Raw genomic sequence first — 56,419 nt, 5'->3', positions numbered from 1 at the left:
CGCGTTGCCGCCTTGCGTGTTCCGGGCGGTGCGAGCATGCCGCGCAGCAAAATCGACGAATACACCAAGTTTGTTGGCATCTACGGCGCACGTGGCTTGGCATACATCAAGGTCAACGAGCGCGCCAAGGGTGTTGAGGGTCTGCAATCGCCGATCGTCAAGAACATCCCTGAAGCCAACCTCAATGTGATCCTGGATCGCGTTGGTGCGGTTGATGGCGACATCGTGTTCTTCGGTGCCGACAAGGCCAAGATCGTCAGCGAAGCTCTGGGTGCACTGCGTATCAAGGTTGGTAACGACCTGAACCTGCTGACGTGCGAGTGGGCACCGATGTGGGTTGTTGACTTCCCTATGTTCGAAGAGAACACAGACGGCAGCTTCAGCGCCTTGCATCACCCGTTCACTGCGCCAAAGTGCTCGCCTGAAGAGCTCGAGGCCAACCCGGCTACCGCGTTGTCCCGTGCCTATGACATGGTGTTGAACGGTACTGAGTTGGGTGGTGGTTCGATCCGTATCCACCGCAAAGAAATGCAACAGGCGGTCTTCCGTCTGTTGGGTATCAATGAAGCCGAACAGGAAGAGAAATTCGGCTTCCTGCTCGATGCGCTGAAATACGGTGCGCCGCCCCATGGTGGTTTGGCATTCGGTCTGGACCGTCTGGTGATGCTGATGACTGGCGCTCAGTCGATTCGTGAAGTGATTGCTTTCCCGAAAACCCAGAGTGCTGCCTGCGTCATGACTCAGGCCCCGGGCGTAGTTGATAACAAAGCGTTGAGCGAATTGCATATTCGTTTGCGCGAACAACCAAAGGCTGAGTAAAACTGGCCCTCAAAGGCGCATCTCCGGATGCGCCTTTGTTATTTGGGTCGAGAATTTTTATTGCCGGGTCAAGGCCGGGCAATGTTTCATAAAGGATTCGGAGTGCGTTATGGCAGGTCATTCTAAGTGGGCGAACATCAAGCACCGCAAAGAGCGTCAGGATGCCAAAAAAGGCAAGATTTTCACCAAGTGGATACGTGAGCTGACCGTTGCTGCCCGTCAGGGCGGTGGTGATCCGGGCTCCAACCCGCGCCTGCGTCTGGCGTTGGACAAGGCACTTGGCGCTAACATGAGCCGCGACATCATTGATCGTGCGGTTGCCCGTGGTGCTGGTGCAGCTGATACCGACGATATGGTCGAGCTGAGCTATGAAGGTTACGGTCCTGGCGGCGTTGCCGTGATGGTCGAGTGCATGACCGACAACCGTAATCGCACCGCAGCCGCTGTGAGGCATGCGTTCAGCAAGTGCGGCGGGAACCTTGGTACTGACGGTTCAGTTGCGTACCTGTTTGAGCGCAAGGGTCAGATCTCCTATGTGGCTGGCGTTGATGAAGATGCCTTGATGGAAGCTGCGATGGAGGCTGATGCCGACGACGTAGTCACCAACGAAGACGGTTCCATTGACGTGTTTACGTCGTTCTCGAGCTTTTACGCGGTTCGCAACGCTCTGGAAGCCGCAGGCTTCGCTCCGACTGACGCAGAAATCGTGATGTTGCCCACCACCAGTGCCGAGCTGGACCTGGAGGGCGCTGAAAAGGTGCTCAAACTGATCGATATGCTTGAAGACCTGGATGACGTGCAGAACGTGTATTCCAACGCTGAAATTCCTGACGCTGTCCTGGAGCAGTTGGCCTGATCCACGGGTTGCGTCAGTCAAGAGGCCGGAGGTGCACCGTCGCGACGATAGCGGCGCTGGGCACCTCCGGCTTCTGCCTTTAAGCTGTCCGGGCATAGGCCGGTAGGCGTCACTTCATAAGCTGTAGGCGTTATGACTCTTATTCTTGGTATCGATCCTGGTTCGCGAATCACCGGTTATGGCGTAGTGCGAGACACTGGGCGTGGCTGTGTGTACGTGGCTTCAGGGTGTATTCGCACGGGTAGCGGCGAGCTGCATGAGCGGTTGTTGATCGTCTATCGTGGGGTGCGCGAAGTTATTCAGACGTATGGTCCCGTTACCATGGGCATCGAAAAGGTGTTCATGGCGCGCAATGCCGATTCGGCACTCAAGCTGGGCCAGGCCAGGGGCGCGGCGATTGTTGCCGGCGCCGAGGAAAACCTGGAGATCGCAGAGTATTCGGCAACCCAGGTCAAGCAAGCCGTAGCCGGCACCGGTGGTGCCAACAAGGAGCAAGTGATGATGATGGTCATGCACCTGCTCAAGCTGACCAGCAAGCCGCAAATCGATGCGTCGGATGCGCTGGCAATTGCCTTGTGTCATGCCCACACTCGCTCCAGCCTGCTGCCCCATGGTTTGGGTGCGGCGCGTAGCCGTGGTGGCCGTTTGCGGCTCTGAGATGTGATTTGTAACCTGATTTTGCTTGTTGGCAGGGTGTCATCTTTAATGATGCGGCTTTGCCGTTCTACTTGTCAGCCATTGATCTGGCCAGAGAAAAGGATCTGAAACGTGATTGGACGCTTGCGCGGCACTCTGGCTGAAAAACAGCCGCCGCACCTGATTCTTGATGTAAATGGCCTGGGTTACGAGCTGGAAGTTCCCATGACTACGCTCTATCGGCTGCCGTCCATAGGCGAGCCTCTGACTCTGCATACTCACCTGGTAGTTCGCGAAGACGCCCAGTTGCTCTATGGTTTCATAGGCAAGCGCGAGCGCGATTTCTTTCGTGAGCTGATCCGCCTCAACGGTGTTGGTCCCAAGCTGGCCTTGGCTCTAATGTCCAGCCTTGAGGTCGATGAGCTTGTTAGGTGTGTGCAGGCTCAGGATACCTCGGCCTTAACCAAGGTTCCGGGTGTCGGGAAAAAGACAGCCGAGCGACTGCTGGTTGAGTTGAAAGATCGCTTCAAGGCGTGGGAGCAGGTGCCAAGTATGTTTGCACTGGTCCCCAATCAGCCTGATGCCCCGGTGCAGGTGGCCAGTGCTGAAAGTGATGCGGTCAGTGCCTTGATTTCCCTGGGCTACAAGCCCCAGGAAGCGAGCAAGGCCGTTTCGGCAATCAAGGATAAAACGTTGAGCAGTGAAGATATGATTCGTCGCGCCCTGAAGGGGATGATTTAAGTGATTGAAGCTGATCGTTTGATAACGGCCTCGGGCGGGCGAGACCGCGAAGAGGTTCAGGACCGGGCGATTCGTCCCCTGAGCCTGGCCGACTATATTGGTCAGCCAACCGTGCGTGAGCAGATGGAGCTGTTTATCCAGGCGGCGCGCGGGCGTTCGGAGTCGTTGGATCACACGTTGATCTTTGGTCCGCCCGGGCTGGGTAAAACCACGTTGGCGAACATCATTGCCCAGGAAATGGGGGTGTCCATTAAAAGCACCTCAGGTCCCGTCTTGGAGCGTCCGGGTGACTTGGCTGCTTTGTTGACCAATCTTGAGCCCCATGACGTGCTGTTTATTGATGAAATCCATCGTCTGTCACCCATCGTCGAGGAAGTGCTCTACCCGGCAATGGAAGACTTTCAGCTCGATATCATGATTGGCGAAGGGCCAGCTGCGCGCTCCATCAAGCTCGACCTGCCGCCTTTTACTCTGGTGGGTGCGACGACCCGCGCCGGGATGCTGACCAACCCTTTGCGCGATCGTTTCGGGATTGTTCAGCGACTGGAGTTCTATAGTACTGACGACCTGGCGACGATCGTCAGTCGCTCCGCAGGTATTTTTGGTCTGCCACTCGATCCTGAGGGGGCATACGAAATTGCCCGGCGGGCTCGTGGTACGCCGCGGATAGCCAATCGCTTGTTGCGTCGTGTGCGAGATTTTGCCGAAGTACGGGCCAAAGGGCATATCACCAAACCGGTGGCAGACCTGGCATTGAACCTGTTGGACGTTGATGAACATGGTTTCGATCATCAAGACCGGCGTTTACTGCTGACCATGATCGAGAAGTTCGATGGTGGGCCGGTGGGTGTGGACAGCTTGGCCGCAGCGATTAGCGAAGAGCGGCACACCATTGAAGACGTGCTGGAGCCATACCTGATTCAGCAGGGTTACATCATGCGCACACCGCGTGGGCGTGTTGTGACGCGTCATGCGTATCTGCACTTCGGTTTGAACATTCCGTCCCGTTTGGGTGATATGCCTGTGGTAGACGAATTTTTGAATGCCCTGGACGATTAATAAGCCATTAGCGGCCGATTTTTTTAAGGTTTTTGCTGTCTTAAGGGCTGGCGTTGAAAATCTTGGGCCATAAAGCCCCTGAAGCGTAAAAAACAGTTGTTAGGCGGATTGGCAACCTGAGGAGTAAGCACTAGAGTATGCGCGCGCAAAACAGGCTAGAGCCGTTCGCACATCGCTGTCGCGTTTATTACGAGGACACCGATGCGGGTGGCGTCGTGTATTACGTAAATTATCTAAAGTTTATGGAGCGGGCTCGAACCGAAAGGCTGCGGGAGATGGGCTTTGCCCAATCCGAGCTTGTGGGGGAGAACCTGTTATTTGTCGTGCATTCCAGCGAGGCGCGTTACCACGCACCGGCGCGACTGGACGACGAACTGTTGGTAAGTGCGCAAGTAATAGAGCTCAACCGTGCCAGCCTGCGTTTCAAGCAGCAGGTCTGGCGGGCTGCAGATGCAACGTTGCTCTGTGAAGGGCAATTTTTGGTGGCCTGTGTGCGCGCCGATAGTTTCAAACCCCGGGCCATTCCCGAAGCTTTACGTACGGCCTTTGCCGACGTGAGCGGCGCGGGTAAACATTTAGAGCAGGAGATAAAGCGTGGAAGCTAACGTCGTCGACCATTCCTCCATGTGGAGCTTGGTCAGCAATGCCAGCATTGTTGTGCAGTTGGTAATGTTGACCCTGCTGGCCGCATCGGTTACCTCGTGGGTCATGATTTTTCAGCGCAGCACAATGCTGCGCGCCGGTCGACGTGCCCTTGAAAGCTTTGAAGAGCGCTTCTGGTCAGGTATCGACTTGTCGAAGCTGTATCGTCAGGCGGGCAGCAATCCTGATCCGGACTCCGGTGTTGAACAAATTTTCCGTGCCGGTTTCAAGGAGTTCTCGCGTCTGCGTCAGCAGCCGGGTGTCGATCCTGAAGCGGTAATGGAAGGTGTGGCGCGTGCCATGCGTGTAGCCATTTCCCGTGAAGAAGAAAAGCTGGAGCAAGGCCTGCCGTTCCTGGCGACCGTGGGTTCTGTTAGCCCGTATATCGGTCTGTTTGGTACGGTGTGGGGCATCATGAACTCCTTCCGTGGCCTGGCAACTGCCCAGCAAGCAACGCTGGCGACCGTAGCGCCCGGTATTGCTGAAGCACTGATTGCAACGGCTATTGGCTTGTTCGCTGCTATCCCGGCGGTTATCGCTTACAACCGTTTTGCAGCTCGCAGTGAAACCCTGATCAGCCGCTACTACACCTTCGCCGACGAATTCCAGGCGATCCTGCACCGCAAAGTGCACACCAGCGAAGAATAAGCAGGTAATTTCCAATGGCTTTAATCGCTCGAGCTCGCAAGAAGCGCAAGCCGGTTGCCGAGATGAACGTGGTGCCTTACATCGATGTGATGCTGGTGCTGCTGGTTATCTTCATGGTGACCGCTCCGATGCTCAATCAGGGTGTGAAGGTTGATTTGCCCAAGGTCTCCAGCGAGGCCTTGCCGCAAGACAACAACACTCAGGTTCTGACTATTTCGATCAAGGCTGACAAGACCTATTTCTGGAATCTTGGCAGTGAAGTTGATACCGAGAAGCAGATGGACAAGGCAATGACCTTGCCTCAAATGACTGACGCCGTGACTAAAATCATTCGTGCAGGCAATGAAGGCGGCAAACACACCCAGGTCTTTATCCGTGGTGACAAAACCGTTGATTACGGCGCGGTAATGGGTGCCATGGGTGGTCTTCAGAAGGCCGGGGTCGGTAACGTTGGCTTGATAACCGAGGCTCCCTGATGCGCGAACAGCGGGAGCCGTCCGCCTCTGAAAATTATTTTTGGCCTGCAGTCTGGGCGATAGGGCTGCACGTTCTGATTTTTGGCATGCTGTTCGTAAGTTTTGCCATGACCCCGGATTTGCCGCCTTCGAAACCGATTGTCCAGGCGACCTTGTATCAACTGAAGTCAAAAAGTCAGGCAACTACTCAAACCAATCAAAAGATTGCGGGTGAGGCGAAGAAATCTGCCGCGCGTCAGACCGAAGTCGAACAGATGGAACAGAAGAAGGTTGAGCAGGAGGCTGTGAAAGCCGCGGAACAAAAGAAGGAAGAAGCTGCCGAAAAGGCTGCTGACGCCAAGAAAGCTGACGAAGCCAAAGCAAGCGAAGCCAAAAAGGCAGACGAGGCCAAGAAGGCTGATGACGCCAAGAAAGCCGACGATGCTAAAAAGGCGACGGAAGCTAAAAAAGCCGAAGAGAAAAAATTGGCTGACATAGCCAAGAAAAAATCCGAGGAAGAGGCCAAGAAGGCCGCGGAAGAAGAGGCCAAGAAAAAGGCCGCTGAAGACGCCAAGAAAAAAGCGGCTGAAGATGCGAAGAAAAAAGCAGCTGAAGACGCCAAGAAAAAGGCCGTAGCAGACGAGGCGAAGAAGAAAACCGCCGAAGATGCCAAGAAAAAGGCCGCTGCTGATGCAGCCAAGAAAAAGGCCGTAGAAGCAGCACGTAAATCGACCGAAGAGAAAAAGGCGCAAGCCTTGGCTGATTTGCTTTCCGATACGCCGCAACGCCAGCAAGCTCTGGCAGATGAGCAAGGTGATGAGGTCGCCGGCAGTTTTGATGACCTGATTCGTGCTCGTGCAGCAGAAGGGTGGGCTCGTCCGCCGTCGGCGCGCAAGAACATGACAGTGGTGCTGCAAATTGGCATGTTGCCAGATGGCACGGTGACGTCTGTGACGGTTGCCAAGTCCAGCGGTGACGGTCCGTTCGACAGCTCGGCTGTGGCAGCGGTCAAGAACATTGGTCGTTTAACGGAAATGCAGGGTATGAAGCCCAGCGATTTTAATCCTTATCGATCATTCAAGATGACATTCACACCTGAGGATCTAGCCTTGTGATTAAACTTTTTCGAGGACTGCTGGTCGTCGTCTGCTGCCTGGCAGGGATGGCTGTAGCAGATGAAAAGAACATTCTGGTCACCAGTGGTAGTGACCGGGCGACGCCTATTGCGGTAGTACCTTTCGGCTGGCAAGGCGGCACCGTGTTGCCGGATGACATGGCTGAAATCATCGGTAACGACCTGCGTAACTCGGGGTATTACGCACCGATTCCAAAGCAGAACATGATCGGCTTGCCGACTCAGGCCAGTGAAGTCATTTTTCGCGACTGGAAAGCCCTGGGTGCCCAGTACGTAATGGTCGGTAATATCGTGCCAGCAGGCGGTCGCTTGCAGGTGCAATATGCCTTGTTCAACGTTGCTACCGAGCAGCCAGTATTGACTGGCAGCGTGTCGGGGACCGCCGAGCAGTTGCGGGACATGGCGCATTACATCTCCGATCAGTCGTTTGAAAAACTGACGGGTATTAAAGGTGCGTTCTCAACCCGTCTGCTTTATGTAACGGCAGAGCGTGCAAGTGCAACCAACACCCGCTACACCTTGCAGCGTTCGGACTACGATGGTGCCCGTGCCGTTACATTGCTGCAGTCGCGTGAGCCGATCCTGTCGCCGCGTTTTGCACCCGATGGCAAGCGCATCGCTTATGTATCGTTTGAACAGAAGCGTCCTCGTATCTTTGTTCAGAACATTGATACCGGTCGTCGTGAGCAAATCACCAACTTTGAAGGTTTGAACGGTGCGCCTGCATGGTCGCCAGATGGCTCCAAGCTGGCGTTCGTACTGTCCAAGGACGGTAACGCCGAGATCTACGTGATGGATCTGGCTTCCCGTGGGTTGACTCGCGTCACCAATAACCCAGCCATTGATACAGAACCGTTCTGGGGTAAAGATGGTTCTACCATCTACTTCACCTCTGACCGTGGTGGCAAACCGCAGATTTACAAAACCAATGTAGGCAGCGGTAACGCAGAGCGCGTGACGTTTATCGGGAACTACAACGCCAGTCCTAAGCTTTCGGCTGATGAAAAGACCCTGGTAATGATCCATCGTCAGGACGGTTTCACCAATTTCCGTGTTGCGGCGCAAGATTTGCAGCGTGGAAGCGTGAAAATCCTCACAGATACCAACCTTGATGAGTCTGCTACTGTTGCACCCAACGGCACCATGGTAATCTACGCCACCCGCCAGCAGGGCCGGGGAGTCTTGATGCTCGTGTCTATCAATGGACGCGTAAGGCTCCCTCTTCCTACCGCTCAAGGCGAAGTCAGAGAACCTTCCTGGTCCCCTTACCTGAACTGACGTGGTGCTGTACGTTTCACATAACATTTGGGGTTCATTAGGAGTTTTACGATGGAAATGCTGAAGTTTGGTAAATTTGCTGCGCTGGCACTGGCCATGGCTGTAGCTGTAGGTTGCTCGTCCAAAGGCGGCGACAATGCCGGTGAAGGCGCTGCTGTTGATCCAAACGCTGGTTACGGCGCAAACACAGGCGCTGTTGATGGTTCCCTGAGCGAAGAAGCTGCTCTGCGCGCTATCACTGTTTTCTACTTCGAATACGATTCTTCGGACCTGAAACCAGAAGCAATGCGCGCTCTGGATGTTCACGCTAAAGACCTGAAAGCTAACGGCGCTCGCGTTGTTCTGGAAGGTAACACTGACGCCCGTGGTACTCGTGAGTACAACATGGCACTGGGCGAGCGTCGTGCGAAAGCCGTTCAACGCTACCTGGTACTGCAAGGCGTTTCTCCAGCACAGCTGGAGCTGGTGTCCTACGGTAAAGAGCGTCCAATCGCTACTGGCAACGACGAACAGTCGTGGGCTCAAAACCGTCGCGTCGAACTGCGTAAGTAATTCGTCATGCGAACGTGCCGCCGTGCTGTAACTATTCTGACTCTCAGCCTCATGCCGCTAGCGGCATGGGCTGCGGTTCCTGTGGTCGATGACAACTCTGGCTATAACAATAGCGGGGGGAGTTATCCATCACCGGGTTATGGTGCGAGCGGCGCCTATGCCGGGGGAGGGGTTTCGGCCCCTGTCTCGGCACAGGGCGAGCTGTTCAACCAGCTGCAACAAATGCAGGAACAGATTGCACGCCAACAGGGTGTGATTGAAGTTCTGCAAAATGATGTCTCGCGCATGAAACAAGAAAGCCTGGAGCGATACCAGGAACTTGATCGGCGTATTGGTGCTGGCATTGCTCCTGCTGCCACACCTGATAATTCTTCTGCCAGTGGTGCTAATGCCACCGGTAATACAGCAGCGCCTGCAACTCAGGCTGCTGCCAGCTCGGAACCGGCTGATCCGGCGAAAGAAAAGCTCTATTACGATGCTGCTTTCGATTTGATCAAGGCTAAGGATTTCGACAAGGCCAGTCAGGCATTTACAGCCTTTCTGCGCAAATACCCAAACAGCCAATATGCGGGCAATGCCCAATACTGGCTGGGTGAAGTGAATCTGGCCAAAGGCGATTTGCAGGCCGCTGGCCAAGCATTTGCCAAAGTCAGTCAGCTGTATCCCAAGCATGCAAAAGTACCGGACTCACTCTATAAGCTTGCTGATGTAGAGCGCCGCCTGGGTCATACAGACAAGGTCAAAGGCATCTTGCAGCAGGTTGTAGCCCAGTATCCGGGCACGTCGGCTGCTCAGCTGGCTCAGCGCGATTTGCAGCGCATGTAAGCAATAACCGGCTTTAATCGAGAAACCCGCGCCTATCGCGGGTTTTTTCGTTAGAATCCACGCCCTTTTATGAAATACGCTCCTCTTAATCCTGCATAAGCAGATTCTTTGGAGTGCCTGACGGAGGCGGACAGCCTGTTTAGCTGTTACGCCCGTGGCGAATATGCAAGACACATTGAGAATTACCGAAGTTTTTTACTCGTTGCAGGGTGAAACGCGAACGGCTGGCCTGCCCACCGTTTTTGTACGCCTGACCGGTTGCCCTTTGCGCTGCGGTTACTGTGACAGCGCCTATGCCTTCAGCGGCGGAACCGTGCGCCCTCTGGACGATATCCTTCAGCAAGTTGCCGACTTTCGTCCGCGTTATGTATGCGTGACAGGTGGCGAACCGCTGGCCCAGCCCAATGCCATTTCTCTGCTCAAGCAGCTTTGCGATGCGGGCTATGAAGTTTCTATCGAGACCAGCGGTGCGCTGGACATCTCGGCAGTCGATCCGCGCGTGAGCCGTGTTCTTGACTTGAAAACGCCGGGCTCCAAAGAGTCCCATCGCAACCTCTACGAAAACATCGCCTTGTTGACGCCCAATGATCAGGTCAAGTTCGTGATCTGTTCGCGGGAGGACTACGACTGGGCGGTATCCAAGTTGATTGAGTATGGTTTGGAGCGACGGGCGGGCGAAGTGCTGTTTTCGCCGAGTCACCATGACTTGCCGGCCCGTGATCTGGCTGACTGGATCGTGGCGGACAACTTGCCAGTACGTTTACAAATGCAACTGCACAAATATCTGTGGAATGACGAGCCGGGGCGCTGAAATGACCGAACAAACTGTTGTCACTGAAAAAAGAGCCGTGATTTTGCTGTCCGGCGGCCTCGACTCAGCAACTGTCGTGGCTATGGCTCGTGCTGAAGGCTATAGCTGCTACACCATGAGCTTTGATTACGGTCAGCGTCACCGTGCCGAGCTCGATGCTGCGGCCCGTGTTGCACGGGATCTGGGTGCAGTCGAGCATAAAGTCATTGGCCTGAACCTGGACGGCATTGGCGGCTCGGCACTGACCGACTCATCAATTGACGTGCCAGAAGCTCCGAGTGAAGGCATCCCGGTCACCTACGTCCCCGCACGTAACACCGTGTTCCTGTCTTTGGCGTTGGGCTGGGCTGAAGTGCTTCAAGCGCGCGATATCTTTATCGGCGTCAATGCTGTTGATTACTCGGGCTACCCGGATTGCCGTCCGGAGTTTGTTGAAGCATTTGAAGTCATGGCAAACCTGGCGACAAAGGCCGGGGTAGAGGGCCAGGGTTTTCGAATTCAGGCGCCTTTGCAAAATATGAGCAAGGCTCAAATCGTCCAGGCAGGTACAAAGCTGGGTGTGGACTACGCGTTGACAGTTTCTTGCTACCAAGCGGACGCCCAAGGCCGTGCGTGTGGCAAGTGCGACAGCTGCCGCTTGCGTGCTGAAGGCTTCGCAGCCGCCGGAATTAGTGACCCAACCCGTTATTTTTGAATTATTTCGAATTTATTTCGAACAAGGTGTTGAATTCTCGTTAGAAATCAGTATTATACGTCCCACAACGAAGCGGGTCGTTAGCTCAGTTGGTAGAGCAGTTGGCTTTTAACCAATTGGTCGTAGGTTCGAATCCCACACGACCCACCATATGCAACACCAAAACAGCCGGTCTAATCCTCAGGATTAACCGGCTTTTTTGTGCCTGCGATTTGGCGAGGTGCGGGTCAGACGTATAGCTTCTTCAGGTCATGCGCTCCTCCTGTCAGAACCTCTTACAGAAATATTGACCTGATGCGTCTCACAACGTTTACTGTATACATATACAGTTTATTGAGGGCGCGCGTCATGAGTTTCACACTCCTGAGTCACTTGGCTGAAGGTGGCGTCCGCTCACCCCTTTGCTCGTTCAAGACTCCTGAAGACGGTCCGTCACTTGCTGGCGACCCTATCGAGACACTGATCTCAGTGGATGTGGCGGTCATCGCTCGCTTGATCCGGGGGATGGTGACCCATAGCGTGCGCAGCCATGGTCACTAAGCCCAAGCCGGTGTTCGCACTGATTGACTGCAACAGCTTCTATGCCAGCTGCGAGAGGGTATTTCGACCTGACCTCGCGAAAGTCCCCATTGTGGTGCTGAGCAACAATGACGGCTGTGTGATCGCGCGCAGTTACGACGCCAAGCCCTTTGTGAAAATGGGTGAACCCTATTTCCAGATCAAACAGCGCCTCCAGCAGGAGGGGATCGTCGCGTTCTCATCGAACTATGCGCTGTATGGCGACATGAGCGAGCGCGTCATGAGCCTGATCGAGTCCATGGTGCCAGCGGTCGAGGTCTACAGCATTGATGAGTCCTTTGCCGACCTGACCGGTATTGCGGATGTCAGTGCCATGGGCAGGCAGTTGCGGGCCAGAATCCTCAAGTGCACCGGCATACCTGTGGGTGTCGGTATCGGTCACACCAAAACCCTGGCCAAACTCGCCAACCACACCGCCAAGCGCCTCCAGACACGCACTGGAGGTGTGGTGAATCTGTGTGGTGATTTTGAGCGCGACTGGGTGCTGCGTAATACCGCCGCATCTGAAGTATGGGGAGTAGGGCGCCGTATGACCGCTCACCTTGAAGGGATGGGCATCAAGACCGCAATGGACCTGGCCAAAGCCGACCCGTGGACACTGCGTAAAAAATTCAGCGTGGTGATCGAAAAAACGGCTCGCGAGCTGTCGGGTACCCCATGCCTTGAGCTGGACGAACCTGATCCACCCAAGCAGGCAATCTGCTGCAGCCGGATGTTTGGCAAGCGGCTGACTGAACTGGCCCCGATCAAAGAGGCTGTGGCCACGTACATGATGCGTGCTTCGGAAAAGCTGCGAGCGCAAAAGTCCTACTGCAAGAAAGTCAGGGTCAGTATCCGCACAGGCATGTTTAACCCGGATGAAGCGAAATACGCGAAAGGAGTCGTTGTGACCCTGCCATACCCGACGGACGATGTACGGTTGCTCACCAAGGCGGCAGTCGATGCGCTGGAGCATGTCTTTCAGCCCGGGTTCAAATACAGCAAGGCCGAGGTATTGCTGCTGGACCTTCGCCAGCCCGGCGAGTTTTCCGATGACCTGTTTGCCATCAATCAGCCCGCAGAAGCGTCCAGGGTGATGGCGGTTCTGGATCAGATCAACGGGCGCTGGGGCAGGGGCACGCTGCGCGCCGCCAGTGTGCCGAGCAAGCCGGATTGGGGCATGCAGCGCGAGATGATGAGTCAAAGCTATACGACGAGGCTGGATCAGTTGTGGCGGGTTTCGTGTCAGTGAGGGTCTACCCACGGGCGCCACTGACGATAAGCACTTACTTCTTCAGGTAGGCACTCAGACGCTCTACAGCAAAAGCCTCGAAACCATCCAGTGCATCGCTGGCAATCGCTTGTTCCTTGCCGTTGTATTCAACAACAGGCAGGTAGAAGCAGGCATGTTGGCTGATCTGGTCGACAGGCATGTTTTTCTGGGTCACAAAGGGAAAGCCACACCCCATGGCCAAGAGCTGCAGGCGAACAACCTTGAGTTTTTGCCCAACGACCGAGGCGTCGCACATCTCCCAATCGATGTTGCGTTTCTCCAGCACGGCAGCCACCGGCTTGTTCCCCATACGGATGAAGTTCTCTGCCTCCATCGCGAAGTTAATCGGGTTGGTTGGGTCGGAGCAGACGCTTGCCACTCGTGTGACCTTGAACTCTGCGCTGCCTTCAAGTTGAGCCGGGAACTTGCTCTTGTAGCTTTCAAATCCGGGGTAAGTCGATGGAAACGGTTCGGTAGGCATTAGCTCTTTGACCGTCATTCCCTGAGGCATTTCAGGTGTATCAGCCATGACAGCAGGTGCCAGAGCAGCCGCGAGAAGGGTGATGATCGTGTTGCGTTTCAGGGCTTTATTCAAAATAGATTCCATCCTGGAAAGTCAGATATTACAGCTTGGTGCGTAATCTGAGTCGTCCTCGCCTTGAAGGCAACCCCCCACCCCAAGGTTGCTATCGGCTGCTAGCCGTCACTCATCAATGGCGACCAGCAGCCCAATCACCTCGACGTCACGCAACCGCACCTGCAATCGTTCTGGAACGCCAGGCAAAAGCCAGCACCATCAGCAGCCCCAGACCCGCCATTGCCGCTCCGGCCAGGGAGATCGCCGGATAACCCAGCCCGGCATTGATCACCGCTCCGCCCAGCGCCGCACCAATCGCGTTGCCGAAGTTGAAGGCACCGATGTTTACCGCCGAGGCCAGATTGGGCGCGTCCTTGGCCGCTTCCATAACGCGCATCTGCAGCGGCGGCACAAGGGCGAAGCTGGCGATACCCCATATCAGGATGGCAACCGCGGCTGGCAGCGGCCAGCGCATCAGTACAGTGAACGCCAGCAAGACCAGAATCAGCACGCTCAACGAAACGATCAGGGTGCGATCTATCGAGCGGTCGGCGGCCTTGCCGCCCCACATGTTGCCCAGCGTCAAACCCACACCGAACAGCACCAGCATGGCGGTGATGTAAGCGGTGGATGCGTGGGTCTCACTGCTGAGGATCGGTGCGATGTAGGTGAAGACGGTAAACATGGCTCCCGAGCCGACAACGGTCAGGGCCAAGGCCCCCAGCACCGGGCCACGGCCCAGTACCTTGATTTCGGCCAGTACACCGACGCTTTTCGGCGCCGGCAGGTTGGGCAGGGCGAACCATAACGCGACCATGGCCACCACGCCGAGGCCGGTAATGCCCCAGAATGCCGTGCGCCAGCCCAGCAGCTCGCCAAACCAGGCGGCCAGTGGAACACCACCAATGGTCGCCAGGGTCAGGCCCATGAACATGGCCGCAACCGCCCCCGCACGTTTCTGCGGGGCGACCACGCTGGCGGCGACGATGGAGCCGACGCCAAAGAACGCACCGTGGTTCAGTGAGGTCACCACCCTGGCGACCATGAGGCTGTAGTAATCGGTAGCCAGGGCTGACATCAGATTGCCCAAGGTGAAAATCGCCATGAGTCCGATCAGCAGATAGCGTCGTGGAATTCTGCCGGTGGTCAGGGTCATCAGCGGCGCGCCGAGAAGTACGCCCAGGGCGTAAGCACTGACCAACAGACCTGCGGCGGGAATAGATACGCCGAGATCCGCAGCGATGCCCGGCAACATACCCATAGGCGCGAACTCGGTAACGCCAATGGCAAAGGCACCAATGGCGAGTGCTACAAGTGGTGGATTGATACGCATGGAAAGCTCCTTATCTATGCCGCCAATGCTACGATCCAGCCTTTAAAGGCGGTAGATAGCAATTTTGGCAATCACCTTTGCGTAGTGAGCACAAATGGACTTCAACGGCAGGTCGGGTGAAATGAGCGTGTTCGTTACTGTGGCGCAGGAAGGCAGCCTGTCGGCCGCCGCGCGTGCATTGGGGCTGACACCCTCTGCGGTCAGTCGGATCATTGCGCGTACCGAGCAGCGTCTGGGTACCCGCCTGCTGTTGCGCACCACCCGGGCGATCACCTTCACCGCCGAGGGTGAAGCTTTCCTGCGCGGTGCCCGGCGCATCCTGGCCGACATGGCCGAGGTCGAAGAAGCCATCGCCGACCAAGGCGTACCAAGGGGCCGATTGCGGGTCAGCGCCGCCCTGGGCCATGGGCGGCTGGCCATCGTTCCCTTGGTGGCAGCATTCAGCGCCCGTTATCCGAATATCGTCGTCGACCTCACACTGGGTGACGAAGTCGTCGACATTCTCGGCGGCCAGGCTGACGTGGCGGTACGCTTTGGCCATTTGCCGGACAGCCCGCTGACCGCGCGCAGGATCGGTGCCACCGGCCAGGTCGTGGTGGCATCCCCCGAGTACCTGCAGCGCCACGGCATCCCCCTCGAACCGGAGGACCTGCTACGGCACAACTGCCTGCGCTTCAATTTCCGGCGGGCCGAACCCAACTGGCCATTTATCCGCGATGCAAGAGAGTTTTCCCTGAAGGTCAGCGGCAACATCGAATGCAGCAGTGGTGAAGCGCTGGCACAACTCGCGCGCGTAGGGGCTGGGATTGCCCGTATCGGCGAGTTCAGCGTGAGCGAGGATCTGCAGCGCGGCGACCTGATACCGCTGCTGGAAGCCTGGAATCCAGGCGACCAGGAGCCGATTCATGCGGTGTTCGTCGGGGGATCGACAATGCCGGCGCGGGTGCGATTGTTTGTGGACTTTTTGCTGGAGCATCACCGGATATAAGAGGTGGCACCAAATGAAATGGGGTAAACCCATGCTATGAAGCGTCGGCATCTCCCTTGGCCACTATCGAACGTCATGGCAGGGCGCTTTCACTTCTCTGCTCATTTTTTAGATGCACTCCGAGGCAAAACATTTTCCGGTATTCAGAGGGTGATGTGCCCAGATGAGCACCAAATTGTTGCCTTAAAGACAGGGGCGTTCCAAAGCCTACTTCACCCGCGATGCATTCAATCGATAACTCGGTCGTTTCCAGTAGCTCCTGTGCTCTGACCACGCGTTGCGCGTTTAACCATTTGGATACGGTGGTGCCGGTGGTCTCTTTGAACCGACGGGTGAAGGTGCGCCTGCTCATTTTGGCCATGTCTGCCAGGACATCGAGTGATAGATGGCTGGCCAGATTCATGCGAGCCCACGCCAATACATCAGATAAATGAGTTTCGCTGGAGAGCTGTGGTACAGGATGCTCTACGTATTGAGCCTGGCCCCCCTGCCTGTGGGGTGGTGTCACCAGCAGTTTGGCGGTGCGATTGGCAACATCAGCCCCGAGACGCTGGCGTACAAGATGCAGGCAACAATCGATGGCGGCCACGGTTCCAGCCGAGGTCATGATGTTGCCGTCACTGACATAGAGCACTTCAGGCCGAAAACTGACCTCTGGAAACCGCCGCGCAAATTCATCGCGGGCCACCCAGTGAGTCGTCGCCTCTTTCCCGTCAAGCAGCCCAGCATCGCCGAGCACAAATGCTCCAAGGCATAACCCGACGATCAACTTGTCTTTGGAGTGGGCGAGTTGCAGCGCCTGCACAAGCTGTGCAGATGCGGCGACCGCCGGATCAGTCCACGCGGGAATGACAATTACGTCACTTGCCTCCATCAGTTCCAGACCGTGGGTTACAGACAGCCCAATGCCTTGGTCACTGCTCAGCATGCCCGGCACCTCTGCGCAGAAATTGACCTCGTATTCTGGCTCACCCGGCGCGGTTTGAGCGGTCCCCAATACAACACCGGGAACAGAAAGGTGAAAAAGACTCACGCCGTTGAACGCTAGAACTGCAACACGTATGGCTTGCATCAGGCAGCCTCAGATTGATCCTGTAATGGCCCACACAGAGCGGGAGTTTTTTCACGCCATGAGGTGCGTCAACTACCCTTGACCCTCTGCGGCAACACCGATTGGTTGGCCCGATTATATCGAAATATGTCATTCAGGCCACTGTTGGGCTCCAAGACACTGGGCCAGAATGCTCTCCTCGATGTACCAACAGGATTAATTTCATGAAATTCATAGCGCTTCCTCTCGCCCTTGGCATTGCCTGTGGTGCAGTCGCTACTGCGGCGTTAGCGGACACAAACGCCACCCAGGCACCTGACACCTCCCACAAAGTGGATCTGCAGCAGGTTCGCAACGCCACGGTAAAAATCACTTACGGTGACACTACGTTCTTGATCGATCCCATGCTGGCTAAAAAAGGGGCTTACCCGGGGTTCGAAAATACCTACCGAAGCAACCTTCGCAATCCGCTGGTCGATCTACCCGAATCCCCTGACAAGGTTATCTCGGGTGTCGACGCAGTCATCGTCACGCATACACACCTTGACCACTGGGATGATGCGGCACAAAAAGCGCTGCCTAAAGACATCCCGCTGTTCACCCAGCACGAAGACGATGCGCAGCTGATTCGTTCCCAGGGTTTCAAAAATGTACGTGTACTGACTGACGAAGCTGAGTTCGGCGGCGTCAAAATCACCAAAACCGGTGGTCAGCATGGCACCGACGAAATGTATGCCGTGCCAGCCCTCGCAAAACCGCTGGGCGAAGCCATGGGTGTGGTGTTTCAAGCGCCAGGCTACAAGACTCTCTACCTTGCCGGCGACACCATCTGGCGCAAAGAGGTCGACCAGGCCATCGAGAAATATCACCCTGAAGTCATCGTGCTGAACGCTGGGAAAGCAAAAATGACGGGGTTCGAGGGGGCGATCATCATGGGTGAGGAGGACGTCCTGCGTGCCGCACAGACCGCCAAAGACGCAAAAATTGTCGCGGTGCACATGGACGCGGTTAACCACATGTCCCTGAGCCGTGAAGAGTTGCGCAATTACGTCAAGAAGCAAGGTATCGAAAGTCGCGTTGATATACCGGAAGACGGCGCTGCGCTGGAGTACTGATTTAAAACCGTGTTGGGCGTGGTAGCGGGCAGGTTTCTAACCCGCCAACCCTCTCGACCCTCAGGGCAACATCACTTTGATTTGATCGGAGATCGCTCATGAAACAAGGTCTTGTAGTAGTTGATTTGCAAAACGAATACCTGCCCACTGGCAAGTTGCCTTTGAGCGGCATCGAGGCGGCAGTGGCGAATGCCCGCCGGGTCATCGACCATGCGCGACATAAAGGTATTCCCGTTTTTCACATACGGCACGAATCCGATAATGCGGCTGCCCCCATTTTCGTCAAGGGATCCAGCGGCGCGCACATTCAGCCTGCGGTAGCTCCTGAGGGTGAAGAGCCGGTGATTGTTAAAAAACACATCAACGCCTTCAGAGACACTGACCTCAAGAAGCAGCTGGATGCTTTCGATGTTCAGGATATCGTGGTGGTAGGTGCAATGAGCCACATGTGTATCGACGCCGTCGTACGTGCTGCGGCGGACATGGGTTATCCGGTTACGGTGCTGCATGACGCCTGCGCCACCCTGGACCTCACCTTTAATGGCGTCAATGTGCCGGCCGCTCAAGTGCATGCCGCGATGATGGCCGCGTTTGAGTTTGGGTACGGCACCGTTAAATCTGTGGACGATTACCTCTCGGCGTAAACGGGTAACCCCTGAGTTTATGCGTCAGAGACGTTTGATTTATCCCTCCCGATACACCAACAGGGCCTTGCGGGGCCCTGTTGGTTGATACGCATTGCAGGGTCGCCAAGGTCCGACGGTGTCAGCACCATTTTTCCTGTTTCGCTGTATTTCATTAATGCGCGCCATCTGTGTCTATCGGCAGTATTGCGGGGTTGATAGGGTCCGGGTTAACCGTATTTTGATGAGGCTAAAATGGAACTCACCGCCATCCCGTTCGGCATTACTGACTGGTCAACCATTGAGCCGGTAGCGCATGCCGGTCAGACAGGTACAGCCTATTGGCGAACCCTGCAGGTGGGTTCGATGCGTGTGCGCATGGTCGAATACAGCCCGGGATACTTGGCCGATCACTGGTGCTGGAGGGGGCATATTCTGCTGTGCCTGGAAGGTCAGTTACACACGGAACTGGAAGATGGCCGCCAGTACACGCTTGATGCGGGGATGAGCTATCAGGTGGGTAATGATGCTGAGGGGCATCGGTCATTTACCCGTACCGGCGCCAAGTTGTTCATTGTCGATTAGTGGTGTGGAGGGACCAGGCGTAGCTTTTCACTTTCGCGGTGGCAGAGCGTTCGCTGGGACATTGAAAGTGACGGGTAATGGCTCTTCAAAACCTTTCCATCCCTGAGCTGTGAGCGATAGCCCCGCAAACAAAGTAGCCTCACCCTTCAAAGGACCAGGATTAAATCCAGGCCCTCGCAGGCTTTTACTCCAACCAGGAGTGATGAAGGACGGCAAACCGCTGACTCACCCAGTCGACAAAAGCATGAACCTGGGGGGCGAGGTGTGATCTGCTCGGATACAACACTGACACCGGGCGTGGACGTGGACGAAAGTGCTCGAGCACTTCAACCAAAGAGCCATCAGCCAGGTACTGGCCCAAGGTTATTCCCGGTGCCTGAAGAATGCCAAAGCCAGCCACGCCACATTGCACATAGGCGTTTGACTCATTGACGACGATGCCGTGGCGACTGATGTAACTCCTGTCGATGCCATCCTGGGAAAACTGCCAGGGGAGGGGGCGCTGGTTCTGCCCGGACAAAAAGCTGATGCCACGATGAGCCTTGAGCGCTTCCAGAGTGTCCGGAGCCCCAAACTCCTTGATATACCCAGGCGCAGCGCACGTCACCATGGTGGCCATGCCAATGCGTCGGGCCACCAGGCTGGAGTCCGGCAACTCTCCAATCCTGAGCACGCAATCTACTCCTTCTGCGACCAAATCCACCGTACGGTCGGTAACCCCTAAAGCCATTTCGATTTCCGGATGGCTGTCGGTGAACTCCTTCAGGCTGGTGATAAATGCAGGCTGGGAAAACGCAGAAGGGATATCAACACGCAGTTTTCCCCGAAGGGATGCTCCCGTGGTATCGAACATGGTTGTCGTCTCGGCTACGCGCCCCAGAACGTCCAAAACCCGTTCGTAAAACTGCTCACCCTCGGTAGTAAGGCGAACGTGACGGGTCGTGCGCTGAAAAAGCCTTACCCCAAGCGTTGCCTCCAGCTCCTGTATCGCCCGGGTGACTTGAGGGCGTCCCACCTGAATGGCATCCGCCGCTTTCGTGAAGCTGCCAAGCTCTGCAACGCGAGCAAAAACCTGCATTGATTGAAGCAGTTCCATACGCCCTCGACGGTTTTTGTTGCTGTTGGTCATCACTAATGGCAAGTGATTGTTGTCTTTTAAGATAACAGTCCTGTGATGGCTGATGCATTTATCGTTGCCGATTTAAAGGAAACAATAGCCGTACTTAACCAGAGATCGCTGGTGACCTTACGGAGAAACAAAATGAAAGCCTGGCTTCTTGAAGATTTTGGTCTCGATAATTTAGTCCTGGGTGAAACACCTGCCCCACAACCCAAGGCTGGCGAGTTGCTTGTCAAAGTGGGCGCCGTTTCGCTCAACTTTCGAGACAAAGCGATCGTCGACGGCATCTACGAGCCACACATGGTGCCTAAACCCCTGATTCCCGTGAGCGATGCCGCAGGAACCGTGGTGGCAGTGGGCGAAGGCGTCAGCCGATTCAAGGTCGGCGACCGGGTGAACTCGCACTTGTACTCGCGCTGGCTTGATGGTGCTCCAGGCCCCGATGAACCCGATTACTGCTTCGGTTCACCCCTTCCAGGCGGCTTGGCTGAGTACATGATCATCCACGAAGAAAGCGCCGTCCGCGCACCCGACAACATGTCGGACGAAGAAGCGTCGACACTGCCGATTGCCGCGCTCACGGCGTGGTACTCACTGGTGGACTACGGTCAGATCAAGGCAGGTGAAACCGTGCTCGTACAAGGTACGGGCGGCGTGTCGATCTTTGCGATTCAACTGGCTACAGCGCTCGGTGCCAACGTCATCGTGACGTCCAGCAACGACCGTAATCTGGAAGCTGCAATGAAGCTTGGCGCCGTTGCAGGCGTGAACTACCGGACCCATCCGAAGTGGGAAGAAGAAGTGCTGCGTCTCACCGACGGTAAAGGGGTGGACCTGCTTCTGGACGTTGCCGGTGGCAATGGCTTGAATCAGTCAATTGCTGCCACCAAGGCCGCAGGCAAAATTGCACAAATCGGCTTCCTGACGGGGCAAACCACCGCGCTGAGCCTTATGCCGCTGATCTTCCGGCAGACGACCCTACGCGGCATCGCGGTCGCGCCACGCTCCTCGTTTGATCGAATGAATGCCTTCCTCAACGAGAACCAGATCACCCCCGTCATCGACAAGGTCTATCCGTTTGAAGAAGCACGACACGCCTACGAGCACTTGGCGAGAGGCGCCTTCGGCAAGGTCGTTATCAAGATTGGCTGATTGTCCGGTCGGGTGAGTGGCCCTGCTTCAGGGCGCCCGGCATTGCCGCCCCGTGTGCGTAAGTACACGGGGCGCTTTAGCAGGCCACGCCATAAGGTGTTAATTACGGGAGAAGAGCTGTAGGAGATTTCGTATGTATTAGAAGGTTTGGTCTTTATTGGCTTGATTTCGCCCACCTGAATTGCGTAGGGGGATGTTCAGTGCCAGTTTTGCAGGGCGCCACCGTACTTATTATTCGCTACTCGATAAGTACTCAATGGCAACAAACCGGTGTCCCTACATTCAAAGGATTAAGATGAGTACTATCACGTGCCCCGGTTGCGGGAATGAGGCCAGTGCGTTCGGCACTATCATGAATTGCTGGTGTGACAAAATGTATTGTGACCATACCAGCGGGATGTTTGCCAGTTACAGCTGTGCTTGTGGTTCCCGTGGCGAAACCCCGCAAGCCACGCAACATCGCGAGCACCAGAGGTCCAGGTTCATGGCCGAAATGGATTCAGATATTGAGGCGCTGCTCGCTACGTTACCGACAAAAATCCAGCATTCTTTTCAGACTCAAAGTGTCAGCGCCACTGCCTCTGATGTTCAGGTGACGTTCAACAATGGTCACAGCGCCGTCATCACCGTAACCGGCGTGTATTCGACGCCAAAAGAGTTTCAGGTGTCTGGCGCCGGGCGTGTGGTTGCCGTCAAAGGGGGCAGTGAACTGAAAGCGGCGCTGAGCAGCATTGCCAATGCATCACGCTGTCAGGCACTGAACTGACATCCAATCACACCACCCCGGCAATCCTCAGACCTTGGCGACGCCCACCCGCCATTGCGAAGGTGGCACCAGGCCGTTGACCAGGTAGTTGCCCACGATGCGCGACTTGTACACGCGGGGGTTGTGGTTGGCCAGGGTGCGTGCGTTGCGCCAGAGTCGATCCAGCGCCTTGTTGCTGGCGGTAGCGCTGGCCCCCAGGGCATCGAACAGCGCTGTGGTGGCGGCGAGCGTGGCATCCACCACGGGATTGACTGCCAGGCACACTTCCAGCTCTGCCAGTGCGACCTGCGGGTCGTCATGGGCAAGAGGCTGGTCACTGGCGATCGTGTACTGCGCGGTCTGTTCCAGACGCTGCGCAGCCTGTCGGGTAATGGCGTGTGCCGCGTAGGCCTGGCTGGCCACTTCGCCGATCACTTGCAGCAGTTGCACGTCTTGGGCTGCGACATCGGCATTGCCCGTGGAAAAGGTTCTGGATCGGTTGCTCAACTCCTCGGCGCCACTCAAGGTTGCGCGACGGGCAATGCCTGCGAGAGTGCTCAGGTGATAAATCTGAAAGAACGATTGCCCATAGGCAAAACGCTGATCAGTGGGACGCGGCTCATCATCCAGCCGCACCTTGTCAAAGATGCAGGTGCCGCTCGCCGTCAGGCGTTGGCCAAAACCGTTCCAGTCATCAATGACCTGTACTCCCGCCGCTTTAAGGTCGACCACTACGCTGTAGAGCGTGCCGTCCTCACCGGTACCGATTGTGTTGATCAGGTCGCTGTAAAGCGCCCCGGTGGTGTAGAACTTTTTCCCGCTGATACGCAGCGAGCCATCTTCAGACCGATGAATACGTGTTTCAAACTCGCCACGGGTCTGTGTGCCCACCTCGGTGCTGCCCGGTGAGAGCAGCGCGCCCTGGCTGAGCTTGTCCAGCCACTTTGCCTGCCAGTCGGGACTCTTGGAAACCAGCACTTCTTCGCAAAAACCAAAATGTCCGCGCAGGGCCTGGGTGATGTTTGAGTCGGCCGCAGACAACTCGCTCAACAGGGTAAGCAACTCAACCAGCGTGGCGTCTTGTCCGCCATACGCGGCGGGCAAGCGCCAGCGCGGCAAGCCGAGCGCATTCAATTGCTGGATCACCGTGGCCAGGCTGCTGCGTGATCCGTCAGCCTCTGCAGCTTGCGCACTGATGCGTTCAAACAGCGGGCGAAAGGGTGCGGCCAGTTGTTCGTAACGGGCGGAAGGGGCGGTGCCCCAAATGTTCAATTCTGGATTAGGCATGCAATCTGACCTTGCCGGGCCTGCGCTCAAAGGCGCGCTGGCGCTGTAATAAGTGAAGTAAATGCGTTTAGGCCCAGTGGTCTGGTGAGGTCACCCTAATCCTAGATTGGTTAAATGCTTAATACCAAAAACAGCTAACCAAATACCCGGACAGGGTTCTATATATATGCATTAAAAGTATTAGATGCTTATGTCTTTATTGCGCTAGCTTCTAAAAACGCCACGCTTGGCGACCCTCTGAAGCCTCTTTTCTCAATGCCAGACTGCATGCCTACAGATGGTTGAGTTATCCGTTAACTCTGTAGGATTTCTGAATGACAACACGTCGAAAACTGCTAACCCTGTTGGGTCTGGCCTCGCTGGTGCTGCATGGCGCACCCACTTACGCCGCTGCACCGCTGACTCTGGTAGTAGGGGATCAGTTCTTCTCCAATCGTATCGTTCTGGAGCTCTCGGGTGAGCTCAAGGACTTGCCTTACACCATCGACTTCAAGCGCTTCAATACCGGGTCGCCTGTGGCATCGGCAGTGGCCAGCGGCGCGCTGGATATTGGTGTGGTGGGTGACACTCCAGTGATCAGCCTGGCGGCCAACGGGGCCCCGGTCAAAGTCGTGGCCAGTACCCAGACCAGTCTCAACGGTGTAGGAATCGTGGCCCGCCCGGGCATCCAATCGGTGGCAGACCTCAAAGGCAAAACCGTCGCGATCTGGAACGGCTCGTGGAGCCAGCAGATGATGTTCAAGGCTCTGGATGAAGCTGGCGTCCCGCGCGACAGCGTGAACTACAAGTTCCTGTTGCCAGCTGAAGCGAGTATGGCCTTGAGCCAGGGTGACATCGACGCTTTTGGTACTTGGGAACCCTATGTTTCCTTGCAGGAGAAAGAGGGCAGCACGCTGATCCGCAATGCCAAGGGGTTGATGAGCGCGCCGACTTATGTAGTTGCGTATGAACCGGTGCTGGCGCAAAAGGGCGAGATCATCAAGGACTTTGTTGCGCGCCTGACCCGCGCCCGGGTCTGGAGCCAAAGCCATGTCGACGAATACGCCGATGCCTGGTCCAAGGCCAACCAGTCTTCTCCGGAGATCGCCAAGGCCTGGTTCAAGCGCGACGCCATTACCGTATTGCCGATCTCGCCCACCATTGTCAGCGAAGCCCAGGCTACCTCTGATTTTCTCTATGACGCCAAGCTGCTTAAAAAGCCGTATGACGTCACCCCAATGTTTGACCGCGCACTCTGATAACCGAGGAAAACCTTATGGCCAAGCAAATGGCATTGGCGGGGTTCATGCTTTCGGGCCCCGTGGTACATAGCCACGCGGTGTGGCGTCATCCGCAGACCCATAGCCACTTTCTCGACCCCGACTACTACATCGACATTGCCAAAACCCTCGAAGACGGCTGCTTTGACCTGCTGTTTTTTGCCGATCGGCTGGCGGTTGGCGATCAAGCCGGGCAATCACGTGCGCGCTCTTTTGAGCTGGGGGCCCAGGATGCGGCGCGGCTGGACCCGTTGCCGATTCTGAGCCTGCTGGCCGGCCACACCAAACATATCGGCCTGGGACTGACGCGCTCCACCACCTACTACCAACCGCCCCATGTGGCGCGGGCGATTGCCTCTCTGGATCATATTTCCAGGGGGCGCAGTGCGTGGAACATCGTCACGTCCATGAACGACAGCGAAGCACGTCTGTTTGGTCATGCGCAGCATCTGGCCCATGACCAGCGTTATGCCCGTGCCGATGAGTTTGTCGAGCTGGTGCTCAAGCTGTGGAACAGCTGGCAGCCTGATGCGCTGGTGCTGGACAAGGTACGCGGCATTCTCGCGGACCCGAACAAAATCGATGCCTTTAAGCACAGCGGGGCTTTCTTTGAATGCGAGGGGCCGCTGAATATCCCCCGAGTACCCCAGGGCCAGCCGGTATTGATTCAAGCGGGGGCTTCGGGCCGTGGCCGGCAGTTTGGTTCACGTTGGGCAGAGGTTATTTTCAGTATCAACAGTCGGGTAGAGCGCATGCTTGAATTCCGTCAGGACATCCACCAGCAAATGCGCGCCATTGGTCGTAACCCGGATGAGTGCAAAGTCCTTACTGCCATCATGCCCTTCATTGGCGGCACTGAGGCTGAAGCGATCAAAAAGCGTGATGAACACAATGCGCTGGCCAACCCTGAGCTGGGAGTTATTACGCTGTCGACCCAGTCGAATTTCGACTTTACCCAGTTCCCGCTGGACACCCGCTTGCTCGATATCGCCAGGCATTCGGCGACGCCGGATGTGATTGCACAAAAGCTGCGCCTGGAGCGCGACATCACTCTTGGCGAATACGGCGCCATCATGGCGGCCAGTATCCGGGTGCCGCAATTGACGGGCACTGCGCAAAGCGTGGCACAGCAACTGATCGACTGGCTGGAGCTGGGTGCTTGTGACGGTTATGTGGTGTCGCCTGCCTACCTGCCTGGCACGTTTACGGAATTTACCGAATCGGTGGTGCCGATCCTGCAACGTCGCGGTTATTTGCGCACGGCGTACGAACACCCGACGTTGCGCGGTCATCTGGGCTTGAAGCAATTTGGCTGATGACTACAACGCGAGGGGCTTACCCCTAAACCCCTCGCTGGTCATTCAGTACGGGTAGATCCATCAATGTGTCCGCTTCTATGAGCGGTTTAATCCTTGTGTCCCGCCTTAGAAGCGGCGTGCAGTGGTGTAGTTTTTCTTCCAGTACGAGTTATCCATCGAATCGATACGAATCGTCTTGCCCTTACGGGGTGCATGGATAAAACGGTTATCGCCGATGTACAAGCCTACGTGATTGCTTCGGGTGCTCCCTTGGGTACGGAAAAACACTGCATCGCCGGGTTTCAGTTTATGCCGGGCGACTATGGGCAAGTCCGCACTCAGCATGGCTGAGGTGGTTCTTGGTATATGGATATTGGCTTCGTTCTTGAACAGATAGACCAGCATGCCGCTGCAATCGAAACCCTTGTCCAGTGACATGCCCCCCCACAGATAAGGAATGCCCAGCAAGGAGTGGGCGCGCTTGATGACCTTCTTGACGTGAACGGGTGAGGCGTCTTGTTTAACGGTTTGAATGGCCCAGGCGTAGGGTTTTCGCAGGTCGGCAGCGCACGCAATGCTAGAGCCGGCGAGGGTGAACAGTAAGACAAGAGAGATGAATTTAGACACAAGTAACCTTCCGATTGATGGGGGTTCTTGAAGTCTAAAAGTGCGGCTTAAGCGGGTATGTGAGGCTATTCCTACATGGATTACGGTATTAATCTGATCCCGACGAACAGCACTGGTCGTATTAAAAAAGCGTTTTAGGGAATGCGGACTGTAGGATGTTAATGCCTCCAGGTGGCGGGGGGGCTGGGCGCTCAGTGATAATCATGGCCTGGTCATTTAGTCATTTTGTGGCTCTAGGTGGTATGCCGTCGCAGTTCTAAAGTGGGGCCATCTTTCCTAAGGGCTGACCATCATGGATTTCACACTGCAACATCTTGAGGACGAGTCGGCGATGCGTGTCAGTTTTGACCTGATGGGCGTTTTGCGCCCACATCTGCGCGATCCCGGGGCCTATTCGGCGCAACTGCTACGTCAGATGGCTCAGGGCTATCGCCTGCTTGCCGCCTGGCAGGGGCACAGGCTGGTCGGGCTGGCGGGGTACCGCGAGATGGAAAACCTGATCTATTCGCGCTTTATCTATGTCGATGACTTGGTTGTGAGCCCCGACATGCAGCGCTCAGGTTTGGGTAGCCGTCTCCTGAGCTGCGTGCGTGACGAAGCCGTGCGGCGCCAGTGCGATCATCTGGTGCTGGATACAGGGCTGCACATGGCGCTGGCTCAGCGTTTCTACTTCCGTCAGGGCTTGCTGGCGCAGGGCATGCACTTCACTCAGAAGCTGACCGGGGAGCAACCATGAACAACGCCTTGCTGATCAATGCCAGTCCCCACGGGCACTTTTCCCATGCCAGTCGCCTGGCTCGCGAATGGTTGGCAACCCTGCGCCAGCGCTATCCGGATCTTGCCTGGGTGGGGCGGGATTTGAGCGAACAGCCGTTGCCGCCACTGGGCAGCGATTACGGCGCAGCTTTAGCCGCACCCACGCCGTTCGAGTCTCCTGCGTTCGATGTGTCCGAGGCGCTGATACGTGAGCTGGAAAGTAGCGACATGCTGGTGATCGCCACGCCCATGCACAATTTCACTATTCCGGCAGCTCTCAAGCTGTGGATCGATTACGTGCTGCGCATTCATCGCACGTTCAGCGCAGGCCCCGAAGGTAAAATCGGTTTGCTTGCCGATCGGCCGGTGTTTGTACTGGTGGGGTCAGGTGGCTTTCATCAGGGGGAGAGGGCGCGGCAACCCGATTTTTTGACGGACTACCTGCGTTATGCCCTTAACACGCTTGGGCTGTTTGACATTCACTTTGTCTATTTGCAGGGCCTGGTGTTTGGCGAAGAAGCGGTGGCCGTAGCCCTCAAGGATGCCCGCGAGCAACTCGCACGCTTGGCCGGCCAATAGCCCTCAGTTCAACCCTCGGCGCTGTGGGCCAGGCTTTCGATGACGTGCGTAAGAACGTCATTGGACACCGGCACGTCATTGCGTCGTGCCTGGCGATACTCGCTGGGGGTGCAGCCGGCGTAATGTTTGAATGCCCGGGCGAAGTAGGAAGGATCCTTGAATCCCACGTCATAGCCGATGCTGGTGATGGGCATCTGGCTGTTGTCGAGCAGGTCCTTGGCGTAGTCCATGCGTTTGCCCAGTACGTAGTCCATAAACCCCAACCCATAGACTTCCTTGAACAGGCGGCTGAAGCGAAAGGTTGTCATGCCACAGCGCTTGGCCAGTTGTTTTTGATCGATGCTTTCGCAGTAGTTCTGATCGATGTACTGCAGCACGTTGTGCAGAGCCTTGTGTTTTTGGTGGTCAGTGGTAAGCCGGATGCTGTCAGGCAGGGAGGGGCCATGTTCGATCGGTAGCGTCTTGCTGTTACCGACGTTGCGTCGCAGTTCGCACAATTGCTCAAGGGCATGCAGGTAACGGTTGATCTCGGTCCCACACAGGGGAAGCACCACATACTCCCAGACCCCTGAACGCATGGCCCAGATGGCGAGCTCTTCGGAGTGCTGCACGGTGAACATGGTCACAGGGATGGAGGGTGCCTTGAATTTGATCTCCTGCAACAGGTTGAGCCCTGACAGGTCGGGGCAGTCGAAATGTATGCAGACCATGTCGGGTGCGGAGTCACGGAGTCTGTCGAACCATCCCCCGGGTTTTTCCAGTTGGCAGTGGCAGGCTGAACGAAAAGGCATCATCAACGCTTCAGTCGATTGATTGCGCGTCAGGTCAAACCATAAAAGGTGAGGTTTTTTGACAGCGTCGAACTTCATTCACTTAATCCTTTTGGTGTTGTCTGCTGTCTTCTTGGTGAATGTTCAGTGTGTGCAGCGCTATTTAAAATACGGCTGAGAGTGTTTCTTGTTCTGCTTTGTCTCTGCAAAAAAATCCTGCTGTTCGACAATAAACTCCTAACTTTTGCTGCGGCCTCTGGCTAGCCTTTAATCAGGCGGTGCATTAAGTAATCGCTTTCGGTAAACCACTCGAATGAGGTGAATAAAATGAACTTTCAATCTATTAGAGCTTACGTGCTTGCCTTTATTAACGATGAAGATGGCCTGACGATTGTTGAATATGCCGTGGCCGGTGGCTTGATAACCCTGGGTGCAGTTGCAGCGTTTATAACCCTGGGGGGAAATGTCAGCACAGCCATCACCAGCCTGGGGTGCGCGGTCAAGGGGCAAACCTGCTGACGCAAGACTCTTCATTGGATCCAGGCTCCTCATGGCAGCTGCCCGCTGCCTGGCGCAGCGCTAATAGTACGGGTGTGTAGACAAGTATTGCCGTTGCATTAACGCTGAGAAGATTAAATTCTGATATGAAACCCCCGGCTTAGTCTGTCGCGCTATACGTCCCCTCTAGCTGACAGTTCCAGGCCGGTTTTTATTCTGTCGGCAGGCACTGAAATGGTCTGCTGTACAACGAGCAGTGTGCGTATTGTAGTACGGTCGACATGTATTTGTGTCGATGCTGCAGTTGTTTGTTTTGTTATTTGTTTATTTCAGGATTTAAATGTTTACGGTCTGGGCAATAAAGTCCTATCAGTCAGCAAAAAACTCCTAACCCTCAATTATCACGCTGACTAGGATTTAATTAAGCAGTGCAGTTTGCCCTGCTGCTTAGTATTAAACATTGAGTGAGGTGGACAAAATGAAACTGCAAACAATCAAAACTTCCGTGGTGAAGTTTATCAACGATGAAGATGGCCTGACCATTGTGGAATATGCCGTGGCCGGTGGCCTGATCACGCTGGGCGCTGTCGCTGCGTTTATCACGCTGGGCACTAATGTGAAAACGGCAATTACCAGTCTGGGATGTGCCGTCAAAGGCCAGACCTGCTAGCGCGATGTGTCTTGTTGAGGGTGCAGCCATGGGCGGGGTACAGATGTTTGCTGTTGCATTGCTACTGGGGCTGCTGGGAATTGCGGTGGTGAACGATCTTCGAAATCACCGGATTCCCAACCTTCTTGTTTTGTTGGGGTTGGTGCTGGGAGTCGTGGGCCAGAGCTATGCCTCAGGATTGATCGGATTGGGCCATGCGCTGCTGGGCATGCTAGTCGGTTTCGCGATTTTCCTGCCGATGTACGCGGTCGGAGGCATGGCTGCCGGTGATGTGAAGTTAATGGCCATGGTTGGCGCTTTTCTCACACCGTACGACGCCCTATGGGCTTCTTTTTTCAGCCTCATTGCCGGCGGTGCATGTGGATTATTGATTGTGCTGCTGCGTGGTCAGGCCCTGCAAACCCTGGGTCGGTACTGGTTGATGCTCAGGGCCCGGGCCTATTTTTCACCCGCAGCGGATGAAGTGGCCGGCAAACCTTTTCCTTATTCAATTGCAGTTTTGCTTGGCACCTTGACCAGCGTCTTTTGGCTGCCCTTTGGCCATTAGTTCAGGAGAACACTATGTTCGCTATCAACAGCACTCGTGTTTCCCTGCATGAACGCGAAGCGGTCCAGCAACTGGCTCCACAGCCGCGCACGATCCTTGAGACCGGATTGGCAGACAGCTTTCTCGGTGATCTGGTGTGCAAGCATTTATACGATGCGGGTGTGCTGGACATGGTGCAGCTGGTAGCACGACTGGCGTTGACCGGAGCGGTTCTTGAAGAAGTGCTGACGTTCCTGCGCAAGGATCGTCGTGTGGAGGTGCTTGGTCAGTCAGGGGGTCAGGCCTTGCGTTATGGCTTGACGGAGCGCGGTCGCAACAGTGCCCGCGATGCCCTCGCACGCAGTGGCTACATTGGCGCTGCGCCCTATCCGGTGAGTGCGTACCGCGCACTCCTCAAGTTGCAGACCATTCATCATGGCCGTATCAGTGCCCATGACATGCACACCTGTTTCGGCTCGATGGTGCTGGCGCAAAACATGCTCGACCAACTGGGTGTTGCCCTGAACTCGGGGCGCGCCATCATGATTTACGGGCCTGCAGGTACCGGCAAGACCTATGTCAGCAGTCGGCTGATCCGGTTGTTTGCTGAGTCAATATGGGTGCCCCATGCAATCGCGATCAACGAAGCGGTCATCGAAATTTATGATCCCCAGGTGCACAAACGTCTGGACGATGACGAACAGCAAAATGCCTTGATGCTCAATGAAGGCATAGATCGCCGGCTGCTGCGCTGTGAGCGGCCGATTGTCATCACCGGTGGCGAGTTGACGATGGAGCAACTGGACGTCCGTTATGAGCCTTTCTCGCGTCAGTACCAGGCACCGTTGCAACTGAAGGCCAGCAACGGCTTGCTTGTCATCGACGACCTTGGGCGTCAGCGCATGACGCCAGAGGTGCTGTTGAACCGCTGGATTGTGCCCATGGAGGAGAGGCGGGATTTCCTCAACCTGGGGGGCGGCCGCCACTGCGAGCTGCCCTTTGACCTGATCCTGGTGTTTTCCACCAACCTCAATCCGCTGGAGCTGGCCGACGAAGCGTTTTTGCGACGCATTGGCTACAAGCTGCAATTCGGCTACCTCAAGCCAGGCGAGTACGAACGTATCTGGATTCAAGAGACGCAGCGACTGGGCATCCCCTATGACCCCGCGTTGCTCAGCTTTGTGTTGCGAGAACTCTATGGCGCCGAAAACATGCCCCTGGTGCCTTGCCATCCGAGAGATCTCTTGAACATGGCCTGTGATCGCCAGCGTTATCAGGAGGGGGCAGGGCCACTGACTACTCAGGAGCTTGAGTGGGCGTGGCACAACTATTTCGTCCAACTCGATTTTCTTGGGTAAGGAGTCACTGTCATGAACTCGCGCACGCTTACTTTGATTGTCCTGTCCGTGATTCTCGGGCTGGGCGCGACATGGATGGCCAATAACTGGCTGACGGCAAGGCTCAATACCAGCCCCGACGATAACCAGCAAAACGTGGTGATTGCCACGGTGGAAATCGCTTTCGGGCAAATGATCGAGCCCCAGCAGGTGGCTGTGGTACGCATGCCCAAGGATGCAGCGCCGGATGATGCATTCGACTCTACGGAAAAAGTGGTCGGCAAAATCGCCACGTTTTCCTTGCTTCGCGGCGACATTCTGCGGGGTGCGCGGTTGGCTGAGCATATGGGCGGCAGCACCCTGGCCTCACTGATTGAGCCCAGCAAACGCGCCATATCGGTGCGGGTGGACGATGTTGTCGGTGTCGGCGGGTTCCTGCTGCCTGGCAATCGAGTCGACGTGCTGGCAACCCGGCAGACCGGTAACGCGGGTGATGCCGAGTCCAAGACCATTCTGGAAGATTTGCGTGTGCTGGCGGTGGACCAGACAGCCAGTACCGACAAGACCCAACCGGTGGTGGTGCGTGCGGTGACCCTGGAGATGACGCCCCCTCAGGCAGAAGTGCTGGTCAAGGGGATGGCCGCAGGCAAGGTGCAACTGGCCTTGCGTAATCCGCTGGATAACCACAAGGCCCCGGTGATGACTGAGCCCGTTGCAGTGGCGGCGCCTGCACTGGCACCCGTCATGACCAAGCCAGTGGTGCGTCGTCGCGCACCTGCCAGCAACGGGAGCGTCATCGTGATTCGTGGTGTCGTGGCCACGGTCGAAAAAGCGATGTAGAGGGTCGGGCCGTCGCAACGGCAGAACAGAAAGGTGGAACATCATGAACGCGCGTATCCAACAGCCCCACACCGCGTTTGGTCAACAGCAGCGCGGAGCCATGCTTGTCCTGGTCGTGATTGCCATGGCTTCGCTTTTGCTGATGGGGGCCCTGGCGCTGGACGGCAGTCATATGCTGCTGAACAAGACTCGCCTGCAAAATGCAGTGGACGCGGCTGCGCTGAGCGGGGCCAAGACACTCAGCATGGTGGCAGGTACGAGCGGGTCTGCGAGCCTGAGCCAAACCGCTGCACTCAATACCCTGACCCTGAACGCTAATGCGGCGGGTAACCAGGAGCTGGCCACTGCGATGGCCGCTAATGCAGCAGGCTTCGCCAAGGTGGAACTGGCAACCAGCGTATACGGGCCGTTCTCTTTTCCTGGCCCTGCGAGTGCGACTTTTGTCCGGGTAACGGTGACCAACTACCCCCTGAGCAGTTTTTTCTGGGGGGTATTTCAGGCGCTGGACAACGGCAATGCCACGAGCAAGGCCGTTGCTGCAGTCGCCACTGCTGGCCCCAGTCCGACCAGCAGCCCATGTGATCTGACCCCGCTGCTGGTATGTGGCGACCCTGCGCAAAACAACCCGACGGCGGGGATGTTCTGGGGCTTCAGGTTCGGTGATTTACAGGTGTTGAAAACCGCAGCCAATAACAGCTCTGCCATTGGCCCCGGAAATTTTCAGCTACTGGACTTTGGCTCAGGCGGCAAAACCGTCAGGGAAGGGCTGGCGGGGGGGATCAACCAGTGCAATGTCGTCGGCTCGACCGTCCAGACGAAACCGGGCAATACCGTGGGGCCTTCGGCGCAGGGCCTCAATACGCGTTTTAACGAATACAAAGGGGGGTTGAGCGCTTCGGACTACCCGCCGGACCTGGTCACTACCGTCAATTCCAAGTCGTTTACCTACGCCGGCTCACCCGCTCCGATTCAGTACAACGGTCAAACGGTCACTTCCAGCAACGGCAACCTGTCCACTTCCAGTGGTGCCTTGTACGACTACAACAACTGGGCACAGGACTCAGCTGCCTGTGTGGGGGGCGGGGGTAACTGTCAGAGCAATGGCGTATTTGAACGACGCATCATCAAAATCGTAATAGGCGATTGCTCGGGCAAGAACGATGGCACGTCCTCGGTACCGGTATTGGGCTTTGGTTGCTATTTCGTGTTGCAGCCCGAAACCCAACAGGGCAATCAGGCGCAAATTTTCGGCCAGTTCGTGAGTGTGTGTGAAGGCGACAATGTGCCCGGGCCTAACCCGGCGGGTAACGTCGGTCCGCAGATCATTCAGTTGTACAAAACCTACATCGACAACAACCAGACGCCGAGCACCGACTCCTAGGAGGTCTTATGGGACGCTGTGGATTCAAGTCGGTACGCGCACAACGTGGCCTGGCAATGGTCGAGCTGGCGCTGACATTGCCGTTGCTGGTGTTGCTGATGCTCACCTTCGCCGAGTTCGGTCGCATGCTGTTCCAGTACAACAGCATGGAGCAAGCCAGTCGCGATGCCGGGCGCTATGTGGCCAGCCAGGCGTGGAATTCAACCCTGGGTACGGTGCAGTTAAGCACTGCGCTGATTGCGCAGACCAGGAACGTTGCGGTTTACGGTGTTCCGGCCAACCCCAATGGCTACCCGGCGGCAGCACCCGGCCTCACCACCGGTAATGTCACGGTGAGCGCGGTGGGCACAGATCATGTTCGGGTCAGCATTGCCTACACCTTTGTCCCGGTGATCGGCAGTTCGATCCCCGCCCTGTTTGGCAGCAGCGTGCCACTGGGTTTGCTGTTGACTTCAACCGTCGTCATGAGGGCCTTGTGATGAACAGCAAGCGCATGGGCGGTGTGTATGTCGTGGAGTTCGCCATCACGGCTCTGGTGTTGTTCACCCTGCTGTTCGGCGCGCTGGAAATGGGCCGCTTGTATTTCACGGTCAACGTGCTCAGCGAGTCGGTGCGCCGAGGTGCGCGTCTGGCGGCGGTATGCAACATCCAGGACCCGGTCATCCTGCGTCGTGCGATGTTCAACACAGCCGCCAATACCGGGCCGAGCAGCCTGATTGCCAGCCTGAGCACGGCCAACCTGAACCTGATCTACATGGACGCCAACGGAGCGGTGATTGCCAGTCCCAATGACCTGGTGAATGCCACCGGTTTTGCGGCCATTCGTTATGTGCAGTTACAGGTGACCAACTTCAGTTTCAATTTGTTGATCCCCGGATTCAGCGGGGTATTCATCCTGCCCACGTTCAGGTCGACCGCCCCGCGTGAAAGCCTTGGCCGCCAGCCTGATCCGACGGTTACACCGGGGATTACGCCATGTTAAGTGTCCGAGAAGTGACGGCGGCAGCGTCATCTGACCGTCAGGGCATGCGCTTGTTGATCAGTGGGCGTGATGCAGCGGCCTTGAACCATCTCAAAGGTTTGAGTCAGGGCGTACCCAACCTGCTGGTGAGCACGCGATTGGTGAGCAATGGCCATACCGATCCGTTGTACGGCCTGGAGCAGATGCCTGATTTCCTGCTGTTGCGTGTCAGCCATTTATGGCGCGAAGAGCTGGCGGCCCTGTTGCTGCATCCGCTCAAGGAGCGTCCACCGCTGTTGGTATGCGGGCCCATGGATGAGCGCGAAGGCATGCGCATGGCCATGCAGGCCGGAGCCCGTGACTTTTTGCCTGAGCCTGTTTCAGCAGAGGATTTGCAGTCGGCACTCGACCGTATGCAGATGGAGCTGCATTCCGATCTTGGGGCCAAGGGCAAGCTGGTGGCTGTGATGAATGCCAAGGGCGGATCGGGGGCCTCGATGCTGGCCTGCAATCTGGCTCATCAACTGAGTGTTCAGGGCGGTAGAACCCTGTTGCTGGACCTGGACCTGCAGTTCGGCAGCCTGGCCCACAGTCTGGATGTGCTGCCTACACACAGTCATACGGATGTGCTGCAACAGATCGATACCCTGGACAGCGTTGCATTGCGCGGTTTTTGCAGCCATTTCAGCCCCTCCCTGCATGTGCTGGGTGGGCGCACCGATGAGCTGTGCCTGTCCCAGGAGATACGTCTGGAGCAACTGGACAGCTTGCTGCGGCTGTCGCGCAACACCTATGACTGGGTGGTGGTGGATTTACCGCGGCACATTGATCACCTCACCGGAATCACGCTTGAGCAGTCGGACCGGGTCTACATCGTGCTGCAACAGAGCCTGAGCCATCTGCAGGATGCCAACCGGCTGGTGCGCATTCTGCGTGATGACCTGGGCGTGCAAAGTAACCGTCTGCATGTGGTGGTCAACCGCTTCGACAAGTCTTCGCCGTTCAAGCCCAAGGACATCAGCGATGCACTGCGCTGCAACGAGCTGCACAAGTTGCCCAATGACTATGCAGTGGTCAGTGAAAGCCAGAACACCGGGGTGCCACTGGAGCTGCATGCACCACGTGCCAGCATCACCTTGAGTTTGCGTGAATTGAGCCAGAGCCTGATCGGGATCGAAGCCCATGACGCGGGCTTGCTAAAACGTACGTTCAACCGTCTGTTCGGAGGATAAGCCATGCTCAGCGACTTTCGTAACCGCCTGCGTCAGCAAGCCGGCCAACCGGCTCCGGCAGATGCCCTGGTAATCCCCATCGAGGGTGCCGATTGCTCCAGTGTCATGATGGCGTGGGAAGCCAGTGCGCCGGATGTCGTCTATGAAACCCGAACCAAGCTCAGCTCCATGGAGGCCGAGTGGCGGGAGAAGATCTATCAGCAGTTGCTCAAGGTCATGGACCTGTCCTTGCTCGATACTCTGGAGCTGGCCGACGCCGGACGCCAGATCCGCGAAATCAGCCTGCGTCTGCTGGACGAGTACTCGGCGCCGGTCAGTGCCAGCAGCCGCCAGTTGATTATCAAGCAGATCACCGACGAGGTACTGGGGCTCGGGCCGCTTGAGCCGTTGCTGGGTGACAACAGCGTGTCCGACATTCTGGTCAATGGATTCAACTCGGTGTACGTGGAGCGCTTTGGCAAGTTGCAGAGAACCGATGTGCGCTTTCGCGATGATCAGCATTTGCTCAATATCATCGACCGGATCGTGTCCAGTCTGGGACGCCGCATCGATGAGTCCTCGCCGCTGGTGGACGCACGGCTCAAGGACGGCTCGCGGGTCAACGCGATCATCCCGCCGCTGGCCATCGACGGGCCGAGCATGTCGATCCGTCGCTTTGCCGTGGATTTGCTCAATACCCAAAGCCTGGTGCGGATGGGCACCCTTACGCCGGCGATCGCCCTGATGCTCAAGGCAATCGTGCGCGGGCGGCTCAATGTGCTGATCTCCGGCGGTACGGGCAGCGGCAAGACCACCATGCTCAATGTGCTGTCCAGCTTTATCCCGCACAACGAGCGGATCGTCACCATCGAAGACTCCGCCGAACTGCAATTGCAGCAACCTCACGTGGTGCGCCTGGAAACCCGCCCGGCCAATATCGAGGGCCGTGGCGAGGTGGGCCAGCGTGAACTGGTGCGCAACAGTCTGCGGATGCGCCCGGATCGCATCGTGATCGGTGAAGTGCGTGGCGCCGAGGCGCTGGATATGTTGACGGCAATGAACACGGGTCACGATGGTTCATTGACCACCATTCACGCCAACACTGCCCGCGATGCATTGGGGCGGATCGAGAATATGGTGTCCATGAGCGGAGCTACGTTTCCGATCAAGGCCATGCGTCAGCAAATTGCCTCGGCCATCGGCGTGGTTATCCAGTTGGAGCGTCAGGAGGACGGTACGCGGCGTTTGGTCAGCGTCCAGGAGATCAATGGCATGGAAGGTGATGTCATCACCATGACCGAGATCTTCGCTTTTGTGCGCAATGGCATGGGTGAGAAAGGGGAGGTTCTGGGCGAGTTTCGCTCAACCGGTATGGTGCCGGCATTTCGTGATGTGCTGGCCAAACGGGGTATTGAGCTGCCGCTCAGCCTGTTCCGGCCGGAATGGATGGAGGGGTAGCGATGAACCAGATTCCTGGTGAATTTATCCTGGCGTTTCTGGGCATGGTGTTCTCTGCCATGTTCCTGCTCAGTCAGGGGCTGACGATTCCGGTGTTCGGTGAGGCCAACCAGGTGCGCAAGCGCATTCGTGGCCGTCTTAACTTGCTGGAGCGGGCCAATAACTTGCCCAACATGCAGTCGATACTGCGCCAGAAATACCTGCGTCGCCTGCCGCCGCTCGAGGCTCGCCTGGAGCAGTTGCCGATGATGGAAACCCTGGCCCAGATGATCGAGCAGGCCGGTCATGAGTATCGGGCTTATCGGGTCCTGTTGCTGGGGCTGGTGCTGGCGACAGCGGTGGGGCTTGTGCTGTGGTCGTTCCTGCAACTGTGGTGGGTGGCGGTACCGGCTGCACTTGTCAGTTTCTGGTTGCCTGTGTGGAAGATTTCCCACGATCGCACCCAGCGCTTCGCCCAGTTTGAGGAGGGTTTGCCCGATGCCCTGGATGCCATGTGCCGCGCCCTGCGTGCCGGCCATCCGTTCAACGAAACCCTGCAACTGGTTGCTGATGAACATCACGGGCCGGTGGCTTACGAGTTTGGTCTGGCTTTTGCCGATATCAACTATGGCAATGATGTGCGTCGGGCCATGCTGGGCCTGCTGGAACGTGTGCCCAGTATGACGGTGATGATGCTGGTGACCACGGTGCTGATCCACCGCGAAACCGGTGGCAACCTGACTGAAGTGCTGACCCGTTTGAGTAGCCTGATCCGCGGACGCTTTCGCTTTCATCGCAAGGTCAAGACCCTTTCGGCCGAGGGGCGGATGTCCGGCTGGATCCTGGTGTCGATGCCCTTTGTACTGGCGGTGGCCATCTTGATTTCAAGCCCGACTTACATGCCTTTGCTGTTCAAGGAGCCCTTGGGGCAGAAGCTGATCATGGGGGCTTTTGTGGCCATGCTGATCGGTATTTTCTGGATTCGCAAAATCATCCGGATTCAGGTTTGAACACGGGGTAACCCGGAGGGTATGGGCATGAACTATTTATTGGGTCTGATCAATCGGGCGGTGGGTGATGAGCAACTGACCCGGTTGTTGTTTGCCGCGCTGATCGGTCTGAGTGTGGTGCTGGTGGTGGCCACCCTGGCGATACTGGTCAAGGGGTTGCAAAGCCCTGTGCAGCGTCGACTGATGTTGATCAAGCGTGGTCACGGCGTCGACCTGCGGGCACCGCCGAGCAACCTGCAGATGATGCTGGAACAGGTCGGTCAGCGTTTTAACAGCGGTGAGCCGGGTCAATCTTCGGCCACCCGGAGTTTGCTGACCCATGCCGGTTACCGATCGCCGTCGGCGGTGCAGGTGTACTGGGCGATCCGACTGTTACTGCCACTGTTGCTGGTGGGGATTACGCTTATGGCGCTGCCGTTTATTCCCAACCTGTCGCTGCTGTTGGGGGTCGGGTTGTTAGTGGTGGTGCTGGGTGTGGGGTGGCTGGCCCCGGCGGTCTATGTCGGCGCCCGCAAGGAGGCGAGGATGTCGCGTCTGCTGATTGCCTTTCCAGATGCCCTGGACCTGATGGTGGTGTGCGTGGAATCAGGGCTCGCCTTGCCCCAGGCTATCGAGCGGGTCGCCGAGGAAATGGCGGTCAGCCAGCCTGATCTGGCCCTGGAGCTTGCGTTGGTGAACGCCGAGGTGCGTGCGGGTGTTCCCAGTACCGAGGCCCTCAAGCACCTGGCCGAGCGTACCGGGCTGGAAGACATACGCGGACTGGTGAGTTTGCTGGCGCAGAGCATTCGCTTTGGTACCAGTGTGGGGACCACCTTGCGGATTTATGCCGAAGAGTTTCGCGACCGGCGTACGCAAATGGCCGAGGAGAAAGCGGCCAAAGTCGGTACCAAACTGGTGTTTCCACTGATCTTTTGTCTGTGGCCAAGTTTTTTCCTGGTGGCCATCGGTCCGGCGATCATTAGTGTGTTCAAGGTCTTCGGGAAGATCTAAGTGAGGGGCGCACGCAGCGCCCCTTTCCCCCAATAAACTGCCGATCACCCGCCCGCCGTCGCAAGAGCAACATTAAACTTTTGAATCCCAAGGATATTCTGTAGCCTTGTCGCGCTTCAGTGCTTGTCCGTGCCTGATACACACATTCTCCCAGCGGGACTTGACGGTCCGGAGCTGGTGGTACACTCGACTTTCGCGCAACGCGCTTGCAGGTCTTGCGAACATGACGCAAATTTCTGAACGACTTCTGGTTCAAGCCCACCTTGATGCCAAGCAGCCAAAACCGTTGACTGAGGCACAATCCCTCAGCCTGCGTGCGCAGATCGCGGCTGAGCTTAAAGCCCGTGACGCGGTGCTGGTGGCGCATTTCTACTGTGATCCGGTGATTCAGGCCCTGGCCGAAGAAACCGGTGGCTGTGTGTCCGACTCCCTTGAGATGGCCCGCTTTGGCGCGGCCCACCCGGCCAAAACCATTCTGGTGGCCGGTGTGCGCTTTATGGGCGAGACGGCGAAAATCCTGACCCCTGAAAAACGCGTGCTCATGCCGACGTTGGAGGCCACCTGTTCTCTTGATCTGGGCTGCCCGGTTGAAGAGTTCTCGGCGTTTTGCGACAAGCACCCCGAGCGCACGGTGGTGGTGTATGCCAACACCTCGGCGGCGGTCAAGGCCCGGGCTGACTGGGTGGTGACCTCAAGCTGCGCGCTGGAAATCGTCGAAAGCCTGATGGATAACGGCGAAACCATTATCTGGGGGCCGGACAAGCATCTGGGCCGTTACATCCAGCGCCAGACCGGTGCCGACATGCTGTTGTGGGACGGTGCCTGCATCGTGCACGAAGAGTTCAAGTCCAAGCAGCTTGAAGACATGAAGGCGTTGTATCCGGACGCGGCGATTCTGGTTCACCCTGAGTCGCCGGAGTCGGTGATCGATTTGGCTGACGCGGTGGGTTCCACCAGTCAACTGATCGCCGCGGCGCAAAACCTCCCGAACAAGACCTTTATCGTGGCCACAGACCGCGGCATTTTCTACAAAATGCAGCAGCTGTGCCCGGACAAGGTCTTTATCGAGGCGCCGACAGCGGGTAACGGTGCGGCGTGCCGTAGCTGCGCCCATTGCCCGTGGATGGCCATGAACACTCTGGAGCGTACGCTGGAGTGTTTACAAAAGGGGACCAACGAAATTTTCGTCGACCCGGCACTGGTGCCCCACGCCATTCGCCCGCTCAAACGCATGCTGGATTTCACCCAGGCTGCGCGTTTGAAGCTGGCGGGGAATGCCTGATAGATCGAGTTGTTGTTTGGGCCCTCACCCTCCCCCTAACCCTCTCCCAGAGGGTTAGGGGACTGACCGCACACTGACTGGATATCACCGACAATCAGCTCCCTCTCCCTGCGGGATTTTGCTCTTGGGGTCAGTTCATCATCTCTTTGAGCGCCCGCTCCTGATCCATCAATTCCCGCTTGCGGGCATCCAGTCGTGCTGACAGCTGGAAGTTGTTGGTGAGCTTCTGGGCAAAGTCCAGTTGCTGGATGGCCTGACGGTAGTCACCCACCAGCGCAAAGTACTCCGCACGGGCTTGATGCAGGCCGATGATGTTGCCAGACAAGCCTCGGGTCTCTGCAACCGAGTACCAGACATCCGGGTCGTCGGGACGACTCTTGAGCAGGGCCTCAAGCGCTTTGTCGGCTTCTTTGGGTTTGTTTTGCTTGAGCAGCAGGTCGACTCGCGCCTGATTGAGCGGGTAGTTGCCCGGATACAGGGTGCGCATTCTGTCGATTCGCTGTTGGGCTTCGGCCAGGCGATTGCTGTCCATGTCCAGCTCGATTTGCGCCAGGTTGTAGGTGATGTCGTTCGGCGACTTTTCCAGTAACGGCTTGAGCGTGTCGCGGGCTTCGTTGAACTGGCTGCCTTTCATGTAGGCAATCGCCAGACCATAACGGGCTACGTCGTTTTTCGGGTTCTCATCCAACTGCTGGCGAAAGCGCTTGGCAGCCAGGCCAGGGGTTTCTTCGTAGTTGAGCTGCACTCGGGCGCGGATCAGTTGATAGCGCAAGCTGTCTTCGGTGCCGCCCACTCGGGCCTGTTCGGCGCGGTTGCGGGTGTCGGCAATACGCGATTCAGTGACCGGGTGAGTCAGCAAAAACTCGGGTGGCCGACCGTCAAAGCGATATTGGCGCATCAGGCGCTCGAACATGGTGGGCATGGAGCGCGGGTCATAGCCTGCTTTCTCCAGGTTGAGAATGCCGATCCGGTCAGCCTCCTGCTCATTCTGTCGCGAAAAGCGCCGCTGTTCTTGCATGGCTGCGGCCTGTGTCCCTGCGATAGCAGCAATGCCGGCGTCGCCCGCGCCAGAAGCCGCAACGATGATTCCTGCGAGCAGTGCAGCCATCATCGGCAGTTGCATGCGCTGCTGCGCCTCTACGCCACGAGCGAAGTGGCGTTGGGACAAGTGAGCCAGTTCGTGAGCCATTACCGAAGCGTATTCGCCCTCGGTCTGGGCGTTGAGGAACAGGCCGCCGTTGACCCCGATGATACCGCCGGGAGCGGCGAAGGCGTTGAGTTGCGGGCTGTTGATCAGGATGAATTCCAGTCGGCGGTCCTGTACCTGGCTGGTTTCGACCAGTTTGTAGACGCTGGTTTCGACGTAATCCTTAAGCTGCGGGTCGTTGAGTTGCGACACCTGGCTGCGCAGCATGCTCAACCAGGCGCGGCCCAGTTGGTACTCTTGTTGTGGAGAGACGATGGACGAACTGGCGTCACCCAGGGACGGTAAATCGTCGGCGAAGCTCGGCGAGGCGAGCAGGCAAGCGAGCGTCAACAGGGTAGGGCGCAGAAAAGTCATTCACAGAGCTCTAGTCGGTAAAGCGCTTACTGTAGCTGGACACTCGGCTGGCGACCAGTGGCGGGTCTGCTTGGGGTATTCTAGCCGGCATAAAAATGCCATCTCTGGAGATGTACGTAATGACTGATGCGTTGGCCCACGATACCGAACTGGATGCAGCGGGCCTTAACTGTCCGTTGCCACTGCTCAAGGCCAAGATGGCGTTGAACAAGATGAGCAGTGGTCAGGTCCTCAAGGTGATCGCCACGGATGCGGGTTCACAACGTGACTTTCGTACCTTCGCACGCTTGGCAGGGCATGAGTTGCTGCATGAAGAAGACAATGCGGGCACTTATCGCTACTGGTTACGCAAGGCTTGAGTCTTGCTTGACCTCACTGTGGGAGCGAATCTGCTCGTGAAAGAATCGCAATAAGTATCAAGATCTTCGCGAGCAGGCTCGCTCCCACAGAAGCACTGCACTTTTTTCTAAGGAATATCGATGTTCAAGGTTTTACGCGGTTGGGTGCAGCGCTATTTCTCTGATGAAGAAGCGGTGGTACTGGCGGTTTTGTTGGTGCTGGCATTTACCGCTGTGCTGACATTGGGCGGCATGTTGGCGCCCGTGTTGGCGGGCATGGTGCTGGCGTATCTGATGCAGGGCCTGGTGGTTGCTCTGGAGCGCCTGCGAGTGCCGGCCGCCGCAGCGGTCGGGCTGGTGTTTGCACTGTTCATGGGGTTGTTGCTGGTATTTCTTGTGGTGGTGGTGCCATTGCTGTGGCATCAACTGATCACGCTGTTCAATGAGCTGCCGGGCATGCTCGCAAAATGGCAGTCGCTGTTGTTGCTGTTGCCAGAGCGTTACCCGCACCTGGTGTCGGATGAGCAAGTGCTGCAAGCCATTGAAGTGGCGCGGGGTGAAATCGGCAAGTTCGGGCAACTGGCGTTGACCTTTTCGCTGTCCAGTTTGCCGTTGTTGGTCAACATCATGATTTATCTGGTGCTGGTACCGATTCTGGTGTTTTTCTTTCTCAAGGACCGGGCGCTGATTGGGCGTTGGGTGCGCGGTTACCTGCCCCGTGAACGGGCATTGATTACCCGTGTGGCCGAGGAAATGAACCGCCAGATCGCCAACTACATTCGCGGCAAAGTCATCGAGATCATTATTTGCGGCGGCGTGACTTACATCGCATTTGTCGCCATGGATCTTAACTACTCGGCTTTGCTGGCGCTGCTAGTGGGGATTTCGGTGGTGGTGCCCTATGTGGGAGCCGTGGTGGTGACGGTACCGGTGCTGTTGATCGCGTTGTTCCAGTGGGGCTGGAGCGACCAGTTTATCTACCTGATGGCGGTCTACGGGATCATCCAGACCCTGGACGGTAACGTGCTGGTACCGCTGCTGTTCTCTGAGGCTGTGAGCCTGCACCCGGTGGCAATCATTTGTGCCGTGCTGTTGTTTGGCGGGTTGTGGGGTTTCTGGGGGGTGTTTTTTGCAATCCCGCTGGCGACGCTGTTCAAGGCCGTACTTGATGCCTGGCCGAGAGAGCAGCAAGTGGTGGCTCCACTTCTATAAATAACCGAATCGCGAACATGAAAAAGCCCCGGCTCTTGTGAGAGCCGGGGCTTTTTCGTTACTGCATCAACTTACGCTTGAATAACCGGGATATTGGCGTTTGCAGCCGCTTCACGGAATTCGGCGATCTGATCAAAGCTCAGGTAGCGGTATACGTCCGCTGCCATGGTGTTGATCTCAGCCGCGTAGGCCATGTATTCCTCAACGGAAGGCAGGCGACCCAGGATCGAGGCTACCGACGCCAACTCAGCCGAAGCCAGGTAAACGTTCGCGCCATCACCCAGACGGTTCGGGAAGTTACGAGTCGAAGTCGACACAACCGTCGAGTTCGGTTCTACGCGTGCCTGGTTACCCATGCACAACGAGCAGCCCGGCATTTCCATGCGTGCGCCAGCTTTGCCGTAGATGCCGTAGTAGCCTTCTTCGGTCAGTTGGTGCGCGTCCATTTTGGTCGGAGGCGACAGCCACAGACGAGTTGGCAGCTGGCCTTTGACCTTGTCCAGCAACTTGCCCGCAGCGCGGAAGTGGCCGATGTTGGTCATGCACGAACCGATGAACACTTCGTCGATCTTCTCACCGGCAACGGTGGACAGCAGGCGGGCGTCATCAGGGTCGTTTGGCGCGCAGAGCACAGGCTCCTTGATGTCAGCCAGATCGATTTCGATGATCTCAGCGTATTCGGCGTCAGCATCGGCTTCCATCAGCTCAGGGTTGGCTACCCAGGCTTCCATCGCTTGAGCGCGACGCTCAAGGGTACGAGCATCGCCGTAACCTTCACCGATCATCCAGCGCAGCAGGGTGATGTTGGAGTTCAGGTATTCGGTAATGGACTCTTTGGACAGCTTGATGGTGCAGCCAGCAGCCGAACGCTCTGCCGAAGCGTCGGACAGTTCGAATGCTTGCTCGATGCTCAGGTTGTCCAGACCTTCGATTTCCAGGATACGACCCGAGAATTCGTTGATCTTGCCTTTCTTCTCTACGGTCAGCAGGCCTTTCTGGATTGCGACGTAAGGAATGGCGTGTACCAGGTCACGCAGGGTGATGCCCGGCTGCATTTCGCCTTTGAAACGAACCAGAATCGATTCCGGCATGTCCAGTGGCATTACACCAGTGGCTGCGGCGAACGCTACCAGACCGGAACCGGCCGGGAACGAAATGCCCATCGGGAAGCGGGTGTGGGAGTCGCCGCCGGTGCCGACGGTATCCGGCAGCAGCATACGGTTCAGCCAGCTGTGGATGATGCCGTCGCCCGGACGCAGGGAAACGCCGCCGCGGGTCATGATGAAGTCTGGCAGGGTGTGGTGGGTGGTCACGTCGATCGGCTTTGGATAAGCAGCGGTATGGCAGAAGGACTGCATTACCAGATCAGCGGAGAAGCCCAGGCACGCCAGGTCTTTCAGTTCGTCACGGGTCATGGGACCGGTGGTGTCCTGAGAACCTACGGTGGTCATCTTCGGTTCGCAGTAAGTGCCTGGACGAACGCCAGTCACGCCGCAAGCCTTGCCGACCATTTTTTGCGCCAGGGTGAAACCCTTGGTGCTTTCAATAGGAGCTTCAGGCTTCTTGAACAGATCGGATGGAGCCAGGCCCAGTTCGGCGCGAGCCTTCTCGGTCAGGCCACGGCCAATGATCAGGGGGATACGGCCGCCAGCACGGACTTCGTCCAACAGAACCGGGGTCTTCATTTCGAAGGTGGTGATGACTTCGTCGGTACCGTGCTTGCAGACTTTGCCTGCGTGCGGGTACAGGTCGATCACGTCGCCCATGTTGATGTTGGAAACATCGAACTCGATTGGCAGTGCGCCAGCATCTTCCATGGTGTTGTAGAAGATTGGAGCGATTTTGCTGCCGAAGCAGAAACCACCGGCACGCTTGTTCGGTACGTAAGGAACGTCGTCGCCGAAGAACCACAGTACGGAGTTGGTGGCCGATTTACGCGACGAACCGGTACCGACCACGTCGCCGACGTAGGCAATAGGGAAGCCCGCGTTGCGCATTTCTTCGATTTGCTTCATCGGACCGATGGAGCCTTGAACGTCCGGTACGATGCCGTCGCGAGCCATTTTCAGCATGGCCAGGGCGTGCAGCGGGATGTCAGGGCGCGACCAGGCGTCCGGTGCAGGCGACAGGTCATCGGTGTTGGTTTCGCCGGTTACCTTGAACACGCGCAGGCTGATTTTGTCAGCCAGTACAGGGCGGTTCTTGAACCACTCGCCGTCAGCCCAGGATTGCACCACGGCTTTAGCGTGGGGATTACCGTTCTTGGCTTTTTCAGCGACGTCGTGGAAGGCGTCAAACATCAACAGGGTGTGCTTGAGTTGCTCGGCGGCAACCGGTGCCAGCTCTGCGTCATCCAGCATCTCGACCAGCGTCACGATGTTGTAGCCGCCTTGCATGGTGCCAAGCAGTTCTACAGCGCGCTTTTTGCTGATCAGTGGGGAAGTCGCTTCACCTTTGGCGATGGCGGACAGGAAGCCGGCTTTTACATAGGCCGCTTCGTCAACACCCGGCGGAATGCGGTTGGTGATCAGGTCAACGAGGAATTCTTCTTCGCCGGCAGGCGGGTTCTTCAGCAGCTCAACCAGGCCTGCAGTTTGTTCGGCGTTAAGCGGCTGGGGAACGATACCCAGTGCTGCGCGCTCTTCGATATGTTTGCGGTAGGCTTCAAGCACAGTTATTACCCTCATCATTGGTCCCAAATGGGTGTCCGGGACGCTCATCCAGGAATGCCGAGCACTCATGCGCATGGGGGCTTTTTGAGCCGCTTAGCCAGAGTTGCAAGGATTCCCAACAGAAGCTGTTTTCAAAGTTTTACGCCTTCCGAACGGGGGAGATGATGAATGTTGGTGCGGGTATCTGCAGTGCAAATACCCCTCACCAACACCGTTCTTCGGGATCAACTGTGCTCGTGACGCTTTGAAAACAGCTTCTAACGGACATTGGCGCCTTAAAAGGCAGGCCGATTCTACGGGAAAAACTTGTTAAAGGTAAGTTAGCCCCTGAAGGTTGAGGGGTGATCTGCGTTAGACAAAGGGCTAACATGGGCCCCTGTTTCGTTCTGCAGTGCTCTATTTCGCCATGTCCAATCAAACCATCAAGACCCCCTGCATAGGCCTGTGCTCAACGGTTTACGGCGATCTCGTGTGCCGTGGTTGCAAGCGTTTCCACCACGAAGTGATCAATTGGAACGGTTACAACGAGGAAGAAAAGCGCGCCGTGTGGCGTCGGCTTGAGCAGCTTTTGGTGCAGGTAATGGCCGGCAAGGTCGAAGTATTCGATCGGGCTACGCTGCGCGACCAACTGGTGGCGCGCAAGATCCGCTTTGTGCCCAACCAATCCGAATATTGCTGGGCGTATCAGCTGATTGCCCGCGGGGCTCGGGTGATCAATCAGCTGGAGCTCTATGGCATGGTGCTGCTGCCGGAGTTTCGCGGTTGGGCGCTGCCAGAGTTGCGTGACGCCATTGATCGGGAATTTTTCCTGCTGTCCGAAGCCCATTATCAGCGCTATATCGCCCCGGGGTTTCTGAAAGAGGCGTTTGGCGAGTAAGGCGTCAGCCGATCAGCCTTTGTTTGCCAGCTCTTCCAGATGCTCGATCATGTCCTCGGGCTTGAGCACCAGAATGTCGCTTTCCAGCTTGTCGATCACCACCTCGGCCGTGTTGCCAATCAATGCTCCCGAGAACCCGGTACGCGCCACGGTACCCATGACGGTCACTACTGCGCCCAAGGCCTTGGCCACCCGTGGGATGATCACGTCTGCCGGGCCTTCTTCTATATGCAGGCGGCTGTCGTCTATTTCACACTGTTGCTGAAACACCTGACACTCGGCCCGGTAGGTTTCTTGCAGCTGGTTGTCCAGTGGGTAGGCTGCGTCTACAGCTGCCAGCATGGGGGCAGGGTGAGCGCTGACGACATGAAATTGTGCATGGGCCATGCTTGCGATGCGAAAACCATGGTCAACGATGCTTGAGTGCAGGGCCATATGCTCAGGGTCGTTGTTGCCCACGTCGACGGCGGCCAGTATTACCCCGTGCTCCCACGACGCTGTGGTTTTGGCCAGCAGTACCGGGCTGGGGCAATAGCGCAGCAGTTTCCAGTCTTCGGGTGTGAGCAGTACTTTTTTCAGCGGGTTATCGGGTACGTGCTGCTTGATCACAAGCCCGCAGTTGTGGGCTTGCTGCACCTTGATGATGGTTGCGTGCTGGCTCTCATGCCAGTTCTGCTCGCTGGTGACGCTGTAGGCTTCGCTTTTGAGGCTGCTTTCAAGCACGCTCAGCAGGGCTGAATGGTCATGCTTTTTATCGCAGATCAATAGATGTAAATGCGCTTTCGTGTGGCTGGCGATGTGTTTGGCGCGCTTGAGTGCGAGACTTTCCATCAGATGGGGCTCGATGACGACCAACAGGCTGTTAATGCTGTGCATGACCGGTAACTCCACAAGTTATAAAAGCGGCGTGTAATCACTATAGTTGCTCAGCGGTTGCCCCTGTGTTGATGCATATCAAGTTGCGCCGTTGGTGCTGCGCTCCGTGGCCCGTATAATCGCCGGCTCGCCTCAATTCAGTCTTTGTGAGCCTCATGTCAGCGATTTTTCAAAACACTGCCGGTCTTCTGTGCAATCCCCAACGGTCGGGAGCGTGCGCGTGATTCTTCCTGAAATTCATGAGTTCCTGGGCTGCCGCACGCCTGACGGCTGGATCGCAGCGGCATTGGCCGATCAGGAAACCTTGCTGATTGATCACAAAAACTGTGAATTTAAGGCCGCCAGCACGGCGCTTAGTCTGATTGCCAAGTACCACTCCCATGTTGACCTGATCAATATGATGTCGCGTCTGGCCCGGGAAGAGTTGGTGCATCACGAGCAAGTCATGCGCCTGATGAAAAAGCGCAAGATCGAGCTGCGTCAGCTGTCGGCCGGGCGCTACGCCTCGGGTCTGCGCAAGGTGGTACGTAACCACGAGCCGGTCAAACTGGTGGACACCCTGGTGGTTGGGGCGTTTATCGAAGCCCGCAGTTGCGAGCGTTTCGAGGCATTGGTCCCGCATTTGGACGAAGAACTCGGCAAGTTCTACTTTGGCCTGCTCAAGAGCGAAGCACGGCATTTTCAGGGTTATCTGAAACTGGCCTATCAGTATGGCGATGCCAAGGATATTGCCCAGGTGATCGAGCGGGTGAGGGCGGCAGAGCAAGAGCTGATCGAATCACCGGATGTTGAATTCCGCTTCCACAGTGGTGTGCCAACCCAAGCACCAGTCTTGTAGTCGCTGCCTAGGAACGACGGCTGCGATCGGGGTGATGCGGTACCCCGAGCAGCCGTCATTAATCCAGTCACTGTGGCGTGTCAGTTAGACCTAAACATCAGGATTTACGATTGCTGCGCAATCGATCGCAGCCTCGTTCCTCGGCAGCGACTACAAAATAGGTGAATGCTTACAGTCAGATAGATAGGCACCTAATTGTCGTCTTGACATTAGCTGCCTAGACAGTAATATTTAGAAACATTACTGCCTAGGCAGCTTCCTGGTGCCCTGATGAAACATTTCCATCCCGATAACTTCCAAAATTGCACCCTGGGCATGCTCCTCGGGCGTACGGCCATGCTCAAGGACCGGATCATCGATCGTCATATGGAGCCATATGGCATTACGGCGGCGCAGTTCAAGGTGCTGATTATCATGGCCCAGTTCGACGTTGATACCCCGGCCGAGCTCTGCCGCCATCTGTCGCTGGACAGTGGGTCCATGACTCGCATGCTTGATCGCCTCGAGCAAAAAAAGCTGTTGATGCGCCAGCGCTCCGAAGCCGATCGGCGACAGGTCAGGTTGGTGTTGACCGACGACGGCCAGGCCCTGGCCAACCAATTGCCGAAGATTGGCGCCGATGCAATGAATCAGCTGGCAAGCGCCATTAGCCCGCAAGAGCTGCAAAGTCTGGAACAGATCCTCAAGAAAATACTCTTGGCAGCTGGTGATCCGATCACTGTCATGCGCTTAGGTGAAAAATGAGCCACAAAACGCTGCGTACAGGCCTTAGCCTGGTATTTACGTCGATGGTGTTGGCCGGTTGCGCCAGCTATAGCGGCTTAAACACCGTGGGCGTGAGTGAGGAAGCGAAAAACCTCAAGGCTGCTCAATCGCTCAATGGCGTCACGGTTACCCCGGCAGCCTGGCCTGAAAAAGACTGGTGGAAGCGTCTGGGGGACGTTCAGCTGGACGGCTTGATTCAGGAAGCCTTGCGCGACAGCCCGGACATGCAAATAGCCAGCGCCCGTGCGCATCAGGCGACTGCCGCGGCCGGTGCGGCCAATGCCGCACGTATGCCGACGCTGGATGCCGAAGCCGATGTCTCGCGTTCACGCCTGTCGCGCTCTCAAGATCCGAGTGGGCAGGGCGGTCGATACGACACCCTGCGTGATGCCAGTCTGACGTTTAATTACACGTTCGATTTGTGGGGCGGTCAGCGTGACGCCTGGGAAGCAGCGTTGGGCGAGGCCCGTGCGGCCGAAGTTGACAGCCGGGCCGCGAGCCTGACCCTGGCCGCCGATGTAGCCCGGGGTTACAGCAGCCTTGGGCATGCCTTTATCGTCCGTGACTTGGCCAAGGATGACCTGGAACGTACCGGGAAATTGCTCGACCTGAGCAAGCGTCGTCTGCAAGCCGGCATCGACAGCCATTACCAGTTTCAGCAAACCGAAAGCCTCGAGGCCAGTTCTCAAGAGCAGTTGATCAGCGCTGAAAAACAACTCAAAAGCGCGCGCATCGCGCTGGCGGTGTTGTTAGGCAAGGGGCCGGATCGCGGCATTGATATCGCGCGTCCGAAAATTCTGGCGCCGAGCGCTGTGGCGTTGCCAAGTGCCCTGCCTGCTGAGTTGCTGGGTCGTCGTCCGGATCTGGTGGCGGCGCGCTGGCGAGTGGAGGCGGCGAGCAAGAATATTGCTGCGGCCAAGACGCGCTTTTATCCCAATCTCAACTTGAGTGCGGCGGCAGGTACTCAGTCGCTGTTGGGTGATGCGTTGTTCGGGTCTGCCAGTCGCTTCCTCACTATCGCACCGGCCATTTCGCTGCCGATCTTTGATGGTGGCCGCCTGCGTGCAGGGCTGGATAGCGAGGACGCCAAGTACGATCTGGCTGTCGCGCAGTACAACAAGATATTGGTGGGCGCCCTGGGCGATGTCAGTGACACCCTCGTTCAGCTAGGTGCCGTTGGGCAGCAAATCAACGCCCAGCAACGGGCAACCGATATCGCCCAGGACTCGTTCAACACCGTGTTGCAGCGCTATGGCTCGGGTGTCGGTAACTACCTGGACGTGCTCAGCATTGAGCAGCAATTGCTTCAGGCCCAGCGCCAGCTGGCGGACCTGAATGCCGAGCAGATCGATCTTTCGATCCAATTGATGCAAGCCCTGGGCGGTGGATTTGAGCCCGGCAATACGGCTGAAGCCGTTCCCTCTCAAGTCCTCGTCGGCAGAATAATTTAGGTAATCGTCATGGCCACTGTGCAAACACCGAATGAAACGCAACACACCCAGGACGCTGGCAATCAGCGTAAACGCAAGCTCTTGCTGAGTGGCCTGGCGGTTCTGGTCATCTTGGTCGGGTTGGGCGTCTGGGCCTGGGAAGAGCTGTACGGTCGCTGGAGTGAAAGCACCGACGATGCCTATGTAAACGGCAATGTGGTTGAGATCACGCCTCTTGTCACCGGTACGGTGGTGAGTATTGGTGCCGACGATGGCGATCTGGTTCATGAGGGCCAGGTCTTGCTGAACTTCGACCCAAGCGACGCGCAGGTTGGGCTGCAGAGCGCCGAGGCCAATCTGGCGCGTACCGTACGTCAGGTGCGTGGTCTGTTCAGTGATGTGAAGGGCATGAAGGCCCAGGTGGCTGCGCAGAAAGTCGAAGTGCAAAAGAACCAGGACAACTACAACCGTCGTAAAAGTCTTGCGGCTGGCGGGGCCATCTCCCAGGAAGAGCTGTCCCATGCCCGGGATGATCTGTCTTCGGCACAAAGCGCCTTGCGCAATGCTGAGCAAAAACTCGATACCACGAGTGCGTTGGTCGATAACACATCGGTGGCCAACCACCCGGATGTGAAGGCTGCTGCTGCGCAGTTGCGTCAGGCTTACCTGGCAAACGCCCGCTCCACCTTGATTGCTCCGGTCGCCGGATATGTGGCCAAGCGTACGGTTCAGTTGGGCCAGCGGGTTCAGCCGGGCACTGCGCTAATGGCGGTCATTCCGCTCAATCAGCTCTGGATTGATGCCAACTTCAAGGAAACCCAGTTGCATAAAATGCGCATCGGTCAGCCGGTGGATATTGAATCTGATATCTATGGCAGCAGCGTGAAATACAGCGGCACCATCGACAGCATTGGTGCCGGTACTGGCAGCGCATTCGCCCTGTTGCCCGCGCAAAATGCGACGGGTAACTGGATCAAGATCGTGCAGCGTGTACCGGTGCGTATCCATATCAATGCCGATGAGCTGGCTGAGCATCCATTGCGCGTCGGTTTGTCTACAACCGTTGATGTGAACCTGCGTGACCAGACCGGCCCGGTACTGGCTCAGCAACCACCGCAAAAAGCCTCGTTCAGTACCAATGTGTATGCGCAGCAGTTGGCAGATGCTGAAGCACTGATTACGCGTTTGATTAACAGCAACAGCGCTGCGACAGGCGATATGGCCGCTCAGCGTTGATTCGCCAATCCATGAGCCTCGCCGAAGTGGCGGGGCTGCATCCCCGGTTTTAAAGGATTTGCGATGAGTACAAACGCGTCTTTTACCCCTCCCAGCCTGGTAATGGCCACTATTGGTCTATCGCTGGCGACCTTTATGCAGGTGCTCGACACCACCATCGCCAACGTTGCCTTGCCCACCATCTCCGGCAACCTTGGGGTGAGTTCGGAGCAGGGCACGTGGGTGATTACGTCCTTCGCAGTCAGTAACGCGATTGCCTTGCCCCTCACTGGCTGGCTGAGCCGCCGTTTTGGCGAAGTGAAGCTGTTTTTGTGGGCCACAATCCTGTTCGTGCTGGCCTCGTTTTTGTGCGGTATTTCGACTTCGATGCCTGAGCTGGTCGGGTTTCGCGTGTTGCAAGGGCTGGTGGCCGGGCCGCTGTATCCCATGACTCAAACCCTGTTGATTGCGGTGTATCCGCCTGCGAAACGGGGGATGGCATTGGCATTGCTGGCGATGGTCACGGTGGTCGCGCCCATTGCGGGTCCCATTTTGGGTGGCTGGATCACGGACAGTTACAGTTGGCCGTGGATTTTCTTCATTAATATACCGATCGGCATTTTTGCGGTGATGGTGGTTCGCCAGCAACTGAAGGCGCGCCCGGTGGTGATCACCCGCCAGCCGATGGACTATGTAGGGTTGATTACCCTGATCATTGGTGTGGGTGCGCTGCAGATCGTGCTCGACAAAGGCAATGATCTGGACTGGTTCGAGTCCAATTTCATCCTGTTGGGTAGTGCGTTATCAGTGGTGGCGCTGGCGGCTTTCATTATTTGGGAAATGACGGACAAGCATCCGATCGTCAACTTGCGCCTGTTTGCCCACCGTAACTTTCGCATCGGCACCATTGTGCTGGTGTTGGGGTATGCCGGGTTCTTCGGTATCAACTTGATTTTGCCGCAATGGCTGCAGACGCAGATGGGCTATACAGCGACCTGGGCGGGGTTGGCGGTGGCACCGATCGGGATCTTGCCGGTGTTGATGTCGCCGTTCGTGGGCAAGTATGCGAATAAATTCGACTTGCGCTTGCTGGCCGGCCTGGCGTTTCTGGCCATCGGGCTGAGTTGCTTTATGCGTGCCGACTTCACCAATGAGGTGGACTTCCAGCATATCGCGATGGTGCAGTTGTTCATGGGGATTGGCGTGGCGTTGTTCTTTATGCCGACGTTGACCATTTTGATGTCGGATTTACCACCGCATCAGATCGCCGACGGAGCCGGGCTGGCGACGTTCTTGCGGACCCTGGGGGGCAGCTTTGCCGCTTCCTTGACCACATGGATCTGGATTCGCAGGGCGGATCAGCATCATGCCTACATGAGTGAAAGCATTAGTGCCTATGATCCGGTGACACGGCATACCCTGGAAAGCCTGGGGGGCGCCAGTACACCGGCCTACGCTCAGATGGATCAGATTCTGACCAGTCAGGCGTATATGTTCTCCACCGTGGACTACTTCACCATGATGGGCTGGCTGTTTATGGGGTTGATTTTGCTGGTATGGCTGGCCAAGCCGCCGTTTGCGGCCAAGGCGGGGCCGGCGACGAGCGGGCATTAAAGCTGGAGCCCTGCAAACCCCTTGTGGGAACGAGCCTGCGCGCGAAAGTTGCCATGCGTTTTATCTGTGATACTGCGCAGAAACCTTCGCGAGCAGGCTCGCTCCCACGGGTTTATTGTGAGGGAGGCGGTGCAAAATCAAACGGCGCCAGTTGCATGCCTTGCTCGTCCACTTGCAGAACCCAGCCCTGGCGATCCCAGTCACCGAGCACGATGCGTTTGGCTGCGTGTTCGTTGACCAGCAGTTTGTGGATCGCAGGGCGGTGGGTATGGCCGTGAATCAAGGTATGTACGCCAAAGTGCGCCATGATCCGGGGGATTTCTTCGGCGGTCACGTCGACGATGTCATTGGCTTTCATGCGGGTTTGGGCGCGGCTCTCGCTGCGCAGCTTGCGTGCCAGTTTATGCCGCGTGCCCAAGGGCAGATGGCGCAGGACCCATAAGGTGATGGGGTTGCGCAGGTAGCGTCGCAGGCGCATGTAGGCTTCGTCGCGAGTGCACAGGCTGTCGCCGTGCATCAATAAAACCGGCTCGCCATAAAAGTCGACAACGCTGGGGTCTTTGATCAGGGTGCAGCCAGCCGCTTTACAAAAGGCCTGGCCAAGCAAAAAGTCGCGGTTGCCGTGCATCAGAAAAATCTTGGTGCCGGTATCGCTCAGTGTTCGCAGCGCTTCACAGATCGAGCGCTGATAAGGTGTCATCGCATCGTCGCCAATCCAGGCTTCGAAAAAATCACCCAGAATGTATAGCGCCTGAGCCGAGCGCGCACGCCCGGTCAGGAAATCCAGAAACGCCCGGGTTATGTCCGGGCGCTCCTCTTCCAGATGCAAGTCTGAAATCAGCAGTATCACTCAATGATCTCTGCTTTCTCGACGATCACGTCTTCTTTAGGCACGTCTTGATGACCGGCTTTGGAAGTGGTGGCAACACCTTTGATCTTGTCTACAACGTCCTGGCCTTCAACGACTTTACCGAATACGGCATAGCCCCAACCCTGAGCGGTTTTGCCGCTGTGGTTCAGGAAGCTGTTATCAGCCACGTTGATGAAGAACTGGGCGGAAGCCGAATGCGGCTCCATGGTGCGAGCCATGGCCACGGTGTACTTCTCGTTTGGCAGGCCGTTATCAGCTTCGTTCTGGATGCTTGGGCGCTTGTCTTTCTTTTCTTTCATGCCGGGCTCGAAACCGCCGCCCTGGACCATGAAGTTGCCGATTACACGGTGGAACACAGTGTTTTCGTAGTGGCCGGCTTTAACGTATTCGATGAAGTTAGCAACGGTGATCGGTGCTTTTTCAGCGTTCAGCTCGATCACGATGTCGCCGTGGTTGGTACTCAGTTTTACTTTGGTCATGGTCGTTATCGCTCTATCAGAGAATTCGTCGGGCCCGGGCGCGGTGACACACCTCAATCCCCCAGGCTGGCTGGGTAGATACAGCCGCGGGCGGAGTTTAGCGTGCTCACGCGGCATTTCGATGGTGTTTTTCCCATATGGGGACTAAAAGCCGGCATTTCAATCGGTTTGATTGAGCACCTGCTCTGTCGGTGACTTGACGGCATCGGCTATGATAGGCGCTTTGATTTAGTCGGCCGACCCAGGCCGCGCACCCTGTTACGTTCAAGGATCCTATGAGCAAGCCCACTGTCGACCCCACTCTGAATCCAAAGGCTGGCCCTGCTGTCCCGGCCAATTTCCTGCGTCCAATCGTTCAGGCGGACCTTGACTCGGGTAAATGCACACAGATCGTGACCCGCTTCCCGCCGGAGCCCAACGGCTATCTGCACATTGGTCACGCCAAGTCCATTTGTGTGAACTTTGGGCTGGCTCAGGAGTTCGGTGGCGTTACGCATTTGCGTTTTGACGACACCAACCCGGCCAAGGAAGACCAGGAATACATCGACGCGATCGAAAGCGACGTGAAGTGGCTGGGCTTTGAATGGTCCGGCGAAGTGCGCTATGCCTCGCAATATTTCGATCAGTTGCACGAGTGGGCGATTTACCTGATTAAAGAAGGTAAGGCCTACGTCTGCGACC

General features: G+C 56.8%; 60 protein-coding genes and 1 tRNA gene (2 of these 61 cut by a window edge). 49 read left to right on the top strand and 12 right to left on the bottom strand.

Annotated features, from left to right (window positions below; all coding sequences use genetic code 11):
- The 17 genes from aspS to umuC all read left to right on the top strand — a co-directional run.
- On the top strand, positions 1–819 hold the 3' end of the coding sequence (aspS, locus tag TU76_RS12165) for an aspartate--tRNA ligase (protein ID WP_019823262.1). Its footprint begins 957 nt before the window's first position; only the last 819 of its 1,776 coding nucleotides appear in the window; its start codon lies off the left edge, out of view; its stop codon occupies positions 817–819.
- A gap of 109 nt (positions 820–928) precedes the next feature.
- On the top strand, positions 929–1,675 hold the full coding sequence (locus TU76_RS12160) for a YebC/PmpR family DNA-binding transcriptional regulator (RefSeq protein ID WP_019823260.1): 747 nt from the start codon (positions 929–931) through the stop codon (positions 1,673–1,675).
- A 132-nt stretch (positions 1,676–1,807) separates the two neighbouring features.
- Positions 1,808–2,332, top strand: coding sequence for a crossover junction endodeoxyribonuclease RuvC (ruvC, locus tag TU76_RS12155; protein WP_019823259.1), 525 nt, complete (start codon positions 1,808–1,810; stop codon positions 2,330–2,332).
- Positions 2,333–2,443: 111 nt separating this feature from the next.
- Positions 2,444–3,052: a Holliday junction branch migration protein RuvA gene (gene ruvA / locus TU76_RS12150; RefSeq protein WP_019823258.1), complete on the top strand. Its 609-nt coding sequence runs from the start codon at positions 2,444–2,446 to the stop codon at positions 3,050–3,052.
- On the top strand, positions 3,053–4,111 hold the full coding sequence (gene ruvB / locus TU76_RS12145; protein ID WP_019823257.1) for a Holliday junction branch migration DNA helicase RuvB: 1,059 nt from the start codon (positions 3,053–3,055) through the stop codon (positions 4,109–4,111).
- Between the two features lie 137 nt (positions 4,112–4,248).
- On the top strand, positions 4,249–4,716 hold the full coding sequence (gene ybgC / locus TU76_RS12140; RefSeq protein ID WP_019823256.1) for a tol-pal system-associated acyl-CoA thioesterase: 468 nt from the start codon (positions 4,249–4,251) through the stop codon (positions 4,714–4,716).
- A complete protein-coding gene (gene tolQ / locus TU76_RS12135; RefSeq protein WP_019823255.1) occupies positions 4,706–5,401 on the top strand; it encodes a protein TolQ in 696 nt (231 codons plus the stop codon). The genes ybgC and tolQ overlap by 11 nt, the downstream gene beginning before the upstream one ends.
- Positions 5,402–5,424: 23 nt before the next feature.
- Positions 5,425–5,877: a protein TolR gene (tolR, locus tag TU76_RS12130; protein WP_162207799.1), complete on the top strand. Its 453-nt coding sequence runs from the start codon at positions 5,425–5,427 to the stop codon at positions 5,875–5,877.
- Complete coding sequence (gene tolA, locus TU76_RS12125) at positions 5,877–6,971, top strand: cell envelope integrity protein TolA (protein ID WP_046808998.1); 1,095 nt, start codon at positions 5,877–5,879, stop codon at positions 6,969–6,971. Before tolR ends, tolA begins: the two co-directional genes overlap by 1 nt.
- A gap of 47 nt (positions 6,972–7,018) precedes the next feature.
- Entirely contained in the window at positions 7,019–8,269 is a 1,251-nt protein-coding gene (tolB, locus tag TU76_RS12120) for a Tol-Pal system beta propeller repeat protein TolB (RefSeq protein ID WP_016782234.1), read from the top strand.
- 51 nt (positions 8,270–8,320) lie between these two features.
- A complete protein-coding gene (pal, locus tag TU76_RS12115; RefSeq protein WP_003441254.1) occupies positions 8,321–8,821 on the top strand; it encodes a peptidoglycan-associated lipoprotein Pal in 501 nt (166 codons plus the stop codon).
- 6 nt (positions 8,822–8,827) lie between these two features.
- Positions 8,828–9,646, top strand: coding sequence for a tol-pal system protein YbgF (gene ybgF, locus TU76_RS12110; protein WP_019823247.1), 819 nt, complete (start codon positions 8,828–8,830; stop codon positions 9,644–9,646).
- Between the two features lie 163 nt (positions 9,647–9,809).
- Positions 9,810–10,457: a 7-carboxy-7-deazaguanine synthase QueE gene (gene queE / locus TU76_RS12105; RefSeq protein WP_019823245.1), complete on the top strand. Its 648-nt coding sequence runs from the start codon at positions 9,810–9,812 to the stop codon at positions 10,455–10,457.
- Position 10,458: 1 nt separating this feature from the next.
- The gene (gene queC / locus TU76_RS12100; protein WP_019823243.1) at positions 10,459–11,151 is read left to right on the top strand and encodes a 7-cyano-7-deazaguanine synthase QueC; all 693 of its coding nucleotides are present in this window, start codon (positions 10,459–10,461) and stop codon (positions 11,149–11,151) included.
- Between the two features lie 74 nt (positions 11,152–11,225).
- A tRNA-Lys gene (locus TU76_RS12095) sits at positions 11,226–11,301 on the top strand.
- A gap of 198 nt (positions 11,302–11,499) precedes the next feature.
- The gene (locus tag TU76_RS12090) at positions 11,500–11,691 is read left to right on the top strand and encodes a hypothetical protein (protein ID WP_048351729.1); all 192 of its coding nucleotides are present in this window, start codon (positions 11,500–11,502) and stop codon (positions 11,689–11,691) included.
- Complete coding sequence (gene umuC / locus TU76_RS12085) at positions 11,681–12,961, top strand: translesion error-prone DNA polymerase V subunit UmuC (protein WP_046810353.1); 1,281 nt, start codon at positions 11,681–11,683, stop codon at positions 12,959–12,961. The genes TU76_RS12090 and umuC overlap by 11 nt, the downstream gene beginning before the upstream one ends.
- A gap of 34 nt (positions 12,962–12,995) precedes the next feature.
- Here the strand turns inward: umuC and TU76_RS12080 are convergent, their stop codons facing one another.
- Together TU76_RS12080 and TU76_RS12075 are read right to left on the bottom strand one after the other, a co-directional pair.
- Positions 12,996–13,577, bottom strand: coding sequence for a hypothetical protein (locus TU76_RS12080; RefSeq protein WP_048351728.1), 582 nt, complete (start codon positions 13,575–13,577; stop codon positions 12,996–12,998).
- A gap of 148 nt (positions 13,578–13,725) precedes the next feature.
- Positions 13,726–14,892: an MFS transporter gene (locus tag TU76_RS12075; RefSeq protein WP_019823238.1), complete on the bottom strand. Its 1,167-nt coding sequence runs from the start codon at positions 14,890–14,892 to the stop codon at positions 13,726–13,728.
- A gap of 94 nt (positions 14,893–14,986) precedes the next feature.
- Here TU76_RS12075 and TU76_RS12070 point away from each other — a divergent pair, with 94 nt between their 5' ends.
- Entirely contained in the window at positions 14,987–15,880 is an 894-nt protein-coding gene (locus TU76_RS12070) for a LysR family transcriptional regulator (RefSeq protein ID WP_019823236.1), read from the top strand.
- A gap of 73 nt (positions 15,881–15,953) precedes the next feature.
- On the opposite strand, the gene TU76_RS12065 is transcribed toward TU76_RS12070, so the two are convergent.
- On the bottom strand, positions 15,954–16,952 hold the full coding sequence (locus TU76_RS12065; RefSeq protein ID WP_046810355.1) for a GlxA family transcriptional regulator: 999 nt from the start codon (positions 16,950–16,952) through the stop codon (positions 15,954–15,956).
- Positions 16,953–17,155: 203 nt separating this feature from the next.
- Here TU76_RS12065 and TU76_RS12060 point away from each other — a divergent pair, with 203 nt between their 5' ends.
- From TU76_RS12060 to TU76_RS12050, 3 genes are all read left to right on the top strand, one after another.
- Positions 17,156–18,046, top strand: a complete 891-nt coding sequence (locus TU76_RS12060; RefSeq protein WP_048351727.1) for an MBL fold metallo-hydrolase — start codon at positions 17,156–17,158, stop codon at positions 18,044–18,046.
- Between the two features lie 98 nt (positions 18,047–18,144).
- Positions 18,145–18,690 (top strand): cysteine hydrolase family protein, encoded by a 546-nt coding sequence (locus tag TU76_RS12055; protein ID WP_048351726.1) that lies wholly within the window; start codon positions 18,145–18,147, stop codon positions 18,688–18,690.
- Positions 18,691–18,924: 234 nt separating this feature from the next.
- Positions 18,925–19,254 (top strand): DHCW motif cupin fold protein, encoded by a 330-nt coding sequence (locus tag TU76_RS12050; RefSeq protein ID WP_048351725.1) that lies wholly within the window; start codon positions 18,925–18,927, stop codon positions 19,252–19,254.
- A 184-nt stretch (positions 19,255–19,438) separates the two neighbouring features.
- On the opposite strand, the gene TU76_RS12045 is transcribed toward TU76_RS12050, so the two are convergent.
- Positions 19,439–20,350 carry a LysR family transcriptional regulator gene (locus tag TU76_RS12045; RefSeq protein WP_173667404.1) on the bottom strand — a complete coding sequence of 304 codons (912 nt, stop codon included), beginning with the start codon at positions 20,348–20,350 and terminating at the stop codon, positions 19,439–19,441.
- Between the two features lie 165 nt (positions 20,351–20,515).
- On the opposite strand from TU76_RS12045, the gene TU76_RS12040 reads away from it, so the two are divergent.
- Positions 20,516–21,526: a zinc-dependent alcohol dehydrogenase family protein gene (locus TU76_RS12040; RefSeq protein WP_048351723.1), complete on the top strand. Its 1,011-nt coding sequence runs from the start codon at positions 20,516–20,518 to the stop codon at positions 21,524–21,526.
- Positions 21,527–22,010: 484 nt separating this feature from the next.
- Positions 22,011–22,292 carry a hypothetical protein gene (locus TU76_RS12035; RefSeq protein ID WP_019823222.1) on the top strand — a complete coding sequence of 94 codons (282 nt, stop codon included), beginning with the start codon at positions 22,011–22,013 and terminating at the stop codon, positions 22,290–22,292.
- 27 nt (positions 22,293–22,319) lie between these two features.
- Here the strand turns inward: TU76_RS12035 and TU76_RS12030 are convergent, their stop codons facing one another.
- Entirely contained in the window at positions 22,320–23,558 is a 1,239-nt protein-coding gene (locus TU76_RS12030) for an acyl-CoA dehydrogenase family protein (protein WP_048351722.1), read from the bottom strand.
- Positions 23,559–23,872: 314 nt separating this feature from the next.
- Between TU76_RS12030 and TU76_RS12025 the strand changes: the two genes are divergently transcribed.
- Complete coding sequence (locus tag TU76_RS12025; RefSeq protein ID WP_019823218.1) at positions 23,873–24,796, top strand: ABC transporter substrate-binding protein; 924 nt, start codon at positions 23,873–23,875, stop codon at positions 24,794–24,796.
- Between the two features lie 17 nt (positions 24,797–24,813).
- Positions 24,814–26,133, top strand: a complete 1,320-nt coding sequence (locus TU76_RS12020; protein ID WP_048351721.1) for an LLM class flavin-dependent oxidoreductase — start codon at positions 24,814–24,816, stop codon at positions 26,131–26,133.
- Between the two features lie 108 nt (positions 26,134–26,241).
- On the opposite strand, the gene TU76_RS12015 is transcribed toward TU76_RS12020, so the two are convergent.
- Positions 26,242–26,742, bottom strand: coding sequence for a C40 family peptidase (locus TU76_RS12015; RefSeq protein ID WP_053070214.1), 501 nt, complete (start codon positions 26,740–26,742; stop codon positions 26,242–26,244).
- Between the two features lie 292 nt (positions 26,743–27,034).
- Here TU76_RS12015 and TU76_RS12010 point away from each other — a divergent pair, with 292 nt between their 5' ends.
- Positions 27,035–27,478 (top strand): GNAT family N-acetyltransferase, encoded by a 444-nt coding sequence (locus TU76_RS12010; protein WP_048351720.1) that lies wholly within the window; start codon positions 27,035–27,037, stop codon positions 27,476–27,478.
- Positions 27,475–28,077: an FMN-dependent NADH-azoreductase gene (locus tag TU76_RS12005; RefSeq protein ID WP_019823211.1), complete on the top strand. Its 603-nt coding sequence runs from the start codon at positions 27,475–27,477 to the stop codon at positions 28,075–28,077. The genes TU76_RS12010 and TU76_RS12005 overlap by 4 nt, the downstream gene beginning before the upstream one ends.
- Before the next feature lie 8 nt (positions 28,078–28,085).
- Here the strand turns inward: TU76_RS12005 and TU76_RS12000 are convergent, their stop codons facing one another.
- Positions 28,086–28,946 carry a response regulator transcription factor gene (locus tag TU76_RS12000; RefSeq protein WP_048351719.1) on the bottom strand — a complete coding sequence of 287 codons (861 nt, stop codon included), beginning with the start codon at positions 28,944–28,946 and terminating at the stop codon, positions 28,086–28,088.
- Between the two features lie 228 nt (positions 28,947–29,174).
- On the opposite strand from TU76_RS12000, the gene TU76_RS11995 reads away from it, so the two are divergent.
- The 13 genes from TU76_RS11995 to nadA all read left to right on the top strand — a co-directional run bounded on the left by TU76_RS11995 (position 29,175) and on the right by nadA (position 40,990).
- Positions 29,175–29,366, top strand: coding sequence for a Flp family type IVb pilin (locus TU76_RS11995; RefSeq protein WP_048351718.1), 192 nt, complete (start codon positions 29,175–29,177; stop codon positions 29,364–29,366).
- 457 nt (positions 29,367–29,823) lie between these two features.
- Positions 29,824–30,015 carry a Flp family type IVb pilin gene (locus tag TU76_RS11990; protein WP_019823205.1) on the top strand — a complete coding sequence of 64 codons (192 nt, stop codon included), beginning with the start codon at positions 29,824–29,826 and terminating at the stop codon, positions 30,013–30,015.
- A gap of 28 nt (positions 30,016–30,043) precedes the next feature.
- Positions 30,044–30,562 (top strand): A24 family peptidase, encoded by a 519-nt coding sequence (locus TU76_RS11985; protein ID WP_019823204.1) that lies wholly within the window; start codon positions 30,044–30,046, stop codon positions 30,560–30,562.
- A 14-nt stretch (positions 30,563–30,576) separates the two neighbouring features.
- Positions 30,577–31,899, top strand: coding sequence for an ATPase AAA (locus TU76_RS11980; RefSeq protein WP_019823203.1), 1,323 nt, complete (start codon positions 30,577–30,579; stop codon positions 31,897–31,899).
- Between the two features lie 12 nt (positions 31,900–31,911).
- A complete protein-coding gene (cpaB, locus tag TU76_RS11975) occupies positions 31,912–32,718 on the top strand; it encodes a Flp pilus assembly protein CpaB (protein ID WP_046809713.1) in 807 nt (268 codons plus the stop codon).
- 40 nt (positions 32,719–32,758) lie between these two features.
- Positions 32,759–34,099, top strand: a complete 1,341-nt coding sequence (locus TU76_RS11970) for a TadE/TadG family type IV pilus assembly protein (RefSeq protein WP_173667431.1) — start codon at positions 32,759–32,761, stop codon at positions 34,097–34,099.
- 8 nt (positions 34,100–34,107) lie between these two features.
- Positions 34,108–34,578, top strand: a complete 471-nt coding sequence (locus TU76_RS11965; RefSeq protein ID WP_019823200.1) for a TadE/TadG family type IV pilus assembly protein — start codon at positions 34,108–34,110, stop codon at positions 34,576–34,578.
- Positions 34,578–35,081 (top strand): TadE/TadG family type IV pilus assembly protein, encoded by a 504-nt coding sequence (locus TU76_RS11960; protein ID WP_019823199.1) that lies wholly within the window; start codon positions 34,578–34,580, stop codon positions 35,079–35,081. The genes TU76_RS11965 and TU76_RS11960 overlap by 1 nt, the downstream gene beginning before the upstream one ends.
- Complete coding sequence (locus TU76_RS11955) at positions 35,075–36,292, top strand: AAA family ATPase (protein WP_048351716.1); 1,218 nt, start codon at positions 35,075–35,077, stop codon at positions 36,290–36,292. Before TU76_RS11960 ends, TU76_RS11955 begins: the two co-directional genes overlap by 7 nt.
- 3 nt (positions 36,293–36,295) lie before the next feature.
- The gene (locus TU76_RS11950; protein ID WP_048351715.1) at positions 36,296–37,729 is read left to right on the top strand and encodes a TadA family conjugal transfer-associated ATPase; all 1,434 of its coding nucleotides are present in this window, start codon (positions 36,296–36,298) and stop codon (positions 37,727–37,729) included.
- Between the two features lie 2 nt (positions 37,730–37,731).
- Positions 37,732–38,718, top strand: coding sequence for a type II secretion system F family protein (locus TU76_RS11945; protein WP_046809714.1), 987 nt, complete (start codon positions 37,732–37,734; stop codon positions 38,716–38,718).
- A 27-nt stretch (positions 38,719–38,745) separates the two neighbouring features.
- A complete protein-coding gene (locus TU76_RS11940) occupies positions 38,746–39,708 on the top strand; it encodes a type II secretion system F family protein (RefSeq protein WP_048351714.1) in 963 nt (320 codons plus the stop codon).
- A 223-nt stretch (positions 39,709–39,931) separates the two neighbouring features.
- Positions 39,932–40,990 (top strand): quinolinate synthase NadA, encoded by a 1,059-nt coding sequence (nadA, locus tag TU76_RS11935; RefSeq protein ID WP_048351713.1) that lies wholly within the window; start codon positions 39,932–39,934, stop codon positions 40,988–40,990.
- 130 nt (positions 40,991–41,120) lie between these two features.
- On the opposite strand, the gene TU76_RS11930 is transcribed toward nadA, so the two are convergent.
- Entirely contained in the window at positions 41,121–42,551 is a 1,431-nt protein-coding gene (locus TU76_RS11930) for a M48 family metalloprotease (protein WP_019823188.1), read from the bottom strand.
- A gap of 119 nt (positions 42,552–42,670) precedes the next feature.
- Between TU76_RS11930 and TU76_RS11925 the strand changes: the two genes are divergently transcribed.
- Positions 42,671–42,910 (top strand): sulfurtransferase TusA family protein, encoded by a 240-nt coding sequence (locus tag TU76_RS11925; protein WP_019823186.1) that lies wholly within the window; start codon positions 42,671–42,673, stop codon positions 42,908–42,910.
- A 120-nt stretch (positions 42,911–43,030) separates the two neighbouring features.
- Positions 43,031–44,101, top strand: coding sequence for an AI-2E family transporter (locus TU76_RS11920; protein WP_019823184.1), 1,071 nt, complete (start codon positions 43,031–43,033; stop codon positions 44,099–44,101).
- 71 nt (positions 44,102–44,172) lie between these two features.
- On the opposite strand, the gene acnB is transcribed toward TU76_RS11920, so the two are convergent.
- Positions 44,173–46,773, bottom strand: a complete 2,601-nt coding sequence (gene acnB / locus TU76_RS11915) for a bifunctional aconitate hydratase 2/2-methylisocitrate dehydratase (protein ID WP_019823182.1) — start codon at positions 46,771–46,773, stop codon at positions 44,173–44,175.
- A gap of 406 nt (positions 46,774–47,179) precedes the next feature.
- Between acnB and TU76_RS11910 the strand changes: the two genes are divergently transcribed.
- Entirely contained in the window at positions 47,180–47,650 is a 471-nt protein-coding gene (locus TU76_RS11910) for a DUF1289 domain-containing protein (protein ID WP_019823181.1), read from the top strand.
- A gap of 12 nt (positions 47,651–47,662) precedes the next feature.
- Here TU76_RS11910 and TU76_RS11905 read toward each other — a convergent pair whose 3' ends face one another.
- Positions 47,663–48,526 (bottom strand): universal stress protein, encoded by an 864-nt coding sequence (locus tag TU76_RS11905; RefSeq protein WP_019823179.1) that lies wholly within the window; start codon positions 48,524–48,526, stop codon positions 47,663–47,665.
- 220 nt (positions 48,527–48,746) lie between these two features.
- On the opposite strand from TU76_RS11905, the gene TU76_RS11900 reads away from it, so the two are divergent.
- The 5 genes from TU76_RS11900 to TU76_RS11880 all read left to right on the top strand — a co-directional run bounded on the left by TU76_RS11900 (position 48,747) and on the right by TU76_RS11880 (position 54,388).
- The gene (locus TU76_RS11900; protein WP_048351712.1) at positions 48,747–49,364 is read left to right on the top strand and encodes a MiaE family protein; all 618 of its coding nucleotides are present in this window, start codon (positions 48,747–48,749) and stop codon (positions 49,362–49,364) included.
- Between the two features lie 270 nt (positions 49,365–49,634).
- A complete protein-coding gene (locus TU76_RS11895) occupies positions 49,635–50,108 on the top strand; it encodes a MarR family winged helix-turn-helix transcriptional regulator (protein ID WP_019823177.1) in 474 nt (157 codons plus the stop codon).
- A complete protein-coding gene (locus TU76_RS11890) occupies positions 50,105–51,580 on the top strand; it encodes an efflux transporter outer membrane subunit (RefSeq protein ID WP_046809716.1) in 1,476 nt (491 codons plus the stop codon). Before TU76_RS11895 ends, TU76_RS11890 begins: the two co-directional genes overlap by 4 nt.
- Positions 51,581–51,589: 9 nt before the next feature.
- Complete coding sequence (locus TU76_RS11885; protein WP_048351711.1) at positions 51,590–52,795, top strand: HlyD/EmrA/EmrK family protein; 1,206 nt, start codon at positions 51,590–51,592, stop codon at positions 52,793–52,795.
- Between the two features lie 63 nt (positions 52,796–52,858).
- The gene (locus TU76_RS11880; RefSeq protein ID WP_019823174.1) at positions 52,859–54,388 is read left to right on the top strand and encodes a DHA2 family efflux MFS transporter permease subunit; all 1,530 of its coding nucleotides are present in this window, start codon (positions 52,859–52,861) and stop codon (positions 54,386–54,388) included.
- Between the two features lie 112 nt (positions 54,389–54,500).
- Here the strand turns inward: TU76_RS11880 and lpxH are convergent, their stop codons facing one another.
- Entirely contained in the window at positions 54,501–55,238 is a 738-nt protein-coding gene (lpxH, locus tag TU76_RS11875; protein ID WP_019823173.1) for a UDP-2,3-diacylglucosamine diphosphatase, read from the bottom strand.
- Positions 55,235–55,738, bottom strand: a complete 504-nt coding sequence (locus TU76_RS11870; protein WP_019823171.1) for a peptidylprolyl isomerase — start codon at positions 55,736–55,738, stop codon at positions 55,235–55,237. The genes lpxH and TU76_RS11870 overlap by 4 nt, the downstream gene beginning before the upstream one ends.
- 275 nt (positions 55,739–56,013) lie before the next feature.
- Here TU76_RS11870 and TU76_RS11865 point away from each other — a divergent pair, with 275 nt between their 5' ends.
- Positions 56,014–56,419 carry the beginning of a glutamine--tRNA ligase/YqeY domain fusion protein gene (locus tag TU76_RS11865; RefSeq protein ID WP_019823169.1) on the top strand. It continues 1,292 nt past the right edge of the window, so the window shows 406 of its 1,698 coding nt (coding positions 1–406); its start codon is at positions 56,014–56,016; its stop codon lies off the right edge, out of view.

It is taken from the genome of Pseudomonas psychrophila, from assembly GCF_001043005.1.
GTDB lineage: Bacteria > Pseudomonadota > Gammaproteobacteria > Pseudomonadales > Pseudomonadaceae > Aquipseudomonas > Aquipseudomonas psychrophila.
This window is presented reverse-complemented; position numbering and strand designations above follow the sequence as displayed.

Bases quoted from the DNA above. Each gene is read 5' to 3' on its own strand.
- TU76_RS11870 (WP_019823171.1), bottom strand. From the start codon at position 55,738: ATGACCAAAGTAAAACTGAGTACCAACCACGGCGACATCGTGATCGAG.
- TU76_RS11885 (WP_048351711.1), top strand. From the start codon at position 51,590: ATGGCCACTGTGCAAACACCGAATGAAACGCAACACACCCAGGACGCT.
- tolB (WP_016782234.1), top strand. From the start codon at position 7,019: ATGGCTGTAGCAGATGAAAAGAACATTCTGGTCACCAGTGGTAGTGAC.
- TU76_RS12035 (WP_019823222.1), top strand. From the start codon at position 22,011: ATGGCCGAAATGGATTCAGATATTGAGGCGCTGCTCGCTACGTTACCG.
- TU76_RS11930 (WP_019823188.1), bottom strand. From the start codon at position 42,551: ATGACTTTTCTGCGCCCTACCCTGTTGACGCTCGCTTGCCTGCTCGCC.
- TU76_RS12020 (WP_048351721.1), top strand. From the start codon at position 24,814: ATGGCCAAGCAAATGGCATTGGCGGGGTTCATGCTTTCGGGCCCCGTG.
- cpaB (WP_046809713.1), top strand. From the start codon at position 31,912: ATGAACTCGCGCACGCTTACTTTGATTGTCCTGTCCGTGATTCTCGGG.
- TU76_RS11965 (WP_019823200.1), top strand. From the start codon at position 34,108: ATGGGACGCTGTGGATTCAAGTCGGTACGCGCACAACGTGGCCTGGCA.
- TU76_RS12065 (WP_046810355.1), bottom strand. From the start codon at position 16,952: ATGCAAGCCATACGTGTTGCAGTTCTAGCGTTCAACGGCGTGAGTCTT.
- TU76_RS12160 (WP_019823260.1), top strand. From the start codon at position 929: ATGGCAGGTCATTCTAAGTGGGCGAACATCAAGCACCGCAAAGAGCGT.
- TU76_RS12045 (WP_173667404.1), bottom strand. From the start codon at position 20,350: ATGGAACTGCTTCAATCAATGCAGGTTTTTGCTCGCGTTGCAGAGCTT.
- TU76_RS11920 (WP_019823184.1), top strand. From the start codon at position 43,031: ATGTTCAAGGTTTTACGCGGTTGGGTGCAGCGCTATTTCTCTGATGAA.
- TU76_RS11955 (WP_048351716.1), top strand. From the start codon at position 35,075: ATGTTAAGTGTCCGAGAAGTGACGGCGGCAGCGTCATCTGACCGTCAG.
- TU76_RS12060 (WP_048351727.1), top strand. From the start codon at position 17,156: ATGAAATTCATAGCGCTTCCTCTCGCCCTTGGCATTGCCTGTGGTGCA.
- TU76_RS12090 (WP_048351729.1), top strand. From the start codon at position 11,500: ATGAGTTTCACACTCCTGAGTCACTTGGCTGAAGGTGGCGTCCGCTCA.
- ybgC (WP_019823256.1), top strand. From the start codon at position 4,249: ATGCGCGCGCAAAACAGGCTAGAGCCGTTCGCACATCGCTGTCGCGTT.
- TU76_RS12050 (WP_048351725.1), top strand. From the start codon at position 18,925: ATGGAACTCACCGCCATCCCGTTCGGCATTACTGACTGGTCAACCATT.
- pal (WP_003441254.1), top strand. From the start codon at position 8,321: ATGGAAATGCTGAAGTTTGGTAAATTTGCTGCGCTGGCACTGGCCATG.
- TU76_RS12000 (WP_048351719.1), bottom strand. From the start codon at position 28,946: ATGAAGTTCGACGCTGTCAAAAAACCTCACCTTTTATGGTTTGACCTG.
- TU76_RS11980 (WP_019823203.1), top strand. From the start codon at position 30,577: ATGTTCGCTATCAACAGCACTCGTGTTTCCCTGCATGAACGCGAAGCG.
- TU76_RS12010 (WP_048351720.1), top strand. From the start codon at position 27,035: ATGGATTTCACACTGCAACATCTTGAGGACGAGTCGGCGATGCGTGTC.
- TU76_RS11940 (WP_048351714.1), top strand. From the start codon at position 38,746: ATGAACTATTTATTGGGTCTGATCAATCGGGCGGTGGGTGATGAGCAA.
- queC (WP_019823243.1), top strand. From the start codon at position 10,459: ATGACCGAACAAACTGTTGTCACTGAAAAAAGAGCCGTGATTTTGCTG.
- TU76_RS11990 (WP_019823205.1), top strand. From the start codon at position 29,824: ATGAAACTGCAAACAATCAAAACTTCCGTGGTGAAGTTTATCAACGAT.
- TU76_RS11995 (WP_048351718.1), top strand. From the start codon at position 29,175: ATGAACTTTCAATCTATTAGAGCTTACGTGCTTGCCTTTATTAACGAT.
- TU76_RS11960 (WP_019823199.1), top strand. From the start codon at position 34,578: ATGAACAGCAAGCGCATGGGCGGTGTGTATGTCGTGGAGTTCGCCATC.
- TU76_RS12075 (WP_019823238.1), bottom strand. From the start codon at position 14,892: ATGCGTATCAATCCACCACTTGTAGCACTCGCCATTGGTGCCTTTGCC.
- TU76_RS11950 (WP_048351715.1), top strand. From the start codon at position 36,296: ATGCTCAGCGACTTTCGTAACCGCCTGCGTCAGCAAGCCGGCCAACCG.
- ruvC (WP_019823259.1), top strand. From the start codon at position 1,808: ATGACTCTTATTCTTGGTATCGATCCTGGTTCGCGAATCACCGGTTAT.
- TU76_RS11895 (WP_019823177.1), top strand. From the start codon at position 49,635: ATGAAACATTTCCATCCCGATAACTTCCAAAATTGCACCCTGGGCATG.
- TU76_RS12070 (WP_019823236.1), top strand. From the start codon at position 14,987: ATGGACTTCAACGGCAGGTCGGGTGAAATGAGCGTGTTCGTTACTGTG.
- TU76_RS11985 (WP_019823204.1), top strand. From the start codon at position 30,044: ATGGGCGGGGTACAGATGTTTGCTGTTGCATTGCTACTGGGGCTGCTG.
- umuC (WP_046810353.1), top strand. From the start codon at position 11,681: ATGGTCACTAAGCCCAAGCCGGTGTTCGCACTGATTGACTGCAACAGC.
- queE (WP_019823245.1), top strand. From the start codon at position 9,810: ATGCAAGACACATTGAGAATTACCGAAGTTTTTTACTCGTTGCAGGGT.
- TU76_RS11905 (WP_019823179.1), bottom strand. From the start codon at position 48,526: ATGCACAGCATTAACAGCCTGTTGGTCGTCATCGAGCCCCATCTGATG.
- TU76_RS11910 (WP_019823181.1), top strand. From the start codon at position 47,180: ATGTCCAATCAAACCATCAAGACCCCCTGCATAGGCCTGTGCTCAACG.
- TU76_RS11945 (WP_046809714.1), top strand. From the start codon at position 37,732: ATGAACCAGATTCCTGGTGAATTTATCCTGGCGTTTCTGGGCATGGTG.
- ybgF (WP_019823247.1), top strand. From the start codon at position 8,828: ATGCGAACGTGCCGCCGTGCTGTAACTATTCTGACTCTCAGCCTCATG.
- TU76_RS12040 (WP_048351723.1), top strand. From the start codon at position 20,516: ATGAAAGCCTGGCTTCTTGAAGATTTTGGTCTCGATAATTTAGTCCTG.
- tolA (WP_046808998.1), top strand. From the start codon at position 5,877: ATGCGCGAACAGCGGGAGCCGTCCGCCTCTGAAAATTATTTTTGGCCT.
- TU76_RS12055 (WP_048351726.1), top strand. From the start codon at position 18,145: ATGAAACAAGGTCTTGTAGTAGTTGATTTGCAAAACGAATACCTGCCC.
- TU76_RS12005 (WP_019823211.1), top strand. From the start codon at position 27,475: ATGAACAACGCCTTGCTGATCAATGCCAGTCCCCACGGGCACTTTTCC.
- TU76_RS11890 (WP_046809716.1), top strand. From the start codon at position 50,105: ATGAGCCACAAAACGCTGCGTACAGGCCTTAGCCTGGTATTTACGTCG.
- TU76_RS11880 (WP_019823174.1), top strand. From the start codon at position 52,859: ATGAGTACAAACGCGTCTTTTACCCCTCCCAGCCTGGTAATGGCCACT.
- TU76_RS12030 (WP_048351722.1), bottom strand. From the start codon at position 23,558: ATGCCTAATCCAGAATTGAACATTTGGGGCACCGCCCCTTCCGCCCGT.
- TU76_RS12025 (WP_019823218.1), top strand. From the start codon at position 23,873: ATGACAACACGTCGAAAACTGCTAACCCTGTTGGGTCTGGCCTCGCTG.
- nadA (WP_048351713.1), top strand. From the start codon at position 39,932: ATGACGCAAATTTCTGAACGACTTCTGGTTCAAGCCCACCTTGATGCC.
- TU76_RS11925 (WP_019823186.1), top strand. From the start codon at position 42,671: ATGACTGATGCGTTGGCCCACGATACCGAACTGGATGCAGCGGGCCTT.